At 72.9% G+C, this 55,866-nt stretch carries 53 protein-coding genes (2 of these 53 cut by a window edge); 34 read left to right on the top strand and 19 right to left on the bottom strand.

Annotation, left to right across the window (positions count from 1 at the left end):
• Together ACH4KB_RS09085 and ACH4KB_RS09080 are read right to left on the bottom strand one after the other, a co-directional pair.
• A protein-coding gene (locus ACH4KB_RS09085; protein WP_398065618.1) for a sacsin N-terminal ATP-binding-like domain-containing protein crosses the window boundary here: on the bottom strand, positions 1–619 show its start. 2,591 nt of this gene lie to the left of the window's left edge; the window shows 619 of its 3,210 coding nt (coding positions 1–619); its start codon is at positions 617–619; the stop codon falls past the left edge of the window.
• Between the two features lie 459 nt (positions 620–1,078).
• A complete protein-coding gene (locus tag ACH4KB_RS09080) occupies positions 1,079–2,011 on the bottom strand; it encodes a DUF3027 domain-containing protein (RefSeq protein WP_398065129.1) in 933 nt (310 codons plus the stop codon).
• A gap of 416 nt (positions 2,012–2,427) precedes the next feature.
• Between ACH4KB_RS09080 and ACH4KB_RS09075 the strand changes: the two genes are divergently transcribed.
• Genes ACH4KB_RS09075 through ACH4KB_RS09055 form a run of 5 tightly spaced genes read left to right on the top strand, consistent with a single transcriptional unit; the run spans position 2,428 to position 6,621 of the window.
• Positions 2,428–3,867, top strand: a complete 1,440-nt coding sequence (locus ACH4KB_RS09075) for an MFS transporter (protein ID WP_398065127.1) — start codon at positions 2,428–2,430, stop codon at positions 3,865–3,867.
• Positions 3,868–3,894: 27 nt separating this feature from the next.
• Entirely contained in the window at positions 3,895–4,371 is a 477-nt protein-coding gene (locus ACH4KB_RS09070) for a DUF2771 domain-containing protein (RefSeq protein WP_361875703.1), read from the top strand.
• Positions 4,372–4,423: 52 nt separating this feature from the next.
• Positions 4,424–5,119: a futalosine hydrolase gene (locus ACH4KB_RS09065; protein ID WP_398065125.1), complete on the top strand. Its 696-nt coding sequence runs from the start codon at positions 4,424–4,426 to the stop codon at positions 5,117–5,119.
• Positions 5,109–5,969 (top strand): 1,4-dihydroxy-6-naphthoate synthase, encoded by an 861-nt coding sequence (locus tag ACH4KB_RS09060; protein WP_398065123.1) that lies wholly within the window; start codon positions 5,109–5,111, stop codon positions 5,967–5,969. The genes ACH4KB_RS09065 and ACH4KB_RS09060 overlap by 11 nt, the downstream gene beginning before the upstream one ends.
• 31 nt (positions 5,970–6,000) lie before the next feature.
• The gene (locus ACH4KB_RS09055) at positions 6,001–6,621 is read left to right on the top strand and encodes a hypothetical protein (protein WP_398065121.1); all 621 of its coding nucleotides are present in this window, start codon (positions 6,001–6,003) and stop codon (positions 6,619–6,621) included.
• A gap of 49 nt (positions 6,622–6,670) precedes the next feature.
• Here ACH4KB_RS09055 and ACH4KB_RS09050 read toward each other — a convergent pair whose 3' ends face one another.
• Positions 6,671–7,054 (bottom strand): cold-shock protein, encoded by a 384-nt coding sequence (locus tag ACH4KB_RS09050; protein WP_015610403.1) that lies wholly within the window; start codon positions 7,052–7,054, stop codon positions 6,671–6,673.
• 176 nt (positions 7,055–7,230) lie between these two features.
• Between ACH4KB_RS09050 and ACH4KB_RS09045 the strand changes: the two genes are divergently transcribed.
• Complete coding sequence (locus ACH4KB_RS09045) at positions 7,231–7,470, top strand: hypothetical protein (protein ID WP_215107772.1); 240 nt, start codon at positions 7,231–7,233, stop codon at positions 7,468–7,470.
• A 71-nt stretch (positions 7,471–7,541) separates the two neighbouring features.
• Here ACH4KB_RS09045 and ACH4KB_RS09040 read toward each other — a convergent pair whose 3' ends face one another.
• Positions 7,542–8,225 carry an HAD family hydrolase gene (locus ACH4KB_RS09040; protein ID WP_398065119.1) on the bottom strand — a complete coding sequence of 228 codons (684 nt, stop codon included), beginning with the start codon at positions 8,223–8,225 and terminating at the stop codon, positions 7,542–7,544.
• A gap of 180 nt (positions 8,226–8,405) precedes the next feature.
• On the opposite strand from ACH4KB_RS09040, the gene ACH4KB_RS09035 reads away from it, so the two are divergent.
• The 4 genes from ACH4KB_RS09035 to ACH4KB_RS09020 are packed head-to-tail and all read left to right on the top strand — an operon-like array spanning position 8,406 to position 12,397.
• Complete coding sequence (locus ACH4KB_RS09035) at positions 8,406–9,446, top strand: FecCD family ABC transporter permease (RefSeq protein WP_398065117.1); 1,041 nt, start codon at positions 8,406–8,408, stop codon at positions 9,444–9,446.
• Positions 9,443–10,540, top strand: coding sequence for a FecCD family ABC transporter permease (locus ACH4KB_RS09030; RefSeq protein ID WP_398065116.1), 1,098 nt, complete (start codon positions 9,443–9,445; stop codon positions 10,538–10,540). Before ACH4KB_RS09035 ends, ACH4KB_RS09030 begins: the two co-directional genes overlap by 4 nt.
• A complete protein-coding gene (locus tag ACH4KB_RS09025; RefSeq protein ID WP_398065114.1) occupies positions 10,537–11,409 on the top strand; it encodes an ABC transporter ATP-binding protein in 873 nt (290 codons plus the stop codon). Before ACH4KB_RS09030 ends, ACH4KB_RS09025 begins: the two co-directional genes overlap by 4 nt.
• Position 11,410: 1 nt before the next feature.
• Positions 11,411–12,397, top strand: coding sequence for an ABC transporter substrate-binding protein (locus tag ACH4KB_RS09020; RefSeq protein WP_398065112.1), 987 nt, complete (start codon positions 11,411–11,413; stop codon positions 12,395–12,397).
• A gap of 65 nt (positions 12,398–12,462) precedes the next feature.
• Here ACH4KB_RS09020 and ACH4KB_RS09015 read toward each other — a convergent pair whose 3' ends face one another.
• Positions 12,463–13,986, bottom strand: a complete 1,524-nt coding sequence (locus ACH4KB_RS09015; RefSeq protein WP_398065110.1) for a hypothetical protein — start codon at positions 13,984–13,986, stop codon at positions 12,463–12,465.
• 54 nt (positions 13,987–14,040) lie between these two features.
• On the opposite strand from ACH4KB_RS09015, the gene ACH4KB_RS09010 reads away from it, so the two are divergent.
• The 6 genes from ACH4KB_RS09010 to ACH4KB_RS08985 all read left to right on the top strand — a co-directional run bounded on the left by ACH4KB_RS09010 (position 14,041) and on the right by ACH4KB_RS08985 (position 20,611).
• The gene (locus ACH4KB_RS09010) at positions 14,041–16,515 is read left to right on the top strand and encodes a helicase C-terminal domain-containing protein (protein ID WP_398065108.1); all 2,475 of its coding nucleotides are present in this window, start codon (positions 14,041–14,043) and stop codon (positions 16,513–16,515) included.
• Positions 16,516–16,570: 55 nt separating this feature from the next.
• Entirely contained in the window at positions 16,571–17,308 is a 738-nt protein-coding gene (locus ACH4KB_RS09005) for an XRE family transcriptional regulator (RefSeq protein WP_398065617.1), read from the top strand.
• Between the two features lie 4 nt (positions 17,309–17,312).
• Entirely contained in the window at positions 17,313–17,783 is a 471-nt protein-coding gene (locus tag ACH4KB_RS09000; RefSeq protein ID WP_398065106.1) for an NUDIX domain-containing protein, read from the top strand.
• 136 nt (positions 17,784–17,919) lie between these two features.
• Entirely contained in the window at positions 17,920–18,045 is a 126-nt protein-coding gene (locus ACH4KB_RS08995; protein WP_398065104.1) for a hypothetical protein, read from the top strand.
• Positions 18,046–18,118: 73 nt separating this feature from the next.
• Positions 18,119–18,877 (top strand): YqjF family protein, encoded by a 759-nt coding sequence (locus ACH4KB_RS08990; protein WP_398065102.1) that lies wholly within the window; start codon positions 18,119–18,121, stop codon positions 18,875–18,877.
• 90 nt (positions 18,878–18,967) lie between these two features.
• Positions 18,968–20,611 carry a DNA repair helicase XPB gene (locus ACH4KB_RS08985; protein ID WP_329157923.1) on the top strand — a complete coding sequence of 548 codons (1,644 nt, stop codon included), beginning with the start codon at positions 18,968–18,970 and terminating at the stop codon, positions 20,609–20,611.
• 22 nt (positions 20,612–20,633) lie between these two features.
• On the opposite strand, the gene ACH4KB_RS08980 is transcribed toward ACH4KB_RS08985, so the two are convergent.
• Positions 20,634–20,825: a hypothetical protein gene (locus tag ACH4KB_RS08980; RefSeq protein WP_361875744.1), complete on the bottom strand. Its 192-nt coding sequence runs from the start codon at positions 20,823–20,825 to the stop codon at positions 20,634–20,636.
• A 393-nt stretch (positions 20,826–21,218) separates the two neighbouring features.
• On the opposite strand from ACH4KB_RS08980, the gene ACH4KB_RS08975 reads away from it, so the two are divergent.
• Complete coding sequence (locus ACH4KB_RS08975; protein ID WP_398065099.1) at positions 21,219–23,309, top strand: HelD family protein; 2,091 nt, start codon at positions 21,219–21,221, stop codon at positions 23,307–23,309.
• Between the two features lie 75 nt (positions 23,310–23,384).
• Here the strand turns inward: ACH4KB_RS08975 and ACH4KB_RS08970 are convergent, their stop codons facing one another.
• Positions 23,385–24,074: a copper homeostasis protein CutC gene (locus ACH4KB_RS08970; protein WP_398065097.1), complete on the bottom strand. Its 690-nt coding sequence runs from the start codon at positions 24,072–24,074 to the stop codon at positions 23,385–23,387.
• Between the two features lie 294 nt (positions 24,075–24,368).
• Here ACH4KB_RS08970 and ACH4KB_RS08965 point away from each other — a divergent pair, with 294 nt between their 5' ends.
• A complete protein-coding gene (locus ACH4KB_RS08965; protein WP_398065095.1) occupies positions 24,369–26,678 on the top strand; it encodes a heavy metal translocating P-type ATPase in 2,310 nt (769 codons plus the stop codon).
• Between the two features lie 54 nt (positions 26,679–26,732).
• Here ACH4KB_RS08965 and ACH4KB_RS08960 read toward each other — a convergent pair whose 3' ends face one another.
• From ACH4KB_RS08960 to ACH4KB_RS08950, 3 genes are all read right to left on the bottom strand, one after another.
• Complete coding sequence (locus ACH4KB_RS08960) at positions 26,733–27,608, bottom strand: biotin-dependent carboxyltransferase family protein (RefSeq protein ID WP_398065093.1); 876 nt, start codon at positions 27,606–27,608, stop codon at positions 26,733–26,735.
• Complete coding sequence (locus ACH4KB_RS08955) at positions 27,605–28,450, bottom strand: allophanate hydrolase subunit 1 (RefSeq protein WP_398065616.1); 846 nt, start codon at positions 28,448–28,450, stop codon at positions 27,605–27,607. Before ACH4KB_RS08955 ends, ACH4KB_RS08960 begins: the two co-directional genes overlap by 4 nt.
• A 143-nt stretch (positions 28,451–28,593) precedes the next feature.
• Positions 28,594–29,343: a LamB/YcsF family protein gene (locus tag ACH4KB_RS08950; protein ID WP_398065615.1), complete on the bottom strand. Its 750-nt coding sequence runs from the start codon at positions 29,341–29,343 to the stop codon at positions 28,594–28,596.
• Positions 29,344–29,518: 175 nt separating this feature from the next.
• Between ACH4KB_RS08950 and ACH4KB_RS08945 the strand changes: the two genes are divergently transcribed.
• The 3 genes from ACH4KB_RS08945 (at position 29,519) to ACH4KB_RS08935 (ending at position 33,239) form a co-directional block, all read left to right on the top strand.
• Positions 29,519–30,310: a hypothetical protein gene (locus tag ACH4KB_RS08945; RefSeq protein ID WP_398065091.1), complete on the top strand. Its 792-nt coding sequence runs from the start codon at positions 29,519–29,521 to the stop codon at positions 30,308–30,310.
• A gap of 227 nt (positions 30,311–30,537) precedes the next feature.
• Positions 30,538–31,773, top strand: a complete 1,236-nt coding sequence (locus ACH4KB_RS08940) for a PQQ-binding-like beta-propeller repeat protein (protein WP_398065089.1) — start codon at positions 30,538–30,540, stop codon at positions 31,771–31,773.
• A 191-nt stretch (positions 31,774–31,964) separates the two neighbouring features.
• Entirely contained in the window at positions 31,965–33,239 is a 1,275-nt protein-coding gene (locus ACH4KB_RS08935) for a Cmx/CmrA family chloramphenicol efflux MFS transporter (protein WP_398065614.1), read from the top strand.
• Here ACH4KB_RS08935 and ACH4KB_RS08930 read toward each other — a convergent pair.
• Both ACH4KB_RS08930 and ACH4KB_RS08925 read right to left on the bottom strand, forming a co-directional pair.
• A complete protein-coding gene (locus ACH4KB_RS08930; protein ID WP_398065088.1) occupies positions 33,172–33,453 on the bottom strand; it encodes a DUF4031 domain-containing protein in 282 nt (93 codons plus the stop codon). The genes ACH4KB_RS08935 and ACH4KB_RS08930 overlap by 68 nt on opposite strands.
• The gene (locus tag ACH4KB_RS08925; protein ID WP_398065086.1) at positions 33,450–33,821 is read right to left on the bottom strand and encodes a hypothetical protein; all 372 of its coding nucleotides are present in this window, start codon (positions 33,819–33,821) and stop codon (positions 33,450–33,452) included. The genes ACH4KB_RS08930 and ACH4KB_RS08925 overlap by 4 nt, the downstream gene beginning before the upstream one ends.
• A 155-nt stretch (positions 33,822–33,976) precedes the next feature.
• On the opposite strand from ACH4KB_RS08925, the gene ACH4KB_RS08920 reads away from it, so the two are divergent.
• From ACH4KB_RS08920 to ACH4KB_RS08900, 5 genes are all read left to right on the top strand, one after another.
• Positions 33,977–34,894 (top strand): MurR/RpiR family transcriptional regulator, encoded by a 918-nt coding sequence (locus ACH4KB_RS08920; protein ID WP_398065084.1) that lies wholly within the window; start codon positions 33,977–33,979, stop codon positions 34,892–34,894.
• Between the two features lie 85 nt (positions 34,895–34,979).
• On the top strand, positions 34,980–36,035 hold the full coding sequence (gene murQ / locus ACH4KB_RS08915) for an N-acetylmuramic acid 6-phosphate etherase (protein ID WP_398065082.1): 1,056 nt from the start codon (positions 34,980–34,982) through the stop codon (positions 36,033–36,035).
• Between the two features lie 64 nt (positions 36,036–36,099).
• On the top strand, positions 36,100–37,731 hold the full coding sequence (locus ACH4KB_RS08910) for a PTS transporter subunit EIIC (RefSeq protein ID WP_398065080.1): 1,632 nt from the start codon (positions 36,100–36,102) through the stop codon (positions 37,729–37,731).
• Between the two features lie 296 nt (positions 37,732–38,027).
• Positions 38,028–38,363 (top strand): helix-turn-helix domain-containing protein, encoded by a 336-nt coding sequence (locus ACH4KB_RS08905; RefSeq protein WP_398065078.1) that lies wholly within the window; start codon positions 38,028–38,030, stop codon positions 38,361–38,363.
• A 127-nt stretch (positions 38,364–38,490) separates the two neighbouring features.
• Positions 38,491–39,141, top strand: a complete 651-nt coding sequence (locus ACH4KB_RS08900) for an NADPH-dependent F420 reductase (RefSeq protein ID WP_398065076.1) — start codon at positions 38,491–38,493, stop codon at positions 39,139–39,141.
• Here ACH4KB_RS08900 and ACH4KB_RS08895 read toward each other — a convergent pair.
• Positions 39,138–39,752: a Uma2 family endonuclease gene (locus ACH4KB_RS08895; RefSeq protein ID WP_398065075.1), complete on the bottom strand. Its 615-nt coding sequence runs from the start codon at positions 39,750–39,752 to the stop codon at positions 39,138–39,140. The two genes, ACH4KB_RS08900 and ACH4KB_RS08895, sit on opposite strands and share 4 nt — an antisense overlap.
• Before the next feature lie 234 nt (positions 39,753–39,986).
• Here ACH4KB_RS08895 and ACH4KB_RS08890 point away from each other — a divergent pair, with 234 nt between their 5' ends.
• Together ACH4KB_RS08890 and ACH4KB_RS08885 are read left to right on the top strand one after the other, a co-directional pair.
• Positions 39,987–40,157, top strand: a complete 171-nt coding sequence (locus tag ACH4KB_RS08890; protein WP_047178003.1) for a DUF5670 family protein — start codon at positions 39,987–39,989, stop codon at positions 40,155–40,157.
• A 210-nt stretch (positions 40,158–40,367) separates the two neighbouring features.
• Positions 40,368–40,721, top strand: coding sequence for a PRC-barrel domain-containing protein (locus ACH4KB_RS08885; protein ID WP_398065073.1), 354 nt, complete (start codon positions 40,368–40,370; stop codon positions 40,719–40,721).
• 101 nt (positions 40,722–40,822) lie between these two features.
• Here ACH4KB_RS08885 and ACH4KB_RS08880 read toward each other — a convergent pair whose 3' ends face one another.
• The 4 genes from ACH4KB_RS08880 to ACH4KB_RS08865 all read right to left on the bottom strand — a co-directional run bounded on the left by ACH4KB_RS08880 (position 40,823) and on the right by ACH4KB_RS08865 (position 43,807).
• The gene (locus tag ACH4KB_RS08880) at positions 40,823–41,488 is read right to left on the bottom strand and encodes a hypothetical protein (RefSeq protein ID WP_398065071.1); all 666 of its coding nucleotides are present in this window, start codon (positions 41,486–41,488) and stop codon (positions 40,823–40,825) included.
• 83 nt (positions 41,489–41,571) lie between these two features.
• Positions 41,572–41,808: a hypothetical protein gene (locus ACH4KB_RS08875; protein ID WP_398065069.1), complete on the bottom strand. Its 237-nt coding sequence runs from the start codon at positions 41,806–41,808 to the stop codon at positions 41,572–41,574.
• Positions 41,798–42,040, bottom strand: coding sequence for a hypothetical protein (locus ACH4KB_RS08870; RefSeq protein WP_398065068.1), 243 nt, complete (start codon positions 42,038–42,040; stop codon positions 41,798–41,800). The genes ACH4KB_RS08875 and ACH4KB_RS08870 overlap by 11 nt, the downstream gene beginning before the upstream one ends.
• A 141-nt stretch (positions 42,041–42,181) precedes the next feature.
• Complete coding sequence (locus ACH4KB_RS08865; RefSeq protein ID WP_398065066.1) at positions 42,182–43,807, bottom strand: endonuclease/exonuclease/phosphatase family protein; 1,626 nt, start codon at positions 43,805–43,807, stop codon at positions 42,182–42,184.
• 331 nt (positions 43,808–44,138) lie between these two features.
• Between ACH4KB_RS08865 and ACH4KB_RS08860 the strand changes: the two genes are divergently transcribed.
• Positions 44,139–45,182: a LacI family DNA-binding transcriptional regulator gene (locus ACH4KB_RS08860; RefSeq protein WP_398065064.1), complete on the top strand. Its 1,044-nt coding sequence runs from the start codon at positions 44,139–44,141 to the stop codon at positions 45,180–45,182.
• Positions 45,183–45,453: 271 nt separating this feature from the next.
• Here the strand turns inward: ACH4KB_RS08860 and ACH4KB_RS08855 are convergent, their stop codons facing one another.
• Positions 45,454–48,279, bottom strand: coding sequence for a glycosyl hydrolase (locus ACH4KB_RS08855; protein WP_398065613.1), 2,826 nt, complete (start codon positions 48,277–48,279; stop codon positions 45,454–45,456).
• Between the two features lie 234 nt (positions 48,280–48,513).
• Here ACH4KB_RS08855 and ACH4KB_RS08850 point away from each other — a divergent pair, with 234 nt between their 5' ends.
• The 5 genes from ACH4KB_RS08850 (at position 48,514) to ACH4KB_RS08830 (ending at position 54,955) form a co-directional block, all read left to right on the top strand.
• Entirely contained in the window at positions 48,514–49,818 is a 1,305-nt protein-coding gene (locus ACH4KB_RS08850; RefSeq protein WP_398065062.1) for an ABC transporter substrate-binding protein, read from the top strand.
• Between the two features lie 207 nt (positions 49,819–50,025).
• Entirely contained in the window at positions 50,026–51,003 is a 978-nt protein-coding gene (locus tag ACH4KB_RS08845) for a carbohydrate ABC transporter permease (RefSeq protein ID WP_007452100.1), read from the top strand.
• A complete protein-coding gene (locus tag ACH4KB_RS08840; protein WP_398065059.1) occupies positions 51,000–51,911 on the top strand; it encodes a carbohydrate ABC transporter permease in 912 nt (303 codons plus the stop codon). The genes ACH4KB_RS08845 and ACH4KB_RS08840 overlap by 4 nt, the downstream gene beginning before the upstream one ends.
• A gap of 137 nt (positions 51,912–52,048) precedes the next feature.
• On the top strand, positions 52,049–53,473 hold the full coding sequence (locus ACH4KB_RS08835) for a GH1 family beta-glucosidase (protein WP_398065057.1): 1,425 nt from the start codon (positions 52,049–52,051) through the stop codon (positions 53,471–53,473).
• Between the two features lie 876 nt (positions 53,474–54,349).
• Positions 54,350–54,955, top strand: a complete 606-nt coding sequence (locus ACH4KB_RS08830; RefSeq protein ID WP_398065055.1) for a DUF417 domain-containing protein — start codon at positions 54,350–54,352, stop codon at positions 54,953–54,955.
• A 26-nt stretch (positions 54,956–54,981) separates the two neighbouring features.
• Here ACH4KB_RS08830 and ACH4KB_RS08825 read toward each other — a convergent pair whose 3' ends face one another.
• A protein-coding gene (locus tag ACH4KB_RS08825) for an MFS transporter (RefSeq protein ID WP_398065053.1) crosses the window boundary here: on the bottom strand, positions 54,982–55,866 show its 3' portion. 594 nt of this gene lie beyond the right edge of the window; the window shows 885 of its 1,479 coding nt (coding positions 595–1,479); the start codon falls outside the window, past its right edge — the gene reads right to left on this strand; the stop codon is at positions 54,982–54,984.

The following is a 55,866-nucleotide window of genomic DNA, read 5'->3' as shown; positions in this document are numbered from 1 at the left end:
CGTCGCGCAGCGGCAGCACGACGACGGTGTCGTACCCGTCGGGCGCGGAGCCCTCGGCGGGCAGCGGCAGGCGCAGCAGCGGTACGTGTCCGTCGCGGCGGCGCAGCTCGTCGCCGAGCCCGGGGCTGCCGACGGCCGCTTCCCGGGCCAGCTCGCGCGCCTCGGCCAGGGACCAGCGCACGCCGCCGTGGCGGCCGAGCACGGCGGGCTCGTCGCTGACCGCGAGGACGGCGGCGAACCCGACGCCGAAGCGGCCGACGGAGGACTCGTGGCCCTCGCGCTTGGCGGAGGCCCGCAGGGTGCTCAGGGACTCCACGCCGGTGGCGTCGAGCGGCGCGCCGGTGTTCGCGGCGGCCAGCACGCAGCGGTCGTCCGGGTCGCCGGGGGCGGCGGGGTGCAGGATGAGACGGAGCCTGCCGGGGACGCGGGCGCGGGCGGCGGCGTCGGCGGCGTTCTGGGCCAGCTCGACGACGAGGCGGTCGCGGTAGCCGCCGAGCGCGAGGTCCTCCTCGGCGTTGGCGTCCTCCCGGAACCGGGCGGGCCCGGCCCCCCAGGCGTCGAGCACGCCGCGCCGCAGCCGTGCCGTCCCGAACGGATCGGCCCCCTCGGTCGCCTTCATGCTCACGCTCTCGTCTCCTCCGCTGGGTGGGGACCGCGTATGCCTGTGCGGCCCAGTGTGCGCCCGAAGGTACCGCGCGCGCCGCCCCCGCCGTACCAGCAAGCCCGGCCATCCCGGCCCGGCCAACCCAGCCCGTCCGGCATCCACGGGGACCGGTAAGCCCGGCCAACCCAGCCCGTCCGGCGTTTGAGGACGGAACCCTTGCCCGGGTGGGCGTGCACAGCGAAGGTCCCTGGGGCCCGGTAGCCCGCAGCGGCACCCGCTGAAGGTCCCTGGGGCCCGGTAGCCCGCAGCGGCACCCGCTGAAGGTCCCTGGGGCCCGGTAGCCCGCAGCGGCACCCGCCCCACAGCGCCGGTTCCGTCCTCAAACGCCGGACGGGCTGAAACGGGCACCCCGCCCCCACGTCAGCGGTTCCGTCCTCAAACGCCGGACGGGCTGGACAGGTGCGGGCAGGAGCGTCAGGAGTGGCCCAGGTCCTCCGACGCCCCGTCCGTCTCGGCCGGCACGGAGCCCTCGCCGCGCTCCGGCCGCAGCGAGTACGTGTCCACCCGCATCGTGTCCAGTGCGTGCGGCGCCGGCTTCGGCGGCGTCGGCATCACCGCGGCCTCCGAATGCCCGCCGCAGCCGTACGCCAGCGACACCACATGCCCGTCCGCCGGGCCGAACTCGTTCGCGCACACCCCGAAGGCCTGCTTCAGGGAGCCCGCCATGGGGATCAGGAACGCACAGCTGACGCACGTCGCCGGGGCCGCCTGGGCCATCGGCGTCTTCGGGCCGAACTCCTCGTCCCAGCGGTCGGCCGCCGCGTACAGCCCGTACCGGGACAGCACCCGCGCCCGGCGCGTACCGAGCTCGTCGGCGACCGCGGCGATGGACCCGCGGCTGGTGGCGGCCACCGGCCGGCCCGTCAGCTCGGCGTCCTCCGAGTCGACCAGCTCGGCCAGCTCCCGGGAGACCACGGAGTTCGGCGGCGGCTCGTCCTCGCCGGTCCAGCCGGGCTCCAGGCGCAGGTCCTCCGCCTCGGTGGGCAGCAGGTCGCCGGGGCCCATGTCGCCGGGGCGCAGCCGCTCGCTCCACGGCACCCACTCCGGCGCCAGGAGGGCGTCGTCCCCCGGCAGCAGCACCGTTTCGTCCAGGGTGACGTTCTTCGCGCGGGAGGCCCGCGCCACCGTCACCGCCCAGCGCCAGCCCCGGTACCCGGGCTCCTTGGCCTCGAAGTAGTGGGTGACGACCCGGTCTCCCTCGGAGACCACGCCGATGTGCTCACCGACCACACCGGGCGCGGCGGCCTCCTCCGCGGCCGCACGCGCGAGGTCCACCGCCTCGGCGCACAGACGGTCGGGAACGGGGGTCCGGGCCGTACGGCTTCGCGTCGTCGTCGCAGCACTCACAGGTCTTCGCTTCTCTCCATACGCCAGTCTCACGAGCGCGCCAGCTGCCGCACGGTTGCCGTTTCGGCCAGACAAGTGCGGGCGGAGCGGACCTGGGGGCCGCGTCGACGTCCACACCCGTTGTGCCTGCCTCGGGCGCGCCTTCTGCCACCCATTCTGCGGGATCGCCGAGAGGCGCGCGGCCAAGAACAACCGCCGGTGGCGCGTTACGCACGCTACCCTCTCCGCCGCGCTGCGCCCACCTGCCCGTCCCAAACGTGCCGTATCCGTTCCCGCCGGCTTCCCGCCGACGCCGTTCGGACGCGGGTGGCGGCAGGGCCCCGGACGGTTCCGGCGCGCGCGTCCGACAGGGCGTCACGCGCGCGTCCGCGGCCGATCGCCGTTCATACCGGCCAGGGTTGGGGCACTATGACGGGGTGACTGCCGCCAGGTCGCACGACGGTCCCGGCCCGCTCCGCAGGGCGGGACGGGCGACGGGCCATGCCCTGCGCGCCCCGTTCACCGGCACGGCGCGCGGTATCCGCAAGGCGACGCACGCCCACGGCGCGGGCGAATCCGGCCTCGGAAAACTGATCGAACTGCACGCGGTGAACGGCGCGGGCGACGTCATGATCACGGTCGCGCTCGCCTCCACCGTCTTCTTCTCGGTGCCCACGGACGAGGCGCGGGGCAGGGTGGCCCTCTACCTCGCCATCACCATGGCCCCCTTCACCCTCCTCGCCCCGGTGATCGGCCCGCTCCTGGACCGGCTGCCGCACGGCCGGCGCGCCGCGATGGCGGGCGCGATGCTCGCCCGGGCGCTGCTGGCGATCACCATGTCGGGCGCGGTCGCCACAGGGGGTCTGGAGCTGTATCCGGCCGCGCTGGGCGTCCTGGTCTCGTCGAAGGCGTACGGCGTGGTGCGCAGCGCGGTCGTGCCCCGGCTGCTGCCACCGAAGTTTTCCCTGGTGAAGGCCAATTCCCGGGTGACTCTGGCGGGGCTGCTGGCCACCGGGGTGGCGGCCCCGATCGGGGCGGGCCTCCAGACCATCGGCTCACCGTGGCCGCTCTACGGCGCCTGCGCGATCTTCGTCGCGGGCACGTTCCTCGCCTTCACCCTGCCGCACAAGGTCGACTCCGCGAAGGGCGAGCGCCGGGCGCGGCTGATCGTCCCGCACCACGAGGACACCGCGCCGCGGCCCGCCCCCGGGAAGGGCGGCAGCACCCGGGCCGGCCTCCGCGGGCGCGGCAACGGGGAGAAGCCGGCCAGGGAACGGCCGCCGGGTCTGCGGTCCGTCGGCGGGTCCGTCCTGCACGGGCTCCAGGCCAACGCCGCGCACCGGGCTCTCTCCGGCTTCCTCATCTTCTTCCTGGCGTTCCTGCTGCGCGAACACCCGCTGGCCGGGCAGAGCGCGGCGGTCTCGCTCGGCATCGTCGGCGTGGCGGCGGGCGTCGGCAACGCCTGCGGTACGGCGGTGGGCTCCTGGCTGCGGGCCCGCGGCCCCGAGGTGATCATCGCGACGGTGCTGGGGCTCGCGCTGAGCGTGGCGGTCCTGGCCGCCGTCTTCTTCTCCACCGTGCTGGTCGCCGCGCTCGGCGCGGTCGCCGGTTTCACCCAGGCCCTGTCCAAGCTGTCGCTCGACGCGATGATCCAGCGGGACGTGCCCGAGGAGGTCCGCACCTCCGCGTTCGCCCGGTCCGAGACGTTGCTCCAGATGGCGTGGGTGGTCGGCGGCGCCATCGGCATCGCCCTGCCGCTCAACGCGGTGCTCGGCATGTCGGTCGCCGCGGGCCTTCTCGCGCTCGGCGCGGCCACGTCCGTACGGGGTCTCCTGGGGGCCGCCCGGCGCGGCACGCCGCACCCCCGCGTGGCATGAGCGGAGGCGACCGATAGCCTTCGGCCCATGACCGTTGCGTTCTTCTCCGGTAAGGGCCGTCGAATCGGCGTCGCTCTTGGTGCCGTGTCCGCGGGACTCCTTGTCCTGTCCGCCTGCGACAAGCCGACGCCGCTCGCCACCGTGACGGTCGGCAGCGACTCGGTGAACACCGAGGCCGCCTGTTACAACGACGGCGAGGCGATCAAGGAGTCCCTGATCCAGGGCTGCCTGAACAAGAAGGCCGAGAAGTCCCTCACGGTCTCCATGGACGACAAGGTCCGCTTCGGCGTCGACCCCGAGATCGCCGAGAACGGCTGGACGCTCTTCATCAACGGCCAGCAGGCCGAGCAGGAGCCGTACGAGAAGACCTACCGGACGATCCCCGGCAGCGCCTTCTTCGCCAGCCAGACGGGCCAGCCGTCCGAGAAGACGAACATCTCCATCGTGGAGACCAAGGGCAAGAAGCTCACGGGCATCTGGCAGTTCGAGCTCAAGAAGGACTGACCCGCTCGACCGAGAGCGCCCTTCCCCCGTCCTCGACCCTGAGGCTGTATCCGTGCGTGTGCTGGTCGTGACCGCTGTCCCGGTGGAACGGGACGCGGTCACGCGTGCGTTCGGGGGCGCTCCGGAGAGCGTGGCGCTGCCGGGGGGCGAGCTGCACCGCGTCGGCGCGTTCGACGTCCTGGCGGGCGGTGCGGGCCCGGCCGCCGCCGCCGCGGCCACCGCCTTCGCCCTGGCGTCGGCGTCCACGCCGTACGGGCTGGTCGTCTCGGCCGGGATCGGCGGGGCGTTCACCCCGCTGACGCCGCTCGGCTCGCTGGTCGTGGCGAGCGACATCGTCGCCGCCGACCTCGGCGCCGACACCCCCGAAGGCTTCCTGCCGGTCACCGCGCTCGGCTTCGGCCGGGACCGCTTCTCCGCCCCGCCCACGCTCGTACGGGAGGTGGCGGCCGCCACGGGAGCCGCCGCCGGCCCCGTCCTCACCGTCTCCACCGTGACCGGCACCGCCGAGCGCGCCGGGGACCTGCTCGCCGCGCACCCGGGGGCGCTGGCCGAGGCGATGGAGGGCTTCGGGGTCGCGGAGGCCGCCGCCCGGGCCGCTGTGCCCGTCACGGAGGTGCGGGCGGTGTCGAACGCCGTGGGGCCCCGCGACCGGGACGCCTGGCGCATCGGCGACGCGCTGGCGGCGCTCACGGACGCGTTCGGGAAGATCGCACCCGTACTGGAAGGTTGGAACCGGCATGACCACTGAAGCGCACCCGGACCCGATCGAGATCGCCTTCTCGCCCTGCCCCAACGACACCTTCGTCTTCGACGCCTGGGCGCACGGCAGGGTGCCCGGCGCGCCCGCGCCGGCCGTGACCTTCGCCGACATCGACGTCACCAACGGCATGGCCGAGCGCGGTGAGCTGGACGTCCTGAAGGTCTCCTACGCGGTGCTGCCGTGGGTGCTCGACGACTACGCGCTGCTGCCGTGCGGCGGGGCGCTGGGCCGGGGGTGCGGTCCGCTGGTCCTCACCAAGGAGCTGGGCCTCGACCTGACCGGCCGGACCGTCGCCGTGCCGAGCGAGCGCTCGACGGCGTACCTGCTGTTCCGGCTCTGGGCGGCGGAGATGGTGCCGGGCGGTGTCGGCGAGGTCGTCGTGATGCCGTTCGACGAGATCATGCCCGCCGTGCGGGACGGCAAGGTCGACGCCGGTCTGGTCATCCACGAGGCCCGCTTCACGTACCGGAACTTCGGTCTGCACAACCTCGCCGACATGGGCCGGCACTGGGAGGACACCACGGGGCTCCCGATCCCCCTCGGCGCGATCATCGCGAAGCGGTCGCTCGGCGCGGAGACCCTGCGCCGCCTGGCCGACACGATCCGCAGCTCGGTCCGCCTCGCCTGGGACCACCCGGAGGTCTCCCGGCCGTACGTCCTGGAGCACGCCCAGGAGATGGACCCGGCCGTGGCGGACCAGCACATCGGGCTGTACGTGAACGAGTTCACCGCCGACCTCGGCGAGGACGGCTACGCGGCGATCCGCGGCCTGCTGACCCGTGCGGCGGCCGAGGGACTGGTACCGCCCCTGGGCCCGGACGCGCTGGCGTTTCCCTGAGCGGACCGGGCGGACTGGAAGGACACCCCACGTGCACACGTCGACCCCGTCGACCGCCCCGTTCACCCTGGCGTTCTGGAAGGAAGGCCGCACCCACGAGCAGCGGGCGGGCTACCGGGGCACAGCGGCGGAGTTCGGCGAGATCGTCCTCACCGCCCCGCTGCCCCGGAAGTACACCCCGGACAGCGTGGTCTCCGAGGTGCGCGGCCCGTCGGTTCCCACGGCGGTGTTCGAGACCCGCGGCATCCACACCGAGGCCGCCGACCTGCCGACGCTCAACCGATCGGTGCTCCGGGTCGGCGACGCCCTGGTGCACCTGCGGCGCAACCGCTTCGGTCTGACCCGCGGGGCCCGCGCCCTGCACTTCCGGTACGGCGGTGACCACTACCGGCTGCGCGCGGTGAACCGGAAGCAGTTCGTCCTGACCCGACGGGCCGATGCCGAGGACCCCGGGGTGTCCCTCACGGCGAAGCAGTCCGGGCTCGGCGGCGGCAAGAGACTGGTGGTGCGGGCGACGGGCCGGGCCGTGGCCGCGGACATCGTGCTCGTCACGCTCTTCGCCGGTGTCGACCGCGCGCCGCTGACCCGCTCGGGCGCTGTGCGCGCGGCCCTGGGCAGGTCCACCCGGCTCTTCGCCGAGAGCCAGGCCTGACCACCCGCAGGGCCCGCGCCCCGACAGCGCCTTCGCGGGGCGCCGTCCGCTACACGTCGAGCTGGTCGGCGACCGCCCTCAGCAGGCCCGCGATCTTCGCGCCGGAGGCCTTGTCGGGGTAGCGGCCCCGCTCCAGCTGCGGCGTGATGTTCTCCAGGACCGTCGTCAGGTCCTGCACGATCGACGCCAGCTCGTCCGGCTTGCGGCGCTGCGCGGCCGCGACGGACGGGGTGGGGTCGAGGACCACCACGGAGAGGGCCTGGTCGCCGCGCTGGCCCGCGACCACGCCGAACTCCACGCGCTGGCCGGGCTTGAGGGCGTCGACCCCGGCAGGGAGAACCGACGAGTGGACGAAGACGTCGCCGCCGTCGTCGCGGGAGAGAAAGCCGAAGCCCTTCTCACTGTTGAACCACTTGACCTTGCCGGTGGGCACGTCTGTCCTCGTCCTCGTACTCGTCGGTGTGCGGGAGAGCCGGTCCCCGGGGAAAACGGCTCCGGATAGCAGTACAGCGGGTCACCGTGACCCGCCCGGTCCCAGGCTAATGGGCCCCGGGCCGGTGACAAGACGTCGCCGGAGAGTTCCTCCGGGCTGGGAACTACCCTGGTCGCGTGAGTACTACTCCTTCAGGCGCAGGTGACCGGCTCGTTCAGGTCGGCGCGATCGTCTTCTTCGTCGGCGCACTGGCCACTCTGGTCACCGTGGCCCCCTTGTTCCTGGGCACGGACCCGTTCCCTCCGGTCGCGTACGCGGTCTGCATGCTGATGGGCGTCGGGTTCCTGATCGCCGGGGCGGGCGTCGTGCGCTCGGCCTGGTCCAACTCCCCGAAACGGGCCGCGAACCGCGCCTGACGACCCTCCGCGTCACGCCACGCCGGCCACCTCGAAGCGCGTCACGCCACCCCGGCCCGCCTCGAAGCGCGTCACGCCACCCGGTCCGCCTCGAAGGCGGCCAGCCAGGCCGGGAAGCCCGTCAGGTCCTCCAGCACCACGTCCGCGCCCGCCGTCCGCAGCTCCGCCGCGTCGCACGGGCCCGTCGTCACCGCGACCGACAGCGCTCCGGCGACCCGGGCCCCCCGTACGTCGCCGGTGTGGTCGCCGACGTACACCTGCGCGCCGTGCTCGCTCAGCGCCGCGCCCTTGGCCTCCGCCCACAGTGAGCCGACCACCGTGTCCGGCTCGATGCCGAGGTGGGCCAAATGCAGCTTCGCGTTCGGCTCGTACTTCGCCGTGACGACGATCGCCCGGCCGCCGAGCGCCTTAACCGCCGCCACCGACTCCCGCGCCCCGGCGAGGGCCGTGCTCGGGACTATCCCGTGGTCCGGGTAGATCGCCCGGTAGCGGTCGGCGGCGGCGGCCACCTCGGCGGCGGGGAACCAGTGCGCCAGCTCCGTCTCCGGCGGCGGGCCGATCCGGCTCACCACCAGGTCGACGTCGATCTCCACCCCCGTCTCCGCGGACAGGGCCCGGTAGGCGGCGGCGATGCCCGGCCGGGAGTCCACGAGCGTCAGGTCGAGGTCGAAGCCGACCGTCAGGGGGCGTCGAGGGGGGTGGGCGGGGGAGTGCTCAAGCGGGTGCTGCGGAGTGCTCTGATCCGTGGAAGCCATGCCTGCCATTGTGCCGACCGGCCGGGGGCGGTCCCGAAGCGCGGTCCCGAAGCCCCCGTCGGCCGCGAAATCCAGCCGCTTAGACTGAGACGCGCACTTAGCCAAGCCTTACCGTCCTGGCCCCGCGCCCCGGCGTTCCCTCCTGTTCCGTCACGTCCGCGTCCGTCCCGATTGGGTGAAATGTCAGCGTCAGCGCCCGTGCGGACCGCCGCGCCACCCCGTACGCCCCGCCTCTCCCGACGTGCGGCCTCGACCGCCGGGGCCGCGCTCGCCCTGCTGCTGGCGGTCCTGCTGAGCCTCGCCGTGGGGGCGCGGTCCATCCCGCCGGGCGAGGTGTTCGACGTCCTGCTGCACGGCGGGCACTCCGACGCCGCCGAGGTGATCCGCTCGATGCGGGTGCCGCGCACGCTCATCGGGCTGATGGTCGGCGCGGCGCTGGCCCTCGCGGGCACGGTGCTCCAGGGCATCACCCGTAACCCCATCGCCGACCCCGGCATCCTCGGCATCAGCCAGGGCGCTTCGGTCGCGGTGGTGATGGCCATCGCGTTCGCGGGGGTCCACACGCTCACCGGGTATGTGTGGTTCGCCTTCGCGGGCGCGGCGCTGGCCTCGGTCGCCGTGTACGCCATCGCCTCCAGCGGACGCGGCGGCGCGACCCCGGTGAAGCTCGCGCTCGGCGGTGCGGCGATCAACGCGCTGCTGGTGTCGGTGACGGTCGGAATCCTCACGACGAACGCCGCCGCGCTGGACGAGTTCCGCTTCTGGCAGGTCGGCTCCATCGCGGGACGGGAGGCGGACGTCGTCCAGCAGGTGTGGCCGTTCCTCCTCGTCGGGGCGGTCCTCGTACTCTCCGTCGCCCGCGGCCTGGACGCGCTCGCGCTCGGCGAGGACGTGGCGAAGGGGCTCGGGCAGAACGTCGCCGCGGTCCGGATCGTCGGCGGTGTCGGGGCGACCGTGCTGACCGGGGTCGGGGTCGCCGCCGCCGGGCCGATCGCGTTCATCGGTCTCGCCGTCCCGCACATCGCCCGCGCGGTCGTCGGCAACGACCACCGCTGGGTGCTGCCCATGGCGGCGCTGATCGGACCCGTGATGCTGCTGGTCTCGGACGTCGTCGGCCGGATCGTGTTCCCGCCGGGCGAGGTCCCGGCGGGCGTGATGACGGCCCTGATCGGGGTGCCGTTCCTGGTCGCCCTCGTACGCCGGAAGGCGGTGCCCGCATGAGCGAGACCTCAACGGCCGTGACCGCGCCCGTGCAGGCCGTACGGGTCCGGCCCGCCGGCTACTCCGTCGTGAGGGCCGGTCGGCGCGGCCGGTTCCTGCTGCACCGGCGGGCCTCCGTCGTCGCGGCCGCCCTCGTCGTGCTCCTGGCCGCCGTCTGCGTCGTCTACCTCTGCGTCGGCGAGAGCTTCGTCGCCCCCGGCGAGGTCGTGAAGGTGATCCTCGGGCAGCCGTCCTCGGCCGAGCTGGTCGTGGGCACGCTGCGGCTGCCGCGCATGGTCGTCGGGCTGTTGGTGGGCGCCGCGTTCGGGATCGCCGGGGCGCTGATCCAGACGGTGGCCCGCAACCCGCTGGCCAGCCCCGACATCATCGGCATCAGCCAGGGCGCCAGCGCGCTCACGGTCGGCGCGATGACGTTCGGCATCACCTCGTACACCGTCCTGCCCTACCTCTCCGTCGTCGGCGGCATCGCGGCGGCGGCCCTCGTGTACGTCTTCGCGTGGCGCGGCGGCCTGCACGCCACCCGCTTCGTCCTCATCGGCATCGGCTTCGCCATCGCGCTGCGCTCGGTGACCACGCTGTTCCTGACCAAGGGCGACTACCTGGTCGCCCAGCAGGCGCAGATCTGGATGACCGGTTCCCTGAACGGGCGCGGCTGGTCGGAGGCGGCCCCGATCGGCTGGACGCTGCTGATCCTGCTGCCCGCCATCGCCTGGGCGGCCCGCGCGCAGCGCACCGTCGCGATGGACGACGACACCGCCACCGCGCTGGGCGTGCGCCTGGGGCGCGTACGGCTCGGACTGGTGGCGCTCGGTGTGGTCCTGGCGTCCGTGGCGACGGGCACGGCGGGCCCGGTGGACTTCGTGGCGCTGCTCGCCCCGCAGGTCGCCCGCAGGCTGACCCGGACCGCGCAGATCCCGCTGCTGTCCTCGGCGCTGCTGGGCGCGGTGATCGTCGTCCTCGGCGACCTGCTGGCCCGCAAGCTGTTCGCGCCCACCGAACTGCCGGTGGGCGTCCTCACGGCGGCGGTCGGCGCCCCGTACCTGATCTGGCTGATCATCCGCGGTCACCGCGGCCGCAGTGGAGGCACCGCATGAGCCCGAGCCCGACGACCGACACGGCGCAGCGGACCGGCAGGCTCGCCGCGCGCTCCCTGACCCTCGCGTACGAGGACCGCACCGTGGTTCACGAACTGGACCTCACCGTGCCGGACGGGCAGGTCACCGTCATCGTCGGCCCGAACGCCTGCGGCAAGTCCACCACCCTGCGGGCGCTCGGCCGGCTGCTGAAGCCGCGCGGCGGGGCGGTCCTGCTGGACGGTACGGAGCTGGCGCGGATTCCGACGAAGCAGATCGCCCGGTCCATCGGGCTGCTCCCGCAGACCCCGGTCGCTCCCGAGGCGATCACCGTCTCCGACCTGGTCGCGCGGGGCCGTCAGCCGCACCAGAGCTGGTGGCAGCAGTGGTCGGACGAGGACGAGCGGGCGGTGACCGACGCGATGGCCCGTACCGACGTCACGGCGCTGGCCGACCGGTCGGTGGACGAGCTGTCGGGCGGTCAGCGCCAGCGGGTGTGGATCGCGATGGCGCTGGCCCAGGAGACGGACCTGCTGCTGCTCGACGAGCCGACGACGTACCTCGACATCGCGCACCAGGTGGAGGTCCTCGACCTGGTGCGCCAGTTGGCGTCCCCCGCCGCCGACGGCACCCGGGGCCGCACGGTCGTCACCGTCCTCCATGACCTCAACCAGGCCGCCCGGTACGCGGACCGCCTGGTCGCCATGAAGGAGGGCCGGATCGTCGCCGAGGGCCGGCCCGGGGACGTCGTCACCGCCGAGCTCGTCGCCGAGGTCTTCGGCCTGGAAGCGGTGATCGTGCCGGACCCGGTGACGGGTTCGCCGCTCGTCGTCCCAAGCGCCCCCTGGACCCCGTCCCCGGTGGTCTCCCCCTCCCAGAAAGGTCTGTGACATGACTCCCCTCCTCCGCGACCGCCGCCGCACCCTCGTCGCCGGCTCCCTCGCCGTGACCGCCGCGCTCACCCTCGCCGGGTGCGGCTCCTCCGACCCGGCAGCGGACTCCTCCGGCTCCTCGGACTCCCCGGCGAAGACCCGCACTGTCTCCACCGCGAACGGGAAGGTCGACGTCCCCGTGTCGCCGAAGCGGGTCGTCGTCCTGGACTCCGGCGAGCTGGACTCCGCGATCACCCTCGGCGTCCGGCCGGTCGGCGCGACGCACTCGGCGTCCGAGGACGCCTTCCCCTCCTACCTCCCCGCGAGCGAGACGAAGGACATCACCCCGGTCGGCGAGATCGCCAACGCGAATCTGGAGTCCGTCGCCGCGCTCAAGCCGGACCTGATCCTCACCAGCAAGGTCCGGGACGGGGAACGCTACGAGGAGCTCAGCAAGATCGCCCCGACCGTGATGACGGAGGCGACCGGCAGCGCCTGGAAGGAGAACTTCCAGGTCCACGCGGAGGCCCTCGGCAAGCAGGCCGAGGCCAAGAAGGTCCTCGCCACGTACGACACGCAGGTGGCGAAGGTGACGGAGGCGCTCGGCGGCAAGGAGAAGGCCGCCGCGACGGACGTCAACTTCGTCCGCTTCGTCGAGGGCGCCGAGATCCGCATCTACGGCAAGCAGAACTACATCGGCTCGATCCTCGCCGACATCGGCACCGGACGCCCCGCGATCACGGACAAGGCCAAGGACGGGTTCTCGTACGACGTGTCGCCCGAGAAGATCGACCTCGCGGACGCGGACGTCATCTTCACGTCGACGTACGGCGACCCGGGCAAGGCCGGGACGACGAAGACGATGAACAGCGGCCTGTGGAAGGGGCTGAAGGCGGCCAAGAACGACAAGGTCTTCAAGGTCGACGACCGTCTGTGGATCTCCGGCATCGGCTACACCGCCGCCGGAAAGATCCTGGAGGAGTTCGAGACCAGCATGACCAAGTAGCCCCGCGCCCGGCCCCTCGCCGGGCCGCGCCCGGGTCAGCCGGTCCGCGCCTAGCCGCGCCCGGGTCAGCCGGTCCGCCTCCGCGCCCGCCACACCAGGTAGAGCGCGGAGGCGACGGCGGCGAGGCGGACGACCACCGGCCAGGTGTCCACCAGGACATCCCGCATCGCGCCCTCGCGGATCGGCTCGCCCCAGCGCCCCTCCATCCGCCCCCAGACCCATGCGAGGGCCCCGGCCGCCACGACGCCCGGCAGGCCGAGCGCCGCCCATTTCGCCTCCGTACGGGAGAGGGTGCGCGAGCTGTACGCGATCAGCCAGCCGCCCGCCAGGGGCAGCCAGGAGCCGGTGACCACTCCGGCGACGAGCAGGACGGCGGCCAGGAGCAGCAGCGGATGGGCGAAGCCGCCGCGGGGGCCGGAGGCGGCGGCCTCGGGCTCGGCGACCGCCGCGGCGGCCTTGCGGCGGCGGAGCTTCAGGAGGCGCAGGGCGCGGCGGCGGGCGGTGGTCCCGGCCCCGGCCCCGGCCTCCCCCTCCGCCCCGGCCTTCGCGGCGGCCTCGTCCGTGTCGCCCTCGGCGCCCTTCCCGCCGTCCTCGTCCTTCTCGTTGGGCCCCGGCCGCCGCCTCCCGAGCAGCTCCGGGGCCTCGATGCCGCCGAAGAACCCGGGGATGGCGGTCCCCTCGTCGAAGGGGCCCGGCTCCAGGCGCCACCAGTCGGTCGCGTCCGCGTCCCCCTGCTGGTCCTGGCCGAGCATGTGCGGGGCGGAGGGGTCGGGCCAGGCGCGGGCGGGGACGCCGCCGTCGGCGTAGTCGTAGTCGCCGACGGCGTCGGGGGCGGCGTGGTCGTCGGGGGCGTCGGAGGCGGCGTGGTCGTCGGGGGCGGCAGCCGGGCGGGGCACGGCGGCGGACCGCGCACCGGACGCGCCGCCGGAAGCACGGTCGGAACCACCGCCTGAAGCCCAGTCGGAGGCACCACCGGGCGCATGGCCGGAGGCACCGCCTGAAACCCGGTCGGAGGCACCACCGGGCGCATGGCCGGAGGCACCGCCTGAAACCCGGTCGGAGGCACCGTCGGGCACATGGCCGGAAACACCGCCCGGATCGCTTCCGTCGTCGCCCTCGGGATCACGGCGCGACGCGCCCCACCCGAAACCGGCTTTCGGCTTCCGGAGGGCCTTCTCCGTCCGGCCGTCCCCCGCCCCCGGAGCGGGCTCCTCCCGCTTCCTCGGCTCCTTCGGCTCCCTCGGCTCCCTGCGGAGGAGTCCGCCACGGGGCCGTGGAAGGGAGGTCCGCCGCTGCTGCTCGCCGCCCCCCGTCCCGGTCCGGGCGGTCGGCAGGGTGACCGTGCCGTCGGCCGACTCCGCCGCCGCGGCCACCAGTTCGTCCGGGCTGCCCAGCCGGCCGATGATGCGCCGCACGGTCGCGGGGGAGTCCGCGCCCTCCACGCCGCGCTGCCGGTCGATCTCGCCCCGAAGTGTCGAAACCAGGCGCATCCGGGCACCCGACGACAGCTGTTGCTGCTGAGCCAGGTCGCCGACCCGGCTCAGGTAGTCGTAGACGAGCTGGTCGCTCTCGATCCCCACTCGGTGCATCCCCTCTACCGGCCCTGCCCCGACGGTAGCGTTCCAGCGGCTACCGTGGGACGGATGGGGACGACCACACCACCGCGCACGCTCGCCGAAGCCCTGCGCGCCCGGGGCGACGAATCGCTGGCCGGGCTGCTGCGTGCCCGCCCCGACCTCCTCAACCCGGTGCCGAACGACATCACCCAGCTCGCCACCCGGGCCGGCACGCGGGCGTCCGTCGTCCGCGCGCTGGAACACCTGGACCGGTTCGCACTCCAGACCGCCGAGGCGCTCGCGGTGGCCCCGGACCCGGCCCCGTACGACACGCTGCTCTCCCTGCTCACGGGCGACGGGCTGGACGACGGCGACCAGCGGGACGACGCGGGGGCGGCGATCACCGCCGCGCTGCCGGGCGCGTTGGCAACCCTGCGCGAACAGGCCCTGGTCTGGGGCGAGGACGACCGGCTGCGGCTGGTGCGCACCGCCCGGGAACTGCTCGCCCCGTCCCCGCAGCACCCCTCGCCCACGGGCCTGGGTCCCACGGTCGCCGAGGCGACGGCCGGGATGTCGCCGGGCCGGCTCCAGGAGATCCTGGCGACGACCGGTCTGCCCGCCACGCACGACCCGGTCTCCGCGGTGGCCGCGCTCGCCGCCCTGTTCACGGACCGGACGCGGATGGCGGAACTGCTGGACAGGGCCCCGGTGGAGGCGCTGTCGGTCCTGGACCGGCTGGTGTGGGGCCCGCCGTACGGGGAGGTCACGCCCAACCCCACTCCCCCCGTGAAGTGGCTGCGCGACCGGGGCCTGCTGCTGCCGGTCTCCACCCGGACGGTGGTCCTGCCGCGCGAGGCGGCCCTGCATCTGCGCGCCGGACGCGCGCACCGCGTACCGGAACCGGTCCCCCCGGCCGTCGCGGCGGCGGCGACGCGCGATCCACAGGCTGTGGACAGGGCGGCGGCCGGGCAGGCGTTCACGGCGCTGTCCACGGTCGAGGAGCTGCTGAAGCTCTGGAACGGCGGCGGACCCGCGATCCTGCGCGCGGGCGGGCTGAGCGTACGGGAGCTGAAGCGCGCCGCGAACTCCCTCGACGTGACCGAGCCGATCGTCGCGTTCTGGATCGAACTGGCCTACGGAGCGGGCCTGTTGGCCTCCGACGGGGAGCCCGAGGAGCGGTACGCGCCGACGCCGGCCTCCGACGAGTGGCTCGACCTGTCCGCCGAGGACCGCTGGACGCACCTCGCCACCGCCTGGCTCGCCGCCACCCGGACCCCGGGCCTGGTCGGCGGCCAGGACGCCAAGGGCCGGGCGCTGTCCGCACTCGGCCCTGAGCTGGACCGCTCGGCCGCCCCCGACGTGCGGCGCCGGGTCCTGGCCCTGTTCGCCGAACTTCCGCCGGGCACCGCGCCGGACGCGGAGACCCTGCTGCGACGGCTGCGCTGGGAACGCCCGTTGCGCGGCGGAGCGGCCCCTTCCGCAGGCACGGCGGAGGGGACGGACCTCCGCTCCCGCCTCGCCCTGTGGACGCTCAACGAGGCGGAGCTGCTGGGCATCACGGGCCGGGGCGCGCTCTCCGCACAGGCCCGCGCGCTGCTGGACGAGGGCCCGGACGCGGCGGCGGCCCTCCTCGCGCCGCTCGTCCCCGAGCCCCTGGACCACGTCCTGCTCCAGGCCGACCTGACGGCGGTGGCGCCGGGCCCGCTGGAACGCCCCCTGGCGGAGACGCTCTCGGTCCTGGCCGACGTGGAGTCGAAGGGCGGGGCGACGGTGTACCGCTTCACGCCCGGTTCGGTGCGCCGCGCCCTGGACGCCGGGCAGGCGGCGGCCGACCTGCACGCGTTCCTGGCCGCGCACAGCCGTACGCCGGTGCCGCAGCCGCTGAGCTATCTGATCGACGACGTGGCCCGCCGCCACGGCCACCTGCGGATCGGGGCGGCGTCCGCGTACGTACGCTGCGACGACGAGGCGGTCCTCAACGAGATCCTGGCCGACCGCCGCTCCACCGGGCTCCGCCTCCGCCGCCTTGCCCCCACGGTCCTGGCCTCCCAGGCCGACCCCGGCTCCCTCCTGGAGGCCCTGCGCGACATGGGCTACGCGCCGGCCGCCGAATCCGCCGAGGGCGACGTCCTGATCACCCGCGCCGGGGCCCGCCGCACCCCGCCCCGCACCCCTCCGGTCCCGGTCCCCGAAGGGCCTCCGGTCCCGGACGACACCCTGCTCGGTGCGGCGGTACGCGCCATCCGCGCGGGCGACACGGCCGCCACGGTGATCCGCAAGGACACGTCCGAGGGCCCGTCGTCCACCACGCCCGCCGGTTCCCTCCCCCGCACCACCTCCGCCGAGACCCTGGCCACCGTCCAGGCGGCCGCGATGACGGGCTCCGCCGTCTGGATCGGCTACGTCAACGCCGACGGCGCGGCCAGCCAGCGCGTGATCGCCCCGGTCCGCGTGGAGGGCGGCTTCGTCACGGCGTACGACCACACGGCCGACGAGGTCCGCACGTACCCGCTGCACCGGATCACGGGGGTGGCGGAGCTGGCGGAGGACGGGAAGGGGTAGGGGCACACCCTGCCCCCGGACGTTCTGATGCGGCTCCGCGTGATCACTCGTGCCCCTGCGGGTGTCTGCGCAGGTAGACGTTGCAGTCGGACACGGTGGTCATGTCGCCCGCGTCGTCGAGGTAGATCCCAAATCCGTTGAGCGTTGGGTCAATCTCGGGCGCACGCCTCGCCGCGGCACCGCTCTCAGAGCCGCCGAGACGCTGGGAGAGGACGTGCACGCCCTGTGGCCCCAGCTCAGGCAGGCGCGATCGGCCCGGGCCGTCAGTCCCGAACTCGTCGCGCTGTACGAGCAACGGGCCGACCTGCCGGTGTCCGCCTTCGTCAATCTCCTCACCCAGGCGCGTCGGCAGATCGACGTACTCGTGTACGGAGCCGTCTTCCTTCATGAGGCGTACCCACGACTCAACGACCTGCTGCGGGAGCGAGCTGCGGACGGGTGCGCGATCCGGATCGCGGTGGGGGACGCGGACGATGCCAACGTCCATCAACGGGGCCGGGAGGAGCGCTTCGGCCACGGCATCGAGTCCCGCTGCCGACTCGCGCTCATGCACTACCGCCCCTTGGCGAGCGAACCGGGCATCGAGATCCGTACGCATGGGACGACGCTCTACAACAGCCTGTACCGCGCGGACGACGAGATTCTGGTCAACGCCCACGTCTGGGGCATCAACGCGTACGCCGCGCCTGTGTGGCACCTCCGGAGCAGCGGCAGCGGCAGCGGAGGCATGTTCGGCACGTACGAGGACAGCTTCGAGGCGGTATGGAAGTCCGCACAGCCAGTGGAAGGGTGACTTGATGGCACGGACCGAGTACTACGACGACCCCAACGCACCCAAGCCCAACAGCATGGTCGTCGCGGCCTCCGCCGTCGTCACCGACGATCAGGGACGCATCCTGCTGCAGCGCCGCCGCGACAACGGCCTGTGGGCACTGCCGGGCGGCGGGATGGACCTGGGGGATTCCCTCCCCGGCACCGCTGTGCGCGAGGTCAGGGAGGAGACCGGGCTCGATGTCGAGATCACGGGACTCGTCGGCACGTACACCGACCCTCGGCACATCATCGAGTACAGCAACGGGGAGATCCGGCGGCAGTTCAACGTCTGCTTCACCGCCCGGGTGACCAGCGGCTCCCTGGCCGTCTCCGAGGAGAGCACGGAGGTCCGGTTCGTGGCGCCGGCCGAGCTGGACGTCCTACCCATGCACCACACCCAGCGCCTCCGGCTGCGCCACTTCGCGGAGCACCGCGACCGGCCCTATCTCGGCTGAGCAGCAAGCCGTGCAGTCCGCCTGGTGCTTGGACGCTCACGGGAAGCTCTGAAGATCACGTCGAGGCTTGTCGCGGGTCACCCCGCATGACATGTTCACCGTGCACCCCCACAGTCGATCTGCCGAGGAGATGAAGATGATCGGAACCCTGACCGCCGACGAGCAGATCATGATGGCGATCGTGGCGGTGGCCGCCCTCGGCCTCGCCGTACTCGGCGTCAAGCGGGCCAAGCGCACCGGGCAGCCGGGCGAGGTCGAGTAGCGCCCGACGCCGGCAGGTTCGTCAGTCTCACGGGCGGGCCGTCTCCGATGGCGCGGTCTGCGATGCTGCGGGCATGGCCACAGCCCGCCCCGCCCTTGAGCCGGTGTCGCCCCACCCGCCCCGCGCGCCGATGCCGCCGCTGCTCACGCAGTCCTGGCTGAACCTGGCGTTCCTGCACTGGGCGGTCGACCCGGCGGACGTGGCACCGCTGCTTCCGCCGGGCACGGTGCCGGACACCTTCGACGGGGCAACCTACGTGGGGCTCGTCGCGTTCCGGATGCACCGGGTGGGGTGGGTGGGGCTGCCCGGCATCCCTTATCTGGGGACGTTTCCCGAGACCAACGTCCGGCTGTACTCGGTGGACGAACACGGGCGGCGCGGAGTCGTCTTCCGCTCGCTCGACGCCTCACGGCTCATCCCGGTCGTCGTGGCACGGGTCGCGTTCCGGTTGCCGTACGTGTGGTCCCGGATGGGCGTCGAGAGGTCCGGCGACACCCTCACGTACACGAGCAGCCGCCGCTTCCCCGGTCCGCGCGGTGCGCGGAGCAGGATCGTGCTGCGGACCGGGGAGGCGATCGCGGAGCCGACGCCCCTGGAGCACTTCCTCACCGCCCGGTGGGCCCTGCACACCGGGTTCTTCGGGCGGACCCTGTACCTGCCCAACGTGCATCCCCGGTGGCCGCTGCACCGGGCGGAGCTCCTGGAGTGCGACGAGGACCTGGTGGCGGCGGGCGGGCTGCCCGCTCCGGTCGGGGAGCCGATGAGCGTGCTGTACTCCCCCGGCGTCCCCGTGCGCTTCGGGCCGCAGCCCAGGCCCGTCGCCGGAGGCTGACCGCACGCCCACCCCGCCCCGCCCGCCGATGCGGCACACTGGACGTTTGGCCGCATCCGTGGCCGCACCCCGCAGAAAGGGCCGAAGCGCGTGACCGGACCCCTCATCGTCCAGAGCGACAAGACGCTGCTCCTCGAAGTCGACCACGACCAGGCGGACGCCTGCCGTCGTGCCATCGCGCCGTTCGCGGAGCTGGAGCGTGCGCCCGAGCACATCCACACGTACCGGGTCACCCCGCTCGGGCTGTGGAACGCCCGTGCCGCCGGGCACGACGCCGAGCAGGTCGTCGACGCCCTGGTCGAGTACTCCCGCTACCCCGTGCCGCACGCGCTCCTGGTCGACATCGCCGAGACGATGGCGCGGTACGGGCGGCTCACCCTGTCCAAGCACCCGGTGCACGGGCTCGTGCTCACCAGCACCGACCGGCCCGTGCTGGAGGAGATCCTCCGGTCGAAGAAGGTCCAGCCGCTGGTGGGGGCGCGGATCGACCCGGACACCGTGGCCGTGCACCCCTCCGAGCGGGGGCAGGTCAAGCAGACCCTGCTCAAGCTGGGGTGGCCCGCCGAGGACCTCGCGGGGTACGTCGACGGCGAGGCCCATCCGATCGAGCTGGCGGAGGACGGCTGGTCGCTGCGGCCGTACCAGAAGCAGGCCGTCGAGGGGTTCTGGCACGGCGGGTCGGGCGTTGTGGTGCTGCCTTGTGGGGCCGGGAAGACCCTCGTGGGCGCCGGTGCCATGGCCGAGGCCAAGGCCACCACCCTGATCCTCGTCACCAACACCGTCTCCGCCCGGCAGTGGAAGCACGAGCTGGTGAAGCGGACCTCGCTGACCGAGGACGAGATCGGCGAGTACAGCGGGACACGGAAGGAGATCCGGCCGGTCACCATCGCCACCTACCAGGTGCTGACCACCCGGCGGAAGGGCGTCTACCCGCACCTGGAGCTGTTCGACTCCCGCGACTGGGGCCTGGTCGTCTACGACGAGGTCCACCTGCTGCCCGCGCCCGTCTTCAAGTTCACCGCCGACCTCCAGGCCCGGCGGCGGCTGGGTCTCACGGCGACGCTGGTGCGCGAGGACGGGCGGGAGTCCGACGTGTTCTCGCTCATCGGGCCCAAGCGGTTCGACGCCCCGTGGAAGGAGATCGAGGCGCAGGGTTACATCGCGCCCGCCGACTGCGTGGAGGTACGGGTCAATCTCACCGACTCCGAGCGGCTCGCGTACGCGACCGCCGAGACGGAGGAGAAGTACCGGTTCTGCGCCACCACCGCGACCAAGCGGAAGGTGACCGAGGCGCTGGTGCGCAAGCACCAGGGCGAGCAGACCCTGGTCATCGGCCAGTACATCGACCAGCTCGACGAGCTGGGCGAGCATCTGGACGCCCCCGTGATCAAGGGCGAGACCAGCAACGCCCAGCGGGAGAAGCTCTTCGAGGCGTTCCGCCAGGGCGAGATCAGTGTGCTGGTCGTGTCGAAGGTCGCCAACTTCTCCATCGACCTGCCGGAGGCGACCGTCGCCATCCAGGTCTCCGGGACCTTCGGGTCGCGGCAGGAGGAGGCCCAGCGGCTGGGCCGGGTCCTGCGGCCGAAGGCCGACGGACACGAGGCCCGGTTCTACTCGGTCGTCGCCCGCGACACCATCGACCAGGACTTCGCGGCGCACCGCCAGCGGTTCCTGGCCGAGCAGGGGTACGCGTACCGCATCGTCGACGCGGACGAGCTGCTCGCCGGCAACTGAGGATCCCGGGAGGGGCGGGCGGTCAGCGGCCCCGGCCGGCGACGCCCGCCTCCTCCGCGTACTCCCCCAGGACGACGACGCCGAACGCCGCCGTCACGAACACCTTCACTGCGCGCACCGCGTCGCCGACGCGGTGGGGTCGGTGGTGACCGGTGACCGCGGTCGCGCCGTGCGCGGGGCCGGTCCTGCGTGGGTTCAGAGTGGCTGTGCTCATGTATCCATGGTGCTCCCGTCACCCGTTAGGGCGCGTCGGTCCGCAGAGGGAACCCCGCGGGCGGGCGGGTAGCCCTCCGGTACCGCTCGGGGCGCGCGCGTCCCCTACGGGTACCCCTGGCGTCCCATCCCCCGGGGAGCGCCCGGGAGAGGACCGGCGGGTCCGCGAGGGCCGTATTCCGGTTCGCCGGGGCCCCGCCCTGTGGCTACAATCGCCGGTCTGCCCGCCTCCCGCGCCGTGTCATCGGCCCCGGGAGCGCCGCCGACCGGACGGAAACCGGCCGACACCCAACGGATACGTACCTTCCCAGCGGACCCCGCCGCTCCGCGTGCCGCCCTGGCACCGCAGCGCGTCCGGTCCGCCGTCCTGCGTCGAAGAGCCGGAGGCAACACCGTGCCCGCGCACGTAAGCGAAAGCGATTCCCCACCCGATCCCACCGGCGCCACCGACCCCCTGGCGCATGAGCGCGCCCATCTCGCCGCGTCCCGTGCCGCCCTGCGCGGGATGCGCGAGAACGTGCAGGCCCTCGATATCCGCGACGTCACCGCGAACTGGGTCAACGCCGCCGTGCTCCAGGCCCAGATCGACGACCGCGTCAAGGCGCTCGCCGACCTCTCGCACACCCCGCTGTTCTTCGGCCGCCTCGACTATCTGCACGCCGTCGGCGGCGAGGTCGCCGAGGGCGCGGAGGGCGAGCGGTTCTACATCGGGCGCCGGCACGTCCACGACGCCGTCGGCGACCCCATGGTCATCGACTGGCGTGCGCCGGTCTCCCAGCCGTACTACCAGGCGTCCCGCAAGAACCCCCAGGACGTCGGGCTCCGCCGCCGCTTCGGCTACACCGCAGGCGAGCTGACCGCGTACGAGGACGAGCACCTCACCGACCCGGCGGAGGCCGAGCACACCAGCCGGCTTCTCCAGGCGGAGATCGAGCGGCCTCGCGTCGGCCCGATGCGCGACATCGTCGCCACCATCCAGCCCGAGCAGGACGAGATCGTCCGCAGTGGCCTCGGCGGGACCGTCTGCGTGCAGGGCGGGCCCGGCACCGGGAAGACCGCCGTCGGCCTGCACCGGGTGGCGTACCTGCTGTACGCGCACCGCGAGCGGCTCGCCCGCACCGGCACCCTCGTCATCGGGCCGAACCGTTCCTTCCTGCACTACATCGAGCAGGTCCTCCCCGCCCTGGGCGAGCTGGCGGTGAAGCAGGCCACCGTCGACGACCTGGTGCGCACCGGCGTCGAGGTCCGGGGCGAGGACGAGGCGGCCACCGCCGTCGTCAAGGGCGACGCCCGGATGGCCGAGGTGCTGCGGCGGGCCATCCGCTCGCACGTCACACCGCCCGTCGAGCCCGTCGTCGTGGTGCGCGGGTCCCGGCGCTGGCGCGTGCCCGCGTACGAGGTCCAGGAGATGGTCGACGAGCTGCTGGCCCGCGACATGCGGTACGGGGCCGCGCACGAGGCGCTGCCGCAGCGGATCGCGCACGCCGTGCTCGTACGGATGGAGGAGGCCGGGGAGGCCCCCGACGACCGGGTGCAGAACACCGTGGCCCGCAATCCCGCGGTGAAGGCGGCCGTCAAGGCCGTCTGGCCCGCCGTGGATCCGGCGAAGCTGGTGCTGCGGCTGCTCTCCGACGCGGAGTTCCTGGCCGCCCACGCGGAGGGCCTGCTGACCGAGGACGAGCAGAAGCTGCTGCTGTGGGCGAAGCCCGCCCGCAGTGTGAAGTCCGCGAAGTGGTCGGCGGCCGACGCCGTGCTGATCGACGAGGCGGGGGACCTCGTCGCCCGTACGCACTCGCTCGGCCATGTCGTGCTCGACGAGGCGCAGGACCTCTCCCCCATGCAGTACCGGGCGGTGGGGCGGCGGTGCTCGACCGGTTCGGCGACCGTCCTCGGGGACCTCGCCCAGGGGACGACCCCGTGGTCCACGGAGAGCTGGGGCGAGGCGCTGTTCCACCTGGGGAAGGCGGACGCGGTGGTGGAGGAGCTGACCGCCGGTTTCCGCGTGCCGCGCGAGGTCATCGCGTACGCCTCCCGGCTGCTGCCCGTGATCTCGCCGGGGCTGGCGGCGGTGGAGTCGGTGCGTGAGTCGCCCGGTTCGCTGGTGGTGCGGGAGATCCCGTCCCCGGAGGTGCTGGACGCGGCCACCGTCGCCGCCTGCGAGGAGTCGTTGCGCCACGAGGGGTCGATCGGGCTGATCGCCGCCGACGCCCGGATCCCGGCGCTGGGCGCGGCCCTGACGGCGGCGGGCCACGCGTATCTCTCCCCGGGTGAGGAGACGACCGCCGCGTCCCGGCTGACGCTGGTGCCCGCGTCGCTCGCGAAGGGCCTGGAGTACGACTACGTCGTGCTCGACGAGCCGGCGGCCGTGGTCGAAGGCGAGCCGGACGAGCGGACCGGGCTGCGGCGGCTGTACGTGGCGCTGACCCGTGCGGTCTCCGGGCTCACGGTGCTGCACGCGGCGCCGTTGCCGCAGGCGCTGGTGTAGCGGGACCGCGCCGGGGCGGGACCGCGGTGGCCAGGGTTGTCCACCGTGTCCACCGCGACCCCGCCCCGGCGTCCCTCAGGCGTCCAGCGCCTCGCGCCACTCCCGTACGGCCGCCGCTTCCACCGGGGCCGACCAGCCGCCGGGCCGGGCGGCGCCGCCGATGTGGACGGCGTCGACCCCCGCGGCCCGCAGCCGGGGCAGGTGCCTCAGGTGGAGACCGCCGCCGACCAGGACCTTCGCCCGGTATCCCGGCTCGCCGGTACGGGCCGCCTCGGCCAGGAGCACCGGGATGCCGGCGTCCACCCCGTCCGGCGAGCCCGCCGTGAGGAACGTGTCGAGGCCGGGCAGGTCCGCGAGCTGCTTGCGCAGGGCGTCGCGGTCGGCGGCCCGGTCGATGGCCCGGTGGAACGTCCACCGGCAGCCGTCCAGCTCGGCGACGAGCCGCTCGACGGCGACGAGGTCGGCGTGGCCTTCCCCGTCGAGGAAGCCGAACACGAACTCGTCGGCTCCCGCCTCCCGCATCTCGCGGGCCTTGCCGACCAGTACGTCGACGTCACCGGCGGCGAAGCCGTCCGCCACCCTGAGCATCACGCGCAGCGGGATGTCCACGGCGGACCTGATCGCCGCGAAGGTCTCCCGCGACGGGGTCAGACCGTCGGCGGCCATGTCGGTGACCAGTTCGAGGCGGTCTGCACCACCGGCCTGGGCAGCGACCGCGTCCTCCGCGTCGAGAGCGATCACCTCCAGGACTGCACGGTTGCTCATGGGTCCCCATTCCTCCGATACGCAGCTATAGGTCTAGTCCAATGGCCAGCCTACGGGTCGGTAGACGGGCAGCGCAGCCCTCTATCTGAACGCACGGCCGCGAGGATGCGCGAGCCCGCCCCGCAGACGGGTGACGCGCAACCTCGCGCCCACCGGTGCGGAACGGGCGCACACCGGCGCGGAACGGGCGCATTCGCCACCGCCACCCCTTGCACTTCATAGGGGCGGGGGGTATATATGAGGAGAGAAAGAGATACCCCCTAGGGGTATTTAGACGGCTTCAGGGAGGACCCCGTGTCCGCGCACTCCGCCACCACCGCCCCCGCCGCTGCCGGCTCCACCGCCGACACCGCCGCGGTCGAGCTCGCGATCGGCGGGATGACCTGCGCCTCGTGCGCGGCCCGTATCGAGAAGAAGCTCAACCGGATGGACGGCGTCGAGGCCACGGTGAACTACGCCACCGAGAAGGCGAAGGTCACCTACCTGGGCGCCGACGTGTCCGTCGAGGACCTGATCGCGACCGTCGAGGCCACCGGCTACACGGCCCGGCCACCCGCACCGCCCGCGTCCACCGCCTCCCCCGGGAACAAGAGTACGGACCCGGCGGGCGCGGCGGCGGAGAGCGAGGACGACGGGCTCACCTCCCTGCGCCAGCGCCTGATCACCGCCGTCCTCCTCGCCGTACCGGTGATCGCGATGGCGATGGTCCCGGCCCTCCAGTTCGACTACTGGCAGTGGCTGTCCCTGACGCTGACCGCACCGGTCGTCGTCTACGCCGCCTGGCCCTTCCACCGGGCCGCCTGGACCAACGCGAAGCACGGCGCGGCGACGATGGACACGCTGATCTCCGTCGGCACGTCGGCCGCGTTCCTGTGGTCGTTGTGGGCGCTGTTCTTCGGGACCGCGGGCATGGTCGGGATGACCCACCCCTTCGAGCTGACCATCGCGCGCAGCGACGGCGCCGCGAACATCTACCTGGAGGCCGCGGCCGGGGTGACGGCGTTCATCCTCGCCGGGCGCTATTTCGAGGCACGCTCGAAGCGGAAGGCCGGGGCGGCGCTGAAGGCGCTGATGGAGCTGGGGGCGAAGGAGGTCACCGTCCTGCGCGACGGCGTCGAGACGACGATCCCGACCGCCTCGTTGCAGGTCGGCGACCGTTTCCTGGTCCGTCCCGGGGAGAAGATCGCGACGGACGGGACCGTGGTCGAGGGCGCGTCCGCCGTGGACGCCTCGATGCTGACGGGTGAGTCCGTGCCCGTCGAGGTCACCGTCGGCGACACCGTCACGGGAGCCACCCTCAACGCCGGAGGCCGCCTCGTCGTCGAAGCCACCCGCGTCGGCTCCGACACCCAGCTCGCCCGCATGGCCCGCCTCGTCGAGGACGCCCAGAACGGCAAGGCCTCCGCACAACGCCTCGCCGACCGCATCTCCGCCGTCTTCGTCCCCATCGTCATCGCCCTCGCCCTGGGCACCCTCGGCTTCTGGCTCGGCAACGACGCCGGACTGACCGCCGCCTTCACCGCCGCCGTCGCCGTCCTCATCATCGCCTGCCCGTGCGCCCTCGGCCTCGCCACACCCACCGCCCTCATGGTCGGCACCGGCCGCGGCGCCCAGCTCGGCATCCTCATCAAGGGCCCCGAAGTCCTGGAGACCACCCGCCGCGTCGACACCATCGTCCTCGACAAGACCGGCACCGTCACCACCGGCCGCATGACCCTCCAGACCACCCACACCACCGGCACCACCACCGAGGCCGAAGTCCTGCGGCTGGCCGGAGCCCTGGAGAACGCCTCCGAACACCCCATCGCCCAGGCCGTCGCCACCGCGGCCACCGGCGCCACCGGCCCCCTCCCCACCCCCGAGGACTTCCAGAACGTCCCCGGACTCGGCGTCCAGGGCGTCGTCGAGGGCCACGCCGTCCTCGTCGGGCGCGAACAGCTCCTGGCCGAGTGGGAGATCCGTCTCCCCGACCACCTCGCCGAGGCGAAGAAGGCCGCGGAGGCCGCCGGCCGCACCGCGATCACCGTCGCCTGGGACGGCGAGGCACGCGCGGTGCTGGAGGTCGCCGACGCGGTGAAGGACACCAGCGCCGAGGCCGTCCGCCGGCTCCGCGCCCTCGGGCTGACCCCGATCCTCCTCACCGGTGACAACCGGGCCGTGGCGGAGTCGGTCGCGGCCGAGGTGGGCATCGACGAGGTGTACGCGGAGGTCATGCCGCAGGACAAGGTCGACGTGGTCAAGCGCCTCCAGGCCGAGGGCCGTTCGGTCGCGATGGTCGGGGACGGGGTCAACGACGCCGCGGCCCTCGCCCAGGCCGACCTCGGCCTCGCGATGGGCACCGGCACCGACGCCGCCATCGAGGCCGGCGACCTCACCCTCGTCCGCGGCGACCTCAACGCCGCCGCCGACGCGATCCGCCTCTCCCGCCGCACCCTCTCCACCATCCGCACCAACCTCTTCTGGGCGTTCGCCTACAACGTCGGCGCTCTCCCGCTGGCCGCCGCCGGGCTCCTCAACCCGATGATCGCCGGAGCGGCGATGGCCTTCTCCTCCGTCTTCGTGGTCGGCAACTCCCTGCGACTGCGCACCTTCAAGGGCGCGTGAGGCCCGAGGCGGCACGGCACCTGAGCGCGGCGGGACCTTCGGGACCCGCCGCGCTCACGCTCGTACGAAACGCAGCCGGGTTCCCGGGACCGCCTGCGCCGCCGCGGCGAGGGCCCCTTCGGGGACGACGCCGACGACCGGATAGCCGCCGGTCGTCGGATGGTCGTTGAGGAAGACGACGGGCCGGCCGTCCGGCGGCACCTGGACCGCGCCCAGGACCATGCCCTCGCTCGGCAGTTCCCCCGTACGGGACCGCTCCAGCGCCGGGCCGTCCGTGCGCAGCCCGATGCGGTTGCTGTGCGGGGAGACCCGGTAGGAGGCGGTGAGGAACGTACGGTGCGCGGCCCCGGTGAACCAGTCGTGGCGGGGCCCGGGATGGACCGGGAGCACCAGCTCGGCCGGGGCCCCGGGCCAGGGGACGGGACCGGCGGGCGGCGGCGGACCGCCCGACGCCGGATCGCCCAGCGGGAGCACGTCGCCCTCGCTCAGCGGGGCGGGCCCGAGCCCCGAGAGGAGGTCCGCCGAGCGGCTGCCCAGCACCGGCTCCGGCACCAGCCCGCCCGCGAACGCCAGGTAGCCGCGGAGACCGTCGACGGCGGGGCCCGCGTCCAGCACCGCGCCCGCCGGCACCCGCACCGGCGCTCCCCACGCCACCGGCCGCCCGTCGACCGTCACCCCGCAGCCCGCCCCGCCGACGACGGCCACGACCGGCCGGTCCGGGCGGACCGCGCACCCGGTGAGCGTGGTCTCCAGGACGGCGGCGTCCGGCGGGTTGCCCACCAGCCGGTTGGCCAGCCGGGCGGCGGGCGCGTCCAGCGCCCCGGCGCGCCCGACCCCGAGGTGCGCCCAGCCGGGCCGGCCCGCGTCCTGCACGGTGGTCAGCGCCCCGGCCCGGACGACGTACAGCCGCAAGCCGGCGGGCGGCGTCACGCGCCCACCGGGAGGTCGCCCATCGGGAGGTCGCCCACCGAGGAGTCGCCCGCCGGGGAAGCGCCCACCGGGGAGTCGCCCGCCGGGGAAGCGCTCGCCGGGAGGTCGCCCGCCGGGGAAGCCCCCACCCGAGAGTCGCCCGCCGGGGAAGCGCCCACCGCCCGGGGAGCGGGCGGCGCTTCCGCCCTCACCGGCACGAATCTGACCGGCGTTCCCGGCGCGAGCAGCGCCGCCGGTTCCCGGGCCGGGTCCCACAGGGCCCCCGGGTCCGGCATCCGCCCGATGAGTTGCCAGCCGCCGGGCGACGGGCGCGGGTACACCCCGGTGTAGGGCCCGGCGAGGGCCACCGCTCCGGCCGGGACCCGGGTGCGCGGGGTCGTGCGCCGGGGCACGTGCAACGGCTCGGGCAGCCCGGTGAGATAGCCGAACCCGGGGGCGAACCCGCAGAACGCCACCCGGAACGCGGTACGGGAGTGCAGGGCGGCCACCTCCCCGGCCGGGACGCCCCAGAGCGCGGCGACCTCGCCCAGGTCGGGGCCGTCGTAGACGACGGGGATCTCCACCGGGGCGCGCTCCTCGTGCTGCGGCGGCGCCACCCGCCACGAGGCGAGGTCCCGGGCGAAACGGTCCCGCGCGCCGGGCGTGCGCCCCCCGGCACCGGCCCCGATCCCCGCCCTGATCCCCGCCCCGGCCCCGGGCCCGGCCCCGCCCCCGTCGAAGATCCCGTCGATCAGGACGGTGCGGGCGGCCGGGACGATCTCGCGTACGGCGGGGAGTTCACCGCGCTCGCGGCGGCGGAGCAGCTCGGCGTGGAAGGCCTCGGCGTGCTCGCCGTCGGCCAGCTCGACGAGGAGCGCGTGCGGCCCGGCGGGAAGGACCCGTACCGGTGCGGAGCCGGCGCGGGCGGTCGGGCGGGGGCTGGGGACGCTGCTCGCGCTGTGGGCGCCTCCGGCGGCGTTGCGGGCGTCGCGCGGGCCGGGGGCGCTCACGTGAACGCCCGTACCTCGACGCCCGCTTCCTCCAGCGCGGCCCGCACCCGGCGGGCGAGGGCCGCCGCGCCCGGGGTGTCCCCGTGGACGCAGAGCGAGCGCGCCGAGACGGGGATCCGGCTGCCGTCCGCCCCGGTCACCGCCCGCTCGACGGCCATGCCGACGCTCCGGCGTACGACGTCGTCCGGGTCGTGCACCACCGCGCCCGGCTCACCGCGCGGGACGAGGGTGCCCCGCGGGGTGTACGCGCGGTCGGCGAAGGCCTCCTGGACGGCGGGCAGTCCGGCCTCGGCCGCACGGTCGAGCAGCCGCGATCCGGGCAGTCCGAGCACGGCCAGGTCTCCGCCCGCGAGCCGGACGCCCGCGACGACGGCGGCGGCCTGGTCGTCGTCCCAGACCGCCCGGTTGTAGAGCGCGCCGTGCGGCTTGACGTACGAGACGGTGGACCCGGCGGCCTCCGCGAAGACCCGCAGCGCGCCTATCTGGTACGCGATCTCGGCGGTCAGCTCGGCGGGCGGCACGTCCATGGACCGGCGCCCGAAGCCGGCCAGGTCCCGGTAGGAGACCTGCGCCCCGATCCTTACCCCGCCGGCCGCCGCCGCGTCGCAGACCCGCCGCATCACGGAGGCGTCGCCCGCGTGGAAGCCGCAGGCCACGTTGGCGCTCGTGACACAGGCGAGGAGCGCGTCGTCGTCGGTCAGGGTCCAGTTGCCGAAGCCCTCGCCGAGATCCGCGTTGAGATCCATCATCACGGGCGCACGGTAATGACAGTCCAGCGGGGCGACAAGGGGCGGTCCGGAGGCCGGACGGGCGGTCGGAGGCCGGGCTTGCGGTCGGAGGCCGGGCTTGCGGCCCGAAGGCCGGACGGGCGGTCCCGCACCGTCCTGGAGCCGCCCGCCCTGGAGTCCCTAGAGTCGTCCCATGACGGACAGCCCCCGCCCGCACGACGCCACGTCCCACGACGCCGGCCCCAGCGGCACCGGCCCCAGCGGCACCGGCCCCGACGAGGTCTCGCACTCCGAGGCCTCTTCCCAGGACGCCAACCTTCGCGACGCCGGCCTCCGCGACGCCGGCCTCCGCGACCGGTGGCACGACACGCTGCTCGCCGCGCGCGCCGGGGCGGACGGCCCCGATCCGCTGCCGTACGCCGAGAACCTCCTCGCCCGCTGGTCCGAGCCGCAGCGCCGCTACCACACGACGGCCCACCTGGCCGCCGTCCTGGACGGCGTCGACACCCTCGCCGGGCACGCCGACGACGTGCACGCGGTACGCCTCGCGGCCTGGTTCCACGACGCGGTGTACCGGCCCGACCGGACGGAGAACGAGGAGCGCAGCGCCGCCCTCGCCGAGCGGGCGCTGGCCGAGGCGGGGGTGCCGGAGACGGTGGTGGCGGAGGTCGCCCGGCTGGTCCGCCTCACCGTCACGCACGACCCGGCGGACGGCGACCGCAACGGCGAGGCGCTGTGCGACGCCGACCTCGCGGTCCTGGCGGGCGGCCCGCAGGAGTACGGGGCGTACGCGGCCCGGGTCCGGGAGGAGTACGGCTTCGTCCCGGACGGGGCGTTCCGGGAGGGCCGGGCGGCGGTGCTGCGGCAACTCCTCGACCTGCCGCGACTGTTCCGTACCCCGCACGGCGCGGCCGCGTGGGAGGCGCGGGCCCGGCACAACCTGGCGACGGAGCTGGAGCTGCTGACATCGTCCGGCGCCGGCTGACCATGAGTCCCCCGCCGACCGATGACGACCGACCAGTAACGATCGCCTGGTGACGACCGACCGATGGCGATCGACCGGTGACGACCGACCGGTGACGACCGACCGGTGAATGTTCCGGTTCGTTCACGGTGTCGTCCCGGTCGCGCCCTGGCCCGGCCCGTGAAGCCCGGCGACCGCTAACGTCTCGCATCGCAGATGCACACACCACTCCACGGGGGTACAGCGACATGTCCAAGAGATTCGGCACGACGGTCGGCAGATCTTCCCGCCGGCGCATACTGCGACTGGCCGGCGGCGGGATCACGATGGCAGCGCTCGGAGCCGGGCTGACCGGTTGCGAGGACGAGCTCGCGACGGGCGGCGAAGGCAGCACACCGCCACCGCGCAGCGCCTCCCCCGAGGACGGGAAGGCGACCGAGGACGGCAAGGCCCCCGAGCCGCTGTGGACGAAGTCGACGTCGGCGCAGACCTACGGGGACAACGACGAGCTCGTGGCCGTGGACGGCGTGGTGATCGCGAGCGGCGATCCGCTGGCCGCCTTCGACGGCGCGACCGGCGAGGAGCGGTGGTCGCTGCCGGACGGCGCGGTGCCCGGGGCGCCGCTGCTGCTCGGCGACGGCACCCTGTACCTGGAGAGCGGCAAGTACGACGGCAGCGTCGCCGGCTACGTCCCGGGGTCCGGCAAGGAGGCCTGGCGCAGCCGCCTCGGCAAGGAGTACCGGCAGCCGAGGCCGGTCGCGGTGGACGCGGAGCAGGTGTACGTCATCGCCGAGATCCTGGAGCCCGACGGTTCGTCCCACACCAATGTGATCGCCGCGCTGAACAGCGGCACGGGCAAGGTCGCCTGGAAGGAACAGCGCGACCTCGGCACCCAGCAGAACGGCGTCCACGCCGCCGTACAGGGTCGCTATCTCGTCTACACCGACTTCAAGAACAACCTCACGGTCCGCGACACCGCCACCGGCAAGCAGGTGTGGACACAGAAGACGACGAAGACGAGCTACGGGCCGTTCGTCGTCCACCAGGATCTGGTGATCGTCCCGCAGGGGCAGCGGCTCCAAGCCTTCGCGCTGTCCGACGGGTCCGAGAAGTGGTCCGTGCGGGCCGAGGAGTTCACCACCTTCCGGGAGCCGACCCTCCTGGAGGACGTGCTCTACATCGCGGACAGCGGCCGGACGCTGTGGGCCGTCGAGCCGGGGAGCGGCAAGAAGATCTGGCAGTCCACGTCCCTCAAGGACGCGGGCGGGCAGGTGCCCCGGCAGTTCGTCAAGGTGGGCGGCACCCTCTACGGGGCCACCGACCTCGACAAGCAGGGCGGCGTCCACGCCTTCGACGCGAAGGCCGGCGGCCTGCGCTGGACGTTCAACGACAAGTCCGGCGACTACCACGCCTGGCTGGTGGCCACCGACGGCAAGCGTGTCTTCGCCCTGCACGGCAAGAAGCTGCACGCCCTTCCCGCGTAAGCCGCACGCGCACGCCCTTCCCGCGTAAGCCGCACGCGCACGCCCTTCCCGCGTGAGCCGCACGCCCTTCCCGCGTGACGCGGGTGTGAAGCGCGTGTGAACAGGCGCGTCCTCGTCCGACGCCGGGAATGCGCAAGCGTTCTCCGGCGTTGGGACGAGTCATGCCCGACTCTCCCTCCCGCCGCGCACCCATGCCCCTGGCCGTATACATTCTCGGCCTCTCGGTCTTCGCACTCGGCACCAGCGAGTTCATGCTGTCGGGCCTGCTCCCGCCCATCGCCGACGACATGAACGTGTCGATCCCGCAGGCCGGGCTCCTCATATCCGCGTTCGCGATCGGCATGGTGGTCGGCGCCCCGCTGCTGGCCGTCGCCACGCTCCGGCTGCCGCGCCGCACCACACTGATCGCGCTGATCTCGGTGTTCGGCCTCGGCCAGATCGCCGGGGCGCTGGCCCCGACGTACGAGATCCTCTTCGTCTCCCGGGTGGTGAGCGCGCTCGCCTGCGCGGGTTTCTGGGCGGTCGGCGCGGCCGTGGCCATCGCGATGGTCCCGGTGAACTCGCGGGCGCGGGCCATGGCCGTGATGATCGGCGGCCTGTCCGTGGCGAACGTGCTGGGCGTGCCGCTGGGGGCCTTCCTCGGCGAGCACCTCGGCTGGCGTTCGGCGTTCTGGGCGGTCGGCGCGGCCTCGGCGGTGGCCCTGGTCGGCGTCGCCACGCGCATCCCGTACATCCCGCTGCCCGAGAAGAAGCCGGAGCTGAAGCGGGAGCTGGCGATCTACCGGGACCGGCAGGTCTGGCTGGCCATCGTGATCACCGCGCTCGCGGCGGGCGGGGTGTTCTGCGCGTTCAGCTACCTGGCGCCGCTGCTCACGGACGTGGCGGGCCTCGACTCGGGCTGGGTGCCGTGGATCCTCGGCCTGTTCGGTGCGGGCGCGCTGATCGGCACGATGATCGGCGGCCGGGTCGCGGACGCGCACCTCTTCGGGGTGCTGCTGAGCGGCATCACGGCGTCCACGGTGTTCCTGGTGGCGCTGGCCCTCTTCGCCTCCAGCCAGGTCGCGGTCATCGCGCTGGCGTTCCTGCTGGGCCTGTCCGCCTTCTTCACGGCCCCCGCGCTGAACGCCCGGATGTTCAACGTGGCCGGAGCCGCCCCGACGCTGGCCGGGGCCACCACGACGGCGGCGTTCAACCTGGGCAACACGAGCGGCCCGTGGCTCGGCGGCACGGTGATCGACCTTGACTTCGGCTTCGCGTCCACGGCGTGGGCGGGCGCGGCGATGACCGCCCTGGCCCTGGCGGCGGTGGGGGTGGCGATGCACCTCCAGCGCGGCGGCGGCGAGGGCGGCCGGTCGCGTTCGCGGCTGATCGCGAAAAACGCGGCGGCCCCTGGGACCCCTAAGGACGACCGCCCGGCGCCGGCCTCCCCTTCGGCCTCCTCAGTCCCGCATCCGTCAGGCGCCTGACCAGCTCCTTCGAACCGATCTCCCGCGCCCCGGCCCGCACCGCGTCCGCGTAGTGCGCCTGCGGCACGTCGTAGTGGTCGCGTTCGAAGGCGCGCGGTGGGCAGCCGATCGTGGCGGCGAAGGCGTGCAGCTCCTCGAACGACACATCGCTGACCAGGTGCGACCAGAGGCGGCCGTGTCCGGGCCAGGTGGGCGGGTCGATGTAGAGCGTCACCGCCGCGGCACCTCGGCCAGCGCCCCCACGGGCGCCACCGCCACGGCAGCCTTGGTGCACACCCAGTGCGGGTCGGGCCCGAGCTCCGGCTCCACGTCCAGTGCGTGCGGCTCCTCCTCCTCCGAGCACGCGGGGCACAGCGGCCACCGCCCGTACCGCTCCAGCAGCGCGTCCTGCACGTCCTGGGCGACGAGACCGGCCACGAACTCCGCCCCCTCGGGCCACTGCTCCACCCACCAGCGGCGATGCGTCACCGCGTCCTCGACCAGCGAGACGACGTCCGCCTCGGCGACGCCGCCCGCCGCCAGGTCGGCCACGACGAGCGCGCGGGCGGTGTGCAGGGCCTGCTCCAGGCGGTTCAACTCCATGTCCCCATTGTGCGCCCGCGCGCGAAAGGCCCCGGCCGGGGTGCCGCCCCGGCCGGGGCGGCCCTGGCGGCACCGCGGGAGCCGGTGGCGGCCCTGCCAGAGGTAAGGACCAAAGAGGGGTTGACGGACCCCGGGGTTGAAAATATCTTTCAGATGTGACCAGTGACGTGAAGGAAATTTTCAGCGGCGACTCCCCGCCGGCCCCCGCGGCCCTCGCCGCCAAGGTCCGGACCCTCGCCCCCTCCATGACCCGCTCGATGCAGCTGGTCGCCGAAGCCGTGGCCGGCGACCCCGCAGGGTGCGCCGCCCTCACCGTCACCGGTCTCGCCGAGCTCACCGGCACCAGTGAGGCCACCGTCGTCCGCACCGCGCGGCTCCTCGGCTACCCCGGCTACCGGGATCTGCGCCTCGCGCTGGCCGGCCTCGCCGCGCACCAGGAGTCCGGCCGGGCCCCCGCCGTCACCGCCGACATCGCGGTGGACGACCCGATCGCCGACGTGGTCGCCAAGCTCGCCTACGACGAGCAGCAGACCCTCGCCGACACCGCCGCCGGGCTCGACACCGTCACGCTGGGGGCCGCCGTCGCCGCCGCGTCGACCGCCCGCCGCATCGACGTCTACGGCGTCGGCGCGTCCTCCCTCGTCGGCCAGGACCTGGCGCAGAAGCTGCTCCGGATCGGGCTGATCGCCCACGCCCACATGGACCCGCACCTCGCGGTGACCAACGCCGTGCAGCTGCGCGCCGGCGACGTGGCCATCGCGATCACGCACTCCGGCTCCACCGGCGACGTCATCGAACCGCTGCGGGTCGCCTTCGACCGCGGGGCGACGACGATCGCGATCACCGGACGGCCCGACGGGCCCGTGACGCAGTACGCGGACCACGTGCTGACCACCTCCACCGCGCGCGAGAGCGAGCTGCGCCCCGCCGCCATGTCGAGCCGCACCAGCCAGCTGCTCGTCGTGGACTGCCTGTTCATAGGCGTCGCGCAGCGGACGTACGAGACCGCCGCGCCCGCCCTGGCCGCCTCCTACGAGGCGCTCGCCCACCGCCACAACCCGCGCACCCGCTGACGGCCCCGGCCACGACCGCTGCCAGGGCCCGCACCACCCGTACGCGTACGAGACCGAGAACACCGAGAAAGCTGAGCCGCACCTCATGACCTCCACCACCGACGCGAACACCGACACCCCCGGCGCCACCACCGGTCCCACGAGCCCCACCGGCTCCACCAGCCCCACGGACCCCACCGGCTCCACCGCCCCGACCGGCCCCACCGGCTCCGCCGAGACCTACGGCGAACTCCGCGCCCAGCTGGCCACCCTCACCACCGAGGCGTTCCGCCCCGAGCTGGCCGAGATCGACCGGCAGTCCACGCGGGAGATCGCGCGGATCATGAACGGCGAGGACGCCACCGTCCCGGCCGCCGTCGCCGAGCGGCTGCCGCAGATCGCCGCGGCCATCGACGCCACCGCCGAGCGCATGGCCCGCGGCGGCCGCCTGATCTACGCGGGCGCGGGAACGGCGGGCCGTCTCGGAGTGCTGGACGCCAGCGAGTGCCCGCCCACCTTCAACACCGACCCGTCCGAGGTCATCGGCCTGATCGCGGGCGGCCCCTCCGCCATGGTCACGGCCGTCGAGGGCGCGGAGGACAGCAAGGAGCTGGCCGCCGCCGACCTCGACGGGCTGAAGCTGAGCGCCGACGACACGGTGGTCGGCATCTCCGCCTCCGGCCGCACGCCGTACGCGATCGGCGCCGTCGAGCACGCCCGCGCACAGGGCGCCCTGACCATCGGGCTCTCCTGCAACGCCGGCTCCGCGCTCGGCGCCGCCGCCGAACACGGCCTGGAGGTCGTCACCGGCCCCGAGCTGCTCACCGGCTCGACCCGGCTGAAGGCGGGCACGGCCCAGAAGCTCGTCCTCAACATGATCTCGACGATCACGATGATCCGGCTCGGCAAGACGTACGGGAATCTCATGGTCGACGTCCGCGCCTCCAACGAGAAGCTGCGGGCCCGCTCCCGGCACATCGTCTCCCTGGCCACCGGCGCGTCCGACGCCGAGATCGAGGCCGCGCTCGCCGCCACCGACGGCGAGGTCAAGAACGCGATCCTCGTCATCCTCGGCCAGGTCGACGGCCCCACCGCCGCCACCCGCCTCACCGAGGCGGACGGCCACCTCCGCGCCGCCCTCACGGCCGTACGCACCACCTGACCCGCCCGGGCCGACCCACCCGGGTACTCCGCCCCACCCCCCGCACAGCAAGGCACCAAGCACCATGGCCACAGAAGACAAGAACCGCGCCACCGCCGCCGCGATCCTGCCGCTCGTCGGCGGCGGGGCGAACGTCGCCTCCATCGCCCACTGCATGACCCGGCTCCGCCTCGGTCTGCACGACCGGTCCCTCGTCGACGACGAGGCGCTGAAGGCCCTGCCCGCCGTCATGGGCGTCGTCGAGGACGACACGTACCAGATCGTGCTGGGTCCGGGCACCGTCGCCCGGGTCACCCCGGAGTTCGAGCAGCTGGTCGACGAGGCCCGCGAGACCGCACCGGAACCGGCACCCGCGCCCGGTGCGGCCCCCGTCTCCGCCGAGGAGCTGGCGGCCCAGGGCGCGGCGATCAAGGCCCAGCGGAAGGCGAAGAACGCCACCCCGTTCAAGCTGTTCCTGCGCAAGATCGCCAACATCTTCGTGCCGCTGATCCCGGCGCTCATCGGGTGCGGGATCATCGCGGGCCTCAACGGCCTGCTGGTGAACCTCCAGTGGCTGCCCGCCGTGACACCCGCGCTGGCGGCGATGGCGTCCGGCTTCATGGCGCTGATCGCGGTGTTCGTGGGCTACAACACGGCGAAGGAGTTCGGCGGCACGCCGATCCTGGGCGGTGCGGTGGCGGCGATCATCGTCTTCCCGGGCGTCGCGAACATCGACGCCTTCGGCCAGACGCTCTCCCCGGGCCAGGGCGGTGTGCTCGGCGCGCTGGGCGCGGCGGTCCTCGCCGTGTACGTGGAGAAGTGGTGCCGCCGGTGGGTGCCGGAGGCGCTGGACGTCCTGGTCACCCCGACCCTCACGGTGCTGGTCTCCGGCCTGGTGACGATCTTCGGCCTGATGTACGTGGCGGGCGAGGTGTCCTCCGCGATCGGCACGTTCGCCGACTGGCTGCTGTCCAACGGCGGCGCGGGCGCGGGCTTCGTGCTCGGCGGCCTGTTCCTGCCCCTGGTGATGCTGGGCCTGCACCAGGCGCTGATCCCGATCCACACCACGCTCATCGAGCAGCAGGGCTTCACGGTCCTGCTCCCGATCCTCGCGATGGCCGGTGCGGGCCAGGTGGGCGCGGCCGTGGCCGTCTACTTCCGCCTCCCCCGCAACGAGTCGATCCGCCGCACCATCAAGTCCGCGCTCCCTGCAGGCCTGCTGGGCGTGGGCGAACCGCTGATCTACGGCGTCTCGCTCCCGCTCGGCCGCCCGTTCGTCACGGCGTGCGTCGGCGGCGCGTTCGGCGCGGGCTTCGTCGGCCTGTTCAACCAGCTCGGCGACACGGTCGGCTCGACGGCCATCGGCCCGTCCGGCTGGGCCCTGTTCCCCCTCCTCGACGGCAACCACGGTCTCGCCTCGACGATCGCGATCTACGCGGGCGGCCTGCTCGTCGGCTATGTCGCCGGGTTCGTCGCGACGTACTTCTTCGGCTTCGGCAAGGACCTGCTGGCCGAGTTCAACGTCTCCCAGGAACCGGCCCCGTCCACGGTCGCCGCCACGGGCAACACCCACCCGGCCACACCTCCGGCCACCCCCGCCGGCCCCGACTCCGATAGCGACTCCGGCCCCGACTCCGATTCCGACTCCGGTTCCGACTCCGACTCCGACGGCACGGACCCCGGCGCCTCCCCGGCCAAGGCCCCGGCGGGAGTCTGACCTCGCCCTCGTCCCCTGGCCCCTGGCTCCGGCCCGCCCTCGGTTCTCCCGCCCGTCCCGGCGGGCGGGCCGGGGGCGTCCTGCTACGAGCTTCGGCCAACACTGAACGGCGAGGCCACAAGAATCACGTACTGGTTCGCCTCGGAACGCCGCATCGTGCTTCTCACCGTCTTTCGTAGGACTCGGATGCGAGAGTCGGTCCAGGTGGATCGAGCAGTGCAGGCCCGGGCTCGATGCGAGGCCGAGCAAGGCCCGGCCCACACGACGTACACACGCGGAGAGAGCAGGGAGACCTCATGAACCACAGCCGCTGGAAGCTGAAGCGTGAACAGGGGCTCGCCCCCGGGCTCAGCGAGTCCGAGGAGACCCGCGCCGAGCGCGCGGAAGTCCGGCTCGCCATGGCCTTCGCCAAGGCGGCGTACGACCGCCGTAAGGAACTCGGCCTGTCCCAGAACGATGTCGCCGAGCGCGCGGGACTGACCCAGGCGAAGATCTCCCGCATCGAGGGCGCCGACGCGGTGCCCACCCTGCTCCTGCTCCGGCGGCTGGCGCTCGCCCTGGACGCCTCCCTCAGCATCTCTCTCGACGAGGAACAGGAAGAGGTGGCCTTCGTGGCCCGTACAGCGGCCTGACCGGCGCGGAGCAAGTACCGGACCCGTCCTCTGCACAGGGGCGTCCTGCGGACTACGCCTCAGGGACCGCCCCGCCCCGGTCTCCAGCCCGATACGCCCCAGGGGTCCGCTGGCTAGCGTCTCCCCCATGCGTATAGGACTTCTCGGTACCGGAAATGTCGCCCGCGCCCTGGCCCACGGCTGGCGCGCCGCAGGACACGACGTCCTCCTCGGATCACGTCGGCCCGAAGAACGCACCGGCCTCGGACTGCCCGTCGCCGGCCTCGACGAGACGGCCGCACACGCGGAGGTGCTCGTCAACGCCACTCCTGGCGGGGTCTCCGTGGACCTGCTGCACTCCATCGGATCCCCGGCGCTGGCCGGCACACTGCTGATCGACGTCGGCGTCAGCCTCTCCGACGACTTCAGCGCGCTCACCCACCCCAACAGCAGCCTGGGCGAACTGATCCAGGAGGCGTTCCCACTGACTCACGTCGTCAAGACGCTCTGCACGATGGACTCCACCACCATGACCACCCCGGGCGAACTCACCGAGCCGGGCACGGTGTTCCTCTCCGGCGACGACGCCGAGGCCAAGCGCACCACCGGCCGGCTGCTCACGGACCTCGGGTGGCCGGAGTCCGCCCAGCTCGACATCGGCGGCATCACCACGGCGCGCGGCCAGGAGCACTTCGCGTTCCTCTTCATGGGCATCGCGGGCGGGGTGGGGTCCCACACCTTCAACATCAAGGTGGTCACCCGCCCGTCGGCGGGCGCCCTCCAGCCGGACACCGCCTAGACGGCGGGCCCCGGGAACTCCCCCGTCATCAGCTGCACGTCGAACGGGGACGGCACGGCCAGCGGCTTGCCGAACGGCACCGCGTCCGTGTGCTTGTACGTGCCGTCCTCGTTCGGTTCCGTGAACAACGTGACCATCGGCCCCCGGGTGTCGAACCGGTCGATCAGCAGGTACATCGGGACTCCCGCGCGGGCATACGCGCGGTACTTCTTCGTGCGGTCCTCCCGCGCGTTCCCCCGCGAGGTGATCTCGACGACGAGCAAGGCCTCCGAGGCGTCCATCGGATCGCTGACCTCCGGATCGGCTGCCGCGATCAGCTCGGTCGGCATGACGACCAGATCGGGGACGTACAGCTTGCCGAGCGGGGCGACGTGCACGCCGAGGGTCTGGTAGATCTCCAGGTCCTCGGGCAGCGTCGCGTAGAGCCTGCGCTGCACCTTCGCGGCGATGCCGTTGTGATGCGCGTGCGGCGGTGGTACCAAGACGATCTGCCCCTCGTCGATCTCGGCGCGCCACCCCTCGGGCACGTCCAGTTCACGCCATGTCTGCAGCAGGTAGTCCCACGCGCGCCGATCCGAAGCCTGGCCGTTCTCGACGAACGCTGCGGTCATCGCGGGTCCCTTCTTCCGTGGCCTTGCCGAGGAGGCTAGATCGGGGGTTTCACGGCTGTCCGCCGTTCCTCCCAGCGTCCCACGAACGAGTGGACCGCACAGGAAAACGCGCGGCGACCGTCGGCCACGGGTGGCCCGCGCCCCGCCCCTCCGCCCGGTCGGGGAAGTTCATCGACACCTTCCATGTGTAGGAGAAAAGTAAGCGGGAACCCGAATTTCCGGAGGTTGATCATCATGGTTCCCCTGCTTCTCGTTCTTCTGCTCGCCCTGGTTCTCTTCGGTGTGGGTTTCGCGGTCAAGGCTCTCTGGTGGATAGCCGTGATCGTCCTGGTGCTGTGGCTCATAGGATTCTTCGTCCGTCCCGCCGCGAGCGGCGGCCGACGGGGCCGGTGGTACCGCTGGTAGTCGCTTCTGACCGGCATCCGCCGCTGACCAGCGGCGGATGCCGGTCAGGTGTACGCCCCCCTCCCCCGGGCACACGGAGTTCAGCGGAAATATCGTTCGGTGACAGATCAATGAATTGAACGCCGCACCGCGACACGAATGCGCTGGGCGACTGCGCTCGGCGACTGCGCTGAGCAACTGCGCTGGGCGATCTTCGCGAAAGGAGCCACAATGAGCGACTCTCTGTGGGGTTATCAGCCGTCGAGCGGTCACACCGTGGGCGCCGATCTGACCGGCTATTCGGTCGAGGCCACCGACGGCAGTATCGGAAAGGTCGACAAGTACTCCGACGAGGTGGGTTCGGCCTACCTGCTCGTCGACACCGGAGTCTGGATCTTCGGCAAGGACGTCCTGCTGCCCGCGGGCACGGTGAAGCGCATCGACGCCGAGGAGCGGAAGGTCTACGTCGACCTCACCCGGGAACAGGTCAAGGACTCCCCGGAGTTCGACCGCCACCGGCAGGCCGACGACCCGGGCTACCACGAGCGACTGTCCGCGTACTACCTGGCGTACCGCATCATGTGACCCGGCGTACGCCCCCCGAACGGCGGCGGGCCCGGCCCCGAGGAGGGGTCGGCCCCGCCGCCTCACGTGCGAGCGCGCCACCGTGGTCCGAGGGCCGGCCCTCAGCCCACCAGGTCCGACCAGAACGGCACACGGTCACCGGCCGCCGACGTCTGCCACCGCTCCGCGGCCTCCGGCTCGTCGTCGTCCCACTCCGCGAACTCCAGCTCCACCCACGTCTCCAGGTTCCGCCCGTAGTGGATGGTGTCGCTGCCGACCACCGAGAGCACCGGGCTGCCGTGCGCCGCCACCTCCGGCCACACCTCCGCCGCGCCTCCCGTCCCCCGCGACGGCAGGTACCGGTGCGAGTAGAGCGGGATCAGCCCCGGTACGGAGGCGAGCGCGGCCCGCGCCGCCGCGACGGCCTCCGCCGCGTCCACCGGGCGCGGCCCCCACCGGCCGCCGGGAAGCCAGGAGCCGTTCGCCACTGACAACAGCAGCCCGTCGACCGGCCATTCCAGCCGCTCCCGGATGAGGGCCGGGTCGCCGTCCCGCCAGTCGGTCCACGGGTTCCGCGGGGACTCGCCCTCCTCCGGCGGCTCCGCCCGGCCCACCGGCAGCGCGGCCGCCAGGAAGGCCCGGTGGTCGTCGGGGAACACGATGCCGTACTCCGCCTCGATCCGGTCGAACTCCGCGTCGTCCAGCCCCGGCGCCAACTCGCACACGCCCAGCTCCGCCAGACGGCGTGCCGCCCGCGCTCCCGCCCGTACTCCCTCGTCACCGGTCATCGGGGCAGCCTAAGGGCTGTCCGCCCGGTCGCCGAGCAGGCGGGACTTTCGAAGCATGCCCTGGCGGCCACCCCCGGCCGGCCTCAACGCGGCAGCTGTCCTTCCCTGTTGATCTCCGCCACCCGGGCCCGCAGCACCACCCCCGGTGACGCCGGACGCACCGCCTCCGGCGGGCACTCCCACTCCGGCCCGCCGCCGGGCGGCCGCAGCCGCACGTTCGGCCCGGCGCGGCCCGTCACCCGGCCGACCCGCCCGTCCCGCGCGTCCACGGCGAACCCGCCCGCCTCGGGCGCACCCGGCTCATGCCCCTCATCCGTCATGTCCGCTCTCCTTCTCCGCCAGCACCTCGCACAGCCGCAACGCGGTGTCGATGTTGCAGCGGCCCAGGTCGACCAGGGGCGCCGGTTCGTCACCCGCACACGAGACCGGATCGATCCGCAGGGACGGCAGTTTCACCCCGCACTCCGCAAGCCCTTCCTTCAGCTGCTCCACGACGTCCTCCGCGACCCGCACACGGTCCGCCGCCGCCCTGCGCCGCTCCATCGCTTCCATGCCGCACACCTTCCACTCTGAGTGATGGCCATGCATACCCAGCGTGTCCAACGCGCAGTTGGCCCGGAAGAGGCGCAGTTCTGGCAACCGGCCGCTGCGGAGTGGTCCGGAGAGACCGCAGCGGCCGATGCCGACGGGTGATCAGCCCAGCCCGGAGAAGTAGCCCCAGCCGCCGGTCCCCACCGTCCCCCCGCCGGTCTCCGCAAACGCTGTTCCGCCCGGGTGGAAAACGAGATCGGCGGCCGATGTCGTGGACCAGAGGTCGGCGTGCCCGTCGCCGTCGGCGTCGCCGAGGGACAGCGCCAGCGGGCGTGACGCCCTCGGGAGGTCACCGAGCATCGTGGGGGCGCCCACGGCCTTCGTACCGCTGTCGTAGCTGTACTGCCTGATGCTCCCCGCGGTGTCGCGGGCCCAGATCTCCGCCGTGCCGTCCCCGTTCGTGTCACCGGGGACGAGGACCTCGTGGTCCTTCCACTCCGCCGTACCGATCCTGACGGCGCTGAAGGACAGCCAGCCGCCGTCCGCCGCCACCCGTCCCCGGTGGAGCCAGAGGCCGGTGGCGCTGGTAGCCAGGACGTCGGGGCCTCCGTCCCCGTCGATGTCGCCCGCCGCGACCGGTGAGGCATGGGCCCAGCCGGTCTCGGACACCTTCATCACGACACCCGGTTCGAGGTCGCCCGTACCCGTGTTGCGGTGGAGCAGCAGCTGATCGCCCTTACGGGCGATCACATCCTCGTCACCGTCGCCGTCCCAGTCCCCGCGGTGGCTGACCACCGCGCCGTTCCACTCGGGCCCGCTGCCGATCACGCGCGGGGAGCCGAAGGCGCCCCGGCCGGTCCCGGGGTACAGGCGGAGGGTGTCGTCCTTGCGGACGGCGAGCATGTCGGGGCAGAGGTCACCGGTCAGGTCACCCGGGACCTGCGGGGCGGTCCGCGCCAGCGGCTTCGCCTCCGCCCACACCAGCTTGTGGTCCTCGCCCGGCGTCAGGTCGATGTCGGCGGTCCTGGCCCTCAGCTCCGTGAAGTCCCGGCTGCCGAAGAAGGCGTGGTCGTACTTGAGCCGGTAGGCGAACGGGGCCGCCGCCGCCCAGGCGGTCGGGGCGTTCCTCCCGGCGTCCGCCTCGACGAACGGGCCCGTGCCGCACAGCCCGGCCCGCATCGGCACGAGCGCGGCGTGGCTGGGTATAGCGTTGAAGTCGCCGGTGATCAGGGCAGGCGCACCCGCCGCCCACCGCTCCAGGTTCCCGAGCACCACCGGCGTCCCATTCAACGGCAGCGAGGTAGCCAGATGGGTGCCGCAGGCGAGGGTGGTCCGGCCGCCGACCGGCCCCTTGAGGCACAGCATCCACCGCTGCTGCGGTACGGAGGTCTCGGTGGGGTTGGCGAGGGCCTGGTACGAAGTGAAGTCCGCGGCCACTCCCTTGACGAACAGCGCCTGCCCGAATTTCAGCGAGCTGCCGCCCCACCGCCCGCAGCCCGCGGGCTCCTGCTCGCCGGCCCAGTGCGCGGTGTAGCCGACCAGCACCTTCCGCAGGGCCTCGTACTGGCCCGTGCACATCTCCTGCAGAGCGATCACATCGGCGGGACCACCCTCGGCGTTCATCCGCGAATGGAACTTCGCCGCCCAGGTGTCGGCGCTGTCCACGGTGTTCTGGCAGGTGTGCGCGCCGCACGCGTTGTACGAGACGGTACGCACCGGCGGTGGGGGTGCCGGCTCGGCCACCACCTCGTGCCGGCTGCCCGCCACCATGCCCACGAGCAGAGCCAACCCGACAGTCAACCGGGCTGCCACGCTACCGCGGACTCTTCCTAGAGCTCTCAAGGGTCCCCATCCTCAGATGTGATGATCATGTGAAGCAATGGACGGTCATCGTAGAAGGCCAACGGGTTCCGCCATCCACGCGCACCACGGACCCGCACCCGGCCGGCCCGCACTGCCCCGCCTCCCCGCCTCCCCTGGGAGCGCTCTCAGCCCTGTCGGCGCCCGGCGCTAGGCTGTAGAGAATCCGGCGGCGACACGAGCATGCGCACAGCACCCCGCGCACCCCCACGCACATCCCGCGTTTCGCCGCCCCCGTCGACGACGAGGAGCGACCGCCTTGCCCGAGCAGTCCCCCGGTTCCCGGCCCACCCTGGAAGCCGTCGCGGCACGTGCGGGGGTGTCGCGGGCCACCGCCTCGCGGGTCGTCAACGGGGGCGACGGAGTCCGCAAGCCGCTCGTGGACAAGGTGCTCAAGGCGGTCGACGAGCTGGGCTACATCCCGAACCACGCGGCCAGGACCCTGGTGACCCGGCGGACGGGGGCGGTGGCCGTCGTCATCGCGGAGCCGGAGATACGGATCTTCTCCGACCCCTTCTTCTCCCAGCAGATCAGGGGCATCAGCAAGGAGCTGACCGCCCACGACACCCAGCTCGTCCTGCTGCTGGTGGAGGGCCCCGGAGACTTCGACCGGATCGCCCGCTATCTGTCCGGCGGGCACGTCGACGGGGCGCTCGCGTTCTCGCTGCACACCGACGACCCGCTGCCCGCGATCACCCGGCGGGCGGGGATTCCCACGGTGTACGGGGGCCGGCCCAGCTGGACCGCCGGCCCCGGGGACCAGGCCGTCTCGTACGTGGACGCGGACAACCGGGGCGGCGCGCGGGTGGCCGTGCGGTATCTCAAGGACCTGGGGCGGGAGCGGATCGCGCACATCGGCGGACCGCCCGACCAGACCTCGGCGGTGGACCGCCTCGACGGCTACCGGGACGTCCTACTGGACGTGGACCCGACGCTTGTCGCCCAGGGTGCGTTCACCGTGGAGAGCGGGGCCCGGGCGATGGCGGAGCTGCTGGAGCGGCGGCCCGACCTGGACGCGGTGTTCGCCGCCAACGACCTGATGGCGTCGGGTGCGTTGCGTGTGCTGCGGGAGCGCGGCGTGGCCGTGCCGGAGCAGGTGGCGATCGTCGGGTTCGACGACATGGACTCGGTGGCCGGGACCACCGATCCGCCGCTGACCACGGTCAACCAGGACATCGAGGGGCAGGGCCGGCTGATGGCCCGCCTGCTGCTGCGCGGCCTGGACCGGGCCCGTACGGGCAACGGCCCGGCGCCCGACTCGGTGATCACCCCGACGACACTGGTGCGACGGGCCTCGGCCTGACCGCCACGCGCGCGCGTGCGGGAGTGTGCGAGCGCGGAAGTGCGGAAGTGCGGCGGGCCTCCGCCCTGAGGAGCCGGAGACCCACCACACGAATCGTGCCCGTACGGTCACGCCTTACACGTACAGATCCCGCCACTTGTCCGATGGTCCGGATGGACCCGCGGGACCCGCGCGTACGGGTCCGCGGGACCCACACATACGGGACCGCGGGACCCACACGTACGGGACCGCGCGGACCCGCACGTACGGGATCCCGCGTGGCCTACAGGGCCTACACGTACGGGATCTTCAGGACGGCCGCGTCCGTGCCCGTCTGCACCTGGGACGTGCCGCTGCCGAGCGCGTTCCAGATCTCCAGGCGGACCGTGCCGTTCTTCAGTTCGCCCAGGCTCCCGGTGACGGCCCGCGTGCCGGACGCCTGCGTGTACTCCTCCCACCCGTTGACCGGGTCGGTCGCGAAGTAGCGGAAGGTCTCGGCCCGGTCGAACGTGCCGTCGCCGGTGAGGTCGTAGCTGACCCGGACCTGCGGGGCGAGCCCGACCTTCGTGCCCGCGTCGACCCGGAGGCGGAACGCGGTGGCCGCGCCGGAGGCGACCTTGCCGTTGACCTTCTTCACCTCGTAGACGCTCGGCCGGTACGGGGTGCCGTCCCGGTTGACGCCGTCGGCCGAGGCGATGGTGTCCGCGCCCGCCGGGTCGGTGGTGGCGGTGGTGAGGACGCCGCCGGACTTGAGGCGGAAGGTGTTGCCGGTCGGCGGCTCCGGGTCGGGGTCGGGGTCCGGGTTGCCGCCGCCGGGGCCCGTGCTCGTGGCCGTCGAACGGGCCGGCACCGACAGGGTCTTGCCGTCGGAGAAGGTGACCGTACGGGCGGTGGAGCCGTGGTTGTGCGCGGTGTAGGTGCGGACGCCGTCCTTCGAGAAGACGGCGGAGGTCGGCAGGTCGCCGCTGACCGTCATGTCGGGCGCGCCGACCGTGTTCAGGGTGTTGATCCAGTGGTAGGTGTGCGCCTTCGACTCACCCTGCTCCGGGGTGTAGTTGCCGTTCACCCCGTCCCACTTGGCCTTCGCCGCCGCCGGATCCGACAGCGACTCGAACTCCCAGAGCAGGTCGCGCCACTCCTGGGCGGGTCCGCCGTTCTCGCGCTCCATCTCGGCGATGTTCCGCTTGATGGCCGCCTTCTCGCGGGCCAGGTGGAGTGAACCGCCGGTCACCGGCAGGACGTTGATGCCGTGGATCTCCTCCGGGTTGGCGGTCCACCAGGTGGAGTACGCGCCGCCGCTGCCCCAGACCATGCCGACCGTGTCGTGGCCGAAGGAGGCGGGGAAGACCTGCTGCGAGGCGTCGAACCAGTACTGGGTGATCGCCTCGGACTCGGTGGTCAGCAGGTAGCTGCCGAGGTCGCGGAGGTTGGTGTCGCCGGTGGCCGAGCCGTAGAGGACGAGTCCCGCGCTGAGGTTGATGGACTCGGAGGAGGACTCCTGGTTGTTGCCCGCCGCGAAGCCCTGGTGGCCGGAGGCCCAGCTGTGGCCCGCGTACACGTCGAAGCCGCGCAGGAACGGGTAGGCGGAGTCGGTGCGGCTGGCGTTGGCGGTGTCGCGGATCAGGTGCTTGATCATCGTGCCCCAGGCGGAGTCGGCGACCCAGGCCTGGTCGTACTGGGCGATGATCCCCGCCGCGTAGACGTAGTAGCTGTAGTGGAAGTGGTGGTCGTTCAGCTCGGTGTCGCTGCCGTACGAGGCCGGGTAACCGGTGAGGGTCTTCCAGTCCTTGTCGTAGCTGAACTCAGCGGCCCCGCCCGCCGTGAACCACTCCTGGAGCCGGCCCTTCATCAGGCCGAGGAGCTTGTCGCGGGTGGCGGTCTGGCCGATCTGGTCGGCGACGGGCACCAGCTGGGCGAGGCGGCCGAGCGCCTTGCCGGTCCAGTAGGTGTCGGCGGCCCCCGAGAACGGGTCCGAGGCGTTGGCGACCTCGTTGAGATAGCCGGCCAGCCGGGCCTTGTCGACGCCGCTGGAGGCGGGCAGCGCGGGCACGACGCCGTTGCTCTTCTGGCTGGTGGTGAAGGAGGCGGACTCGCGCACCTTCATCGTGCCGCGCGGTGACACGTACGTGTAAGGCGTCAGCGCGTCGGTGGTGTGCAGCCACTGGTGGCGGTAGAGGGCCTGGAGCGTGCCGCGTTCGGTGCCCTCCTTGGCCTCGGTGGTCAGGCTGTAGGTCGCCCGCACGTTGCCGCCGGTCGACTGCCAGGCCACCTGGGAGCCGGTGACGAAGCTGAAGGCGTACTTCTTGTAGGTCGCGAGCGCGTCCGTGGAGGGCAGCACGGCGAGCGAGAAGTAGTCCTTGCCGCCGAGTCCGGCCGTGATCGCGGTGCCGGAGACGTTCCAGTCGCTGCCGGTCGGGGCGAAGAGGGCGTAGTGGTGCCCGGCGACGGTGATGCCGAGGACGTTGCCCTGGTCCGAGAAGACCGTGGGCGTGGACGCGGTGGTGATGCGGGCGTCGCCGCCGGAGCCCTTGGCGTACACGAAGGGCATGCCGTGGCCGATGGTGGCCCGGAAGGTGCGGGAGCCGTCGGCCCAGTAGGGCGTGACCGTCCAGTCGGACCAGGCGTCGGCCTTGGTGTCGGGTGAGTTCAGGCCGCTGAGGCCGACGGTGAGGTCGGCCTTGTGGGCGTACTCGTACTGGCGGCCGTCGCCGACGATCGCGGGCGTCGTCGGATAGCCGACCTCCAGGCCGGAGGCCTTGGCCTGGTAGGTGAGCGGGTGGCCGTACATGGGCGTGCTGTACGGGTTGTCGCCGTAGCGCTGGTAGGCGAGCGAGGACCACCAGTCGTTGGTCGGGACCGGCTTGTCCCGGGCGGCGGCGGTGACCTTGGGGGTGACGGGCGCGCCGGTGTTGGTGGTCGGGCCGGAGGTACCGGCGGGGCGGGAGTCGGAGTAGCTGCCGGCGCCGGCGGGGATGGTGGCGGCGGCAGCGGGCGATGCGGCGGGGCCCAGGCCCACAGCGGCCACGGCGATGGCGAGGAGCGTCGCCGCGGCGGGTCTGGAGGCGCGTCCGGGGGTGAGTCTGGAGAGGGAGGTTCGCACGTGCAGCACCTCGATCATGGGGGGGGAGGAGCGCATTCGAGAGCGCTCTCAAGTGCCATGGAACGTAAAACTCCTGAAACCTAAGTGTCAATAGATCGCGCACAGACGGCAATTGGATGGGCGTCGAGTGCGACCCCAAGCTGTTATGTGTTCGAGTCTTGACGGGGCGGGGGCGGTGGGGGACGCTCCAGACGCAGGTTTGAGAGCGCTCTCAAGGCGCTCGGTTCATCCCGAAGCCAAGGGAGGCTTCCCATGCCCATTGCCCGAGCCGCCAAGAGAGCCACCGCTCGCCTCGGCGCGGTCGTCCTCGCCGGGGCGCTCCTCGCCGCCTGTGGATCCAGCGACTCGTCGGACTCCTCCGACGGCGCGGGCGGAAAGGTCACGCTCAACGTCGACCTCTTCGGGTCGTTCGGCTTCAAGGAGGCCGGGCTGTACGAGGAGTACCAGAAGCTCAACCCGAACATCACGATCAAGCAGAGCGACACCCAGGACGAGGCGGACTACTGGAAGTCGCTCCAGACCCGGCTCGCGGGCGGCGGCGGGCTCGCCGACGTGCAGGGCGTCGAGGTGGGCCGCATCGCCTCGGTCACCCAGCAGCAGTCCGACAAGTTCCAGGACCTGAAGGAGTTCGGGGCCGACAAGCTCAAGGGCGAGTTCGCCGAGGCCAAGTGGTCGGCGGCGACCACCAAGGACGGCAAGATCCTCGGCCTCGGCACGGACGTCGGCCCCGAGGCGATGTGCTACCGCACCGACCTCTTCGAGCAGGCCGGGCTGCCCACGGACCGCGAGGAGCTCGCGAAGAAGTGGGCCACCTGGGACGGCTACCTGGAGCTGGGCAAGCAGTACAAGAAGAAGGCCCCCGCCAAGAGCGCCTGGCTGGACAGCGTCGGCTCGCTCTACGGGATCATGATCGGCCAGGAGAAGGAGCGGTACTACGACGCCTCCGGCGAGCTGATCTACGAGAAGAACCCGGCGGTCAAGGAGGCCTGGGACACCTCCGTGAAGGCGGCCGAGGCGGGCCTGAGCGCCAAGCTCGACCAGTGGTCCCCGCAGTGGAACCAGGCGTTCGCGGCCGGTTCGTTCGCGACGATCCCGTGCCCGGCCTGGATGCTCGGCTACGTCAAGGGCCAGGCCGGCGACGCGGGCAAGGGGAAGTGGGACATCGCGAAGCTCCCCGGCGGCGCGGGCAACTGGGGCGGCTCGTACCTCTCCATCCCGCGTGCGGCCAAGCACAAGGAGGAGGCGTACAAGCTGATCGAGTGGCTGACCGCCCCCGAGCAGCAGGCGAAGGTCTTCCAGAAGCAGGGCAACTTCCCGTCCTCGACGGGCGCCATCGAGACGATCGCGGACGCCAAGGACGAGTACTTCTCGGGCGCCCCGATCGGCCAGATCTTCGGTGAGGCGGCCAAGGAGTCCCCGGTCCAGGTGCTGGGTGTGCACGACCAGAACGTGATGCAGCAGATCACGAACGCGCTGAGCGAGGTCGAGCGCAAGGGAGTGTCGTCGGACAAGGCGTGGCAGACGGCGAAGAAGGGCGTGGACAACGTGATCGGCTGACGCCGCTCACCGCCCCACCGCCCCATCGCCTCACCCCCATCGGTCAGGGGCCGGTCCGCCCACGCACAACGGGCGGACCGGCCCCACCCCCGTACCTCTCCCCGCCCGCCTCGCCTCCGCCGCCGCCCGCCCACGGCGGATGAGCCCGCCCCGCCCCCGTACCTCCCCTCCGCCCCCCGCCCGCTCCCGATCCCGAAGGGCCGCACCGTGTCCCTCACCGCCACCGCGAAGGCCGGGCCCCGCCCGTCCGGAACCGGGCCCGGCCCCGACGACGGCCGGGCCGCCGCCCTCCGGCGCACCTGGCGCAAGGCCTCCCCGTACGCCTATATCGCCCCCTTCTTCACCCTGTTCCTGGCCTTCGGGCTCTTTCCGCTCCTCTACACGGCGTTCGTCTCGCTCTACCGGGTCGAGCTCCAGACGAGCGGCGAGATGGAGTGGCGGGGCATCGCCAACTACACGGCGCTGTTCACCGACGAGTACTTCTGGATCTCGCTGCGCAACACGTTCACGATCGGCGTGCTGTCCACGGTCCCGCAGCTCGCGATGGCACTCGGCCTCGCGCATCTGCTCAACTACAAGCTGCGCGGCCGGACCTTCATCCGGACGGCGATCCTGCTCCCGTACGCCACGTCGGTGGCCGCCGCCACGCTCGTCTTCGCGCAGCTCTTCGGCCGCGACTTCGGACTGATCAACTACGTGATCGGGCTGGTCGGCTTCGATCCGGTGGACTGGCAGACCGGCACGGTCGCCTCGCAGATCGCGGTGTCGTCGATCGTGATCTGGCGCTGGACCGGCTACAACGCGCTGATCTATCTGGCGGGCATGCAGTCGATCCCACACGAGCTGTACGAGGCGGCGGAGATGGACGGGGCGTCGCGCTGGCGGCAGTTCATCCATGTCACGCTGCCGGGCCTGCGCCCCACCATCGTCTTCACCGTCATCATCTCGACGATCGGCGCGACCCAGCTCTTCGGCGAGCCGCTGCTGTTCGAAGGGTCGATCTCCGGCGGCATCTCGCACCAGTACCAGACCCTCGGCCTGTACATGTACGAGCAGGGCTGGGGCTTCTTCCACCTGGGCCGGGCCGCGGCCATCGCCTGGGTGATGTTCGTCCTGATCGTGGTGCTCGTCGGGGCCAACGCCCTGCTCGTCCGCCGCCGCGCACGCAAGGAGGCCGGCCGATGACCGCGCTCGCCGCACCGCCGACCGCGCCCGACAAGGGCCGCCCGCCGCAGGACCCCCCGCGCAAGCGGATACGCAAAGGGGGCGCGGGCCAGACGATGAAGGGCGGCTGGCTCTCCTACCTCATCCTCGGTGTCGCGCTGCTGATCTCCGCGTTCCCGTTCTACTGGACGATCGTCGCGGCCAGCCGGTCCAACGCGGACCTGGCGCAGGTCCCTCCGAGCCTGCTGCCCGGACCGAACCTCATCAAGAACTTCGACGCGGTCCTCGAAGAGGCCGACATCGGCAAGGCCCTGCTCAACTCGCTGATCGTGTCCGGCTCGATCACGATCGGCACGGTCCTCTGCTGCACGCTGGCCGGATTCGCCTTCGCCAAGCTGAAGTTCCGGGGCCGGGGCGCGCTGCTGACGCTGACGATCGGGACGATGATGATCCCGCCGCAGCTCGGTGTGATCCCGCTCTTCATGCTGATCGCCGAGCTCCAGTGGGTGAACCAGCTCCAGGCGGTGATCCTGCCGGGTCTGGTCTCGGCGTTCGGAGTGTTCTTCATGCGCCAGTACCTGGTGCAGTCGCTGCCGGACGAGCTGATCGAGGCGGCCCGGGTGGACGGGGCGTCGACGGCCCGGATCTTCTGGTCGATCGTGATCCCCATCGCGCGGCCGGGCATGGCGGTGCTCGGGATGCTCACGTTCATGACGGCGTGGAACGACTTCTTCTGGCCGATCATCGCGCTGTCCTCGCAGGAGCCGACCGTGCAGGTCGCGCTGCGTCAGCTCGGCGGCGGATACGTCAACGACCAGTCGGTGATCATGGCCGGCACGCTGCTCGGCACGCTGCCCGTGCTGCTGGTCTTCGGCCTGCTGGGCCGGCAGATCGTCGGCGGCATCATGCAGGGCGCGGTCAAGGGCTGACGCCGTACGCCGCTCCGCCCTGCGGGACCATCCTCCCTGCGGGGCCGCCCGCCCTCCCTGCGGGCCCCGCCCGTCCCTGCGGGCCCCGCCCCTCTTGCGGGCCCCCGCCCCCTCCCTCACCCCTGGAGTGTCAGTCCATGACCGCTGTCGATGCCCGTCCGGCGAACTCCGCCGGCCCCCGCCCCGACACCGTGGCGGAACTCCGCTTCCCCACCGCGTTCCGCTGGGGGACCGCCACCGCCGCCTATCAGATCGAGGGTGGAGCCACCGAGGGCGGCCGTACGCCGTCCATCTGGGACACCTTCAGCCGGACGCCCGGCAAGGTGCGCAACGGCGACACCGGTGACATCGCCGCCGACCATCTGCACCGGATGCCGGACGACGTACGCCTGATGAAGGAACTGGGCGTCACCGACTACCGGTTCTCCGTCTCCTGGTCCCGGGTCCAGCCGACCGGCCGGGGCCCGGCCGTGGAGCGCGGCCTGGACTTCTACCGCCGTCTGGTGGACGAGCTGCTCGCGGCCGGGATCAGACCGGTCGCCACGCTCTACCACTGGGACCTGCCGCAGGAGCTGGAGGACGCGGGCGGCTGGCCGGAGCGGGACACGGCGCACCGGTTCGCGGAGTACGCGGGTCTGGTGGCCGGGGCGCTGGGCGACCGGGTGCCGACCTGGACGACGCTCAACGAGCCTTGGTGCGCGGCGTTCCTCGGGTACGGGAACGGGGTCCACGCCCCCGGCCGGACCAGCGACCTCGCGGCCCTGCGCGCCGCCCACCACCTGAACCTGGCACACGGCGCGGGCGCCCGCGTCCTGCGCGGCCTCCTGCCGGACACCGCCGAGATCTCCCTCACCCTGAACCTCCACGCACTGCGCCCGCTGACGGACACGGACGCGGACCGGGACGCGGTGCGCCGGATCGACGCGGTGGCGAACCGGATCTTCCTGGACCCGGTCTTCCACGGCCGGCTGCCGCAGGACCTGGTCGAGGACACGGCGGAGGTGACGGACTGGTCGTTCGTCCGGGACGGCGATCTGGAGGTGACGTCGACGCCGATCGACTCGCTGGGCATCAACTACTACTCCCCCAGCGTGGTTTCGGCGGGCACGTCGGAGTCCCCGGCGCCGTGGGCGGGCGCGGAACGGCATGTGGCGTTCACCCCGGCGGCCGGCCCGCGCACCGCGATGGACTGGCCGGTCGACGCGAACGGCCTGTACGAGCTGCTGACCCGCCTCCGCGACGAACTCCCGTCCCTGCCGCTCCTGGTGACGGAGAACGGGGCGGCGTACGACGACTACGCCGACCCGGAGGGCGAGGTCCACGACCCGGAGCGGGTGGCGTACCTGGACGCCCATCTGACGGCGGTGCACCGGGCGATCGCGGACGGGGCGGACGTACGCGGGTACTTCCTGTGGTCGCTGCTGGACAACTTCGAGTGGGCGTACGGCTACGGCAAGCGGTTCGGCATCGTGCACGTGGACTTCGCGTCCCAGCGCCGCACGGCGAAGGACAGTGCGCGGTGGTACGCGGAGGTGATCGCGCGGGGCGGCCTGGAGCGCTGAGCCCGGAGGGCGGGGCGGCGCGGGGCGCGCGGCGACAGCCCGCTGACTGCTGACTGCTGCCTGCCGGTCACGAATTGCGGGTTACGGGTTACGTAGGGGCTCGGGGCGGCATGCGCTCCGGGCCCCGACGCGTGTCCAGGGGCCGCTCGGGGTGCGACCGGGGCCTGGGGGCGGTGTGCGGGGCCGAACGCTACGGGCGATGAGAGTTTTCTCCCGGAATCGGCCGGGCCACTTTCGGCCGGATGAATCACCGGTGAAGTCCCCCGCGCCGACGGGTAGCCGGCCCGGAGGGCGGCCGAGCACCCGCATGGCCCGAAGAGGCCCTGGGAGTACGGCACGGCCGACGCCCCCGTAACGCCGACGGGGCCCGGAACCGGGAGAACCAGGCTGCTCAGCCGAGGGGTGGGCCGGAGTACGTCCGGGCCGGTGAGCCGGGTGAGGGCCGCCTCGGCACGGCCGGCTCCGATCGTGCGCGCGGCCGATCTGCGGGCGCCGCGCACCCGCCGCCCAACACCCCTGGTCCCGATGCAACTTGGCGCGAATCTGTCGCCTCTGTCCGAGGCTGCTCCGTACACCTCTTGACCTCCGGACCCCCGCCCGTATGGTCTAGACCAAGCAGTGAGAGGCAGTCGGCGGTGGTGGTCACGCGCCGCCCCTGCCTCGCCCACGTACCCAGAACCCCCCACAGCCTTCAGAGCCTTCAGAGCCTCCAGCCGAGGAGAAGACCCCCCGGGCGCCAGCGAGAGGCCCGTCACCCCGTGCGCCGAAGCGGCAAAGAGCCGACGCTTCCCGCACACGCCCCACAGGCGCCCGCGTACCCGCGCGGGCCGCCCATGCACGCTTTCCCACCCCCACGGACACAGCGGGAGATCGCACATGAGGAGCCACACCGCCGAGCCGAGCCTTCCCCCGCCCGGCAGCACACCTGAACCCCCGTCCCACACACGCAGGTTCGGCCGCGAACGTCCGGCGACAGCCGGCGCCCGCGCAGCCCTTCAACGGCTGGCCGACCACGTCAACGTACGCGCCGTCGTCCTGCTGAGGGTGACCGTCGGGATCATCTTCCTCGGCTTCGGCGTGCTGAAACTGTTCCCCTCGGCCAGTCCTGCCGAGCAACTGGCCGTCGACGCGGCCACGAAGATGACCCTGGGCCTCGTACCGGAGACGGTGCTGCTGCTCTCCCTCGCGGCACTGGAGACGGCCATCGGGATCGGTCTGATCGCGGGCGGTCGCCTGCTGCGCCCCGCTCTCGTCGCGTTCTTCCTCCACATGGGCGGCGTGTTCTCGACCCTGGTCCTCCTGCCCGACGCGATGTGGCAGCCCCACTCCCCCGCGCCGACCATGGAAGGGCAGTACGTCGTCAAGAACGTGGTCCTGGTGGCCGTGTGCCTGGTCGTGGCCGCCGATGCATGGGGAAGCGGGTCCAGGTCGTCACGGCGGCCGGAAAGTACCGACCGAGCGGCGTCGGGCCGAAGGAGCTGAAGGAAGGGGCAGGGCCTCGACGGCGGTCAGCCGACGTGGACCGGTACCTCGGCGAGCTGTTCCGGGGTGGCCACGGAGCGGGGTCCCCGGAGCATGGTCGCGGCGACGACCGCCGCGACCACCAGGGTGACGGCAGTGGCGAGGAACACCGCGGAGTATCCCTCGGTGAGGGCGGTCGCGGTCGCCCGGCCGGAGCCGTCCGGGGCGGACCGTTCGACGGCGCCGAGGTAGATCGTGGTGAACACCGACAGACCCACGCAGCCGCCGATCTGCATGGCGGAGTTGACCAGGGCCGACGCCGCGCCGGCGTCGTGGTGGCCGACGCCGGCGAGCGCGACGTTCTGCACCGGGATGATCACGAACGCGATCCCGATGCCCACGACCACGAGGCCGCCGAAGACCTCCGTCCAGTAGCTTCCGTCGGCCGTGACGAAGGTCAGCCACAGCATCCCGGCCGCGGCGATCAGCGGCCCGCCGGTCATCAGGACACGCGGCCCCCGAGTCGGCAGCAGCCTGGCGGCCACGGGCGCGGTGATCATGGTCGCGAAGGTCATCGCGAGGCTCGCGAGTCCGGCGAGCAGCGGGGAGAGCCCGAGCACGATCTGGAGGTGGAACATCAGGTAGAGGGTCATCCCGATGTAGACGGCGCCGATGGCCGCCTGGATGAGGAACGCTCCGGCGCGGGCGCGGTCACGCACGACCCGCAGCGGCAGCAGCGGCTGCGCGACGCGGGACTCGATCCACACGAACACCACGAGCAGCACCAGGCCGGCGGCGAGGAAGCCGATGGTGTCCGGCTCGGTCCACCCGGACTCGGCCAGGGTGAACCCGTAGACCAGGGCGGCCAGGCCGAGGGTGACGGCGAGGGTGCCCCAGATGTCGTACCGGTTGTCGCCCTCGACGCGGCTCTC

The sequence above is a fragment of the Streptomyces sp. NPDC017520 genome (assembly GCF_044329855.1).
Classification (GTDB): Bacteria; Actinomycetota; Actinomycetes; order Streptomycetales; family Streptomycetaceae; genus Streptomyces.
This window is presented reverse-complemented; position numbering and strand designations above follow the sequence as displayed.

Excerpts from the sequence above, each read along its gene's own strand:
- ACH4KB_RS09070 (WP_361875703.1), top strand. The coding sequence starts at position 3,895 with ATGACCGTTGCGTTCTTCTCCGGTAAGGGCCGTCGAATCGGCGTCGCT.
- ACH4KB_RS09060 (WP_398065123.1), top strand. The coding sequence starts at position 5,109 with ATGACCACTGAAGCGCACCCGGACCCGATCGAGATCGCCTTCTCGCCC.
- ACH4KB_RS09040 (WP_398065119.1), bottom strand. The coding sequence starts at position 8,225 with ATGGCTTCCACGGATCAGAGCACTCCGCAGCACCCGCTTGAGCACTCC.
- ACH4KB_RS09035 (WP_398065117.1), top strand. The coding sequence starts at position 8,406 with ATGTCAGCGTCAGCGCCCGTGCGGACCGCCGCGCCACCCCGTACGCCC.
- ACH4KB_RS09030 (WP_398065116.1), top strand. The coding sequence starts at position 9,443 with ATGAGCGAGACCTCAACGGCCGTGACCGCGCCCGTGCAGGCCGTACGG.
- ACH4KB_RS09025 (WP_398065114.1), top strand. The coding sequence starts at position 10,537 with ATGAGCCCGAGCCCGACGACCGACACGGCGCAGCGGACCGGCAGGCTC.
- ACH4KB_RS09020 (WP_398065112.1), top strand. The coding sequence starts at position 11,411 with ATGACTCCCCTCCTCCGCGACCGCCGCCGCACCCTCGTCGCCGGCTCC.
- ACH4KB_RS09015 (WP_398065110.1), bottom strand. The coding sequence starts at position 13,986 with ATGCACCGAGTGGGGATCGAGAGCGACCAGCTCGTCTACGACTACCTG.
- ACH4KB_RS09010 (WP_398065108.1), top strand. The coding sequence starts at position 14,041 with ATGGGGACGACCACACCACCGCGCACGCTCGCCGAAGCCCTGCGCGCC.
- ACH4KB_RS09000 (WP_398065106.1), top strand. The coding sequence starts at position 17,313 with ATGGCACGGACCGAGTACTACGACGACCCCAACGCACCCAAGCCCAAC.
- ACH4KB_RS08995 (WP_398065104.1), top strand. The coding sequence starts at position 17,920 with ATGATCGGAACCCTGACCGCCGACGAGCAGATCATGATGGCGATCGTG.
- ACH4KB_RS08990 (WP_398065102.1), top strand. The coding sequence starts at position 18,119 with ATGGCCACAGCCCGCCCCGCCCTTGAGCCGGTGTCGCCCCACCCGCCC.
- ACH4KB_RS08980 (WP_361875744.1), bottom strand. The coding sequence starts at position 20,825 with ATGAGCACAGCCACTCTGAACCCACGCAGGACCGGCCCCGCGCACGGC.
- ACH4KB_RS08970 (WP_398065097.1), bottom strand. The coding sequence starts at position 24,074 with ATGAGCAACCGTGCAGTCCTGGAGGTGATCGCTCTCGACGCGGAGGAC.
- ACH4KB_RS08950 (WP_398065615.1), bottom strand. The coding sequence starts at position 29,343 with ATGGATCTCAACGCGGATCTCGGCGAGGGCTTCGGCAACTGGACCCTG.
- ACH4KB_RS08945 (WP_398065091.1), top strand. The coding sequence starts at position 29,519 with ATGACGGACAGCCCCCGCCCGCACGACGCCACGTCCCACGACGCCGGC.
- ACH4KB_RS08940 (WP_398065089.1), top strand. The coding sequence starts at position 30,538 with ATGTCCAAGAGATTCGGCACGACGGTCGGCAGATCTTCCCGCCGGCGC.
- ACH4KB_RS08935 (WP_398065614.1), top strand. The coding sequence starts at position 31,965 with ATGCCCCTGGCCGTATACATTCTCGGCCTCTCGGTCTTCGCACTCGGC.
- ACH4KB_RS08925 (WP_398065086.1), bottom strand. The coding sequence starts at position 33,821 with ATGGAGTTGAACCGCCTGGAGCAGGCCCTGCACACCGCCCGCGCGCTC.
- murQ (WP_398065082.1), top strand. The coding sequence starts at position 34,980 with ATGACCTCCACCACCGACGCGAACACCGACACCCCCGGCGCCACCACC.
- ACH4KB_RS08910 (WP_398065080.1), top strand. The coding sequence starts at position 36,100 with ATGGCCACAGAAGACAAGAACCGCGCCACCGCCGCCGCGATCCTGCCG.
- ACH4KB_RS08905 (WP_398065078.1), top strand. The coding sequence starts at position 38,028 with ATGAACCACAGCCGCTGGAAGCTGAAGCGTGAACAGGGGCTCGCCCCC.
- ACH4KB_RS08900 (WP_398065076.1), top strand. The coding sequence starts at position 38,491 with ATGCGTATAGGACTTCTCGGTACCGGAAATGTCGCCCGCGCCCTGGCC.
- ACH4KB_RS08895 (WP_398065075.1), bottom strand. The coding sequence starts at position 39,752 with ATGACCGCAGCGTTCGTCGAGAACGGCCAGGCTTCGGATCGGCGCGCG.
- ACH4KB_RS08890 (WP_047178003.1), top strand. The coding sequence starts at position 39,987 with ATGGTTCCCCTGCTTCTCGTTCTTCTGCTCGCCCTGGTTCTCTTCGGT.
- ACH4KB_RS08885 (WP_398065073.1), top strand. The coding sequence starts at position 40,368 with ATGAGCGACTCTCTGTGGGGTTATCAGCCGTCGAGCGGTCACACCGTG.
- ACH4KB_RS08880 (WP_398065071.1), bottom strand. The coding sequence starts at position 41,488 with ATGACCGGTGACGAGGGAGTACGGGCGGGAGCGCGGGCGGCACGCCGT.
- ACH4KB_RS08875 (WP_398065069.1), bottom strand. The coding sequence starts at position 41,808 with ATGACGGATGAGGGGCATGAGCCGGGTGCGCCCGAGGCGGGCGGGTTC.
- ACH4KB_RS08870 (WP_398065068.1), bottom strand. The coding sequence starts at position 42,040 with ATGGAAGCGATGGAGCGGCGCAGGGCGGCGGCGGACCGTGTGCGGGTC.
- ACH4KB_RS08855 (WP_398065613.1), bottom strand. The coding sequence starts at position 48,279 with ATGATCGAGGTGCTGCACGTGCGAACCTCCCTCTCCAGACTCACCCCC.
- ACH4KB_RS08850 (WP_398065062.1), top strand. The coding sequence starts at position 48,514 with ATGCCCATTGCCCGAGCCGCCAAGAGAGCCACCGCTCGCCTCGGCGCG.
- ACH4KB_RS08840 (WP_398065059.1), top strand. The coding sequence starts at position 51,000 with ATGACCGCGCTCGCCGCACCGCCGACCGCGCCCGACAAGGGCCGCCCG.
- ACH4KB_RS08835 (WP_398065057.1), top strand. The coding sequence starts at position 52,049 with ATGACCGCTGTCGATGCCCGTCCGGCGAACTCCGCCGGCCCCCGCCCC.
- ACH4KB_RS08830 (WP_398065055.1), top strand. The coding sequence starts at position 54,350 with ATGAGGAGCCACACCGCCGAGCCGAGCCTTCCCCCGCCCGGCAGCACA.